The sequence below is a fragment of the Polaromonas sp. P1_F9 genome (assembly GCF_056405615.1).
Genome location: NZ_JBFUBT010000008.1, coordinates 112820 through 157923 on the forward strand (window position 1 = coordinate 112820; position 45104 = coordinate 157923).

At 62.0% G+C, this 45104-nt stretch carries 45 protein-coding genes, 23 tRNA genes and 1 pseudogene (1 of these 69 cut by a window edge); 46 read left to right on the forward strand and 23 right to left on the reverse strand.

The features are described from left to right. From AC1DYR_RS20425 to AC1DYR_RS20435, 3 genes are all read left to right on the forward strand, one after another. A protein-coding gene (locus AC1DYR_RS20425; protein WP_477706714.1) for a fused MFS/spermidine synthase crosses the window boundary here: on the forward strand, positions 1 to 244 show its end. Its footprint begins 575 nt before the window's first position; the window shows 244 of its 819 coding nt (coding positions 576-819); its start codon lies off the left edge, out of view; its stop codon occupies positions 242 to 244. Between the two features lie 172 nt (positions 245 to 416). Continuing rightward, positions 417 to 854, forward strand: coding sequence for an OsmC family protein (locus AC1DYR_RS20430; protein WP_477670701.1), 438 nt, complete (start codon positions 417 to 419; stop codon positions 852 to 854). A 29-nt stretch (positions 855 to 883) separates the two neighbouring features. Continuing rightward, on the forward strand, positions 884 to 1162 hold the full coding sequence (locus AC1DYR_RS20435; RefSeq protein ID WP_477706715.1) for a hypothetical protein: 279 nt from the start codon (positions 884 to 886) through the stop codon (positions 1160 to 1162). A 21-nt stretch (positions 1163 to 1183) separates the two neighbouring features. Here AC1DYR_RS20435 and AC1DYR_RS20440 read toward each other — a convergent pair whose 3' ends face one another. Then, positions 1184 to 1519 carry a hypothetical protein gene (locus AC1DYR_RS20440; protein ID WP_477706716.1) on the reverse strand — a complete coding sequence of 112 codons (336 nt, stop codon included), beginning with the start codon at positions 1517 to 1519 and terminating at the stop codon, positions 1184 to 1186. Between the two features lie 133 nt (positions 1520 to 1652). Next, positions 1653 to 3056 (reverse strand): zinc-binding metallopeptidase family protein, encoded by a 1404-nt coding sequence (locus AC1DYR_RS20445; protein ID WP_477706717.1) that lies wholly within the window; start codon positions 3054 to 3056, stop codon positions 1653 to 1655. A 249-nt stretch (positions 3057 to 3305) separates the two neighbouring features. On the opposite strand from AC1DYR_RS20445, the gene AC1DYR_RS20450 reads away from it, so the two are divergent. Genes AC1DYR_RS20450 through AC1DYR_RS20460 form a run of 3 tightly spaced genes read left to right on the forward strand, consistent with a single transcriptional unit; the run spans position 3306 to position 5825 of the window. Further along, positions 3306 to 3524, forward strand: coding sequence for a 4-oxalocrotonate tautomerase (locus AC1DYR_RS20450; RefSeq protein WP_477706758.1), 219 nt, complete (start codon positions 3306 to 3308; stop codon positions 3522 to 3524). Positions 3525 to 3541: 17 nt separating this feature from the next. Further along, positions 3542 to 5029 (forward strand): MFS transporter, encoded by a 1488-nt coding sequence (locus AC1DYR_RS20455; RefSeq protein ID WP_477706718.1) that lies wholly within the window; start codon positions 3542 to 3544, stop codon positions 5027 to 5029. A 1-nt stretch (position 5030) separates the two neighbouring features. Further along, positions 5031 to 5825, forward strand: coding sequence for a class II glutamine amidotransferase (locus AC1DYR_RS20460; RefSeq protein WP_477706719.1), 795 nt, complete (start codon positions 5031 to 5033; stop codon positions 5823 to 5825). A gap of 30 nt (positions 5826 to 5855) precedes the next feature. Here the strand turns inward: AC1DYR_RS20460 and gshB are convergent, their stop codons facing one another. The 9 genes and pseudogenes from gshB to AC1DYR_RS20505 all read right to left on the reverse strand — a co-directional run bounded on the left by gshB (position 5856) and on the right by AC1DYR_RS20505 (position 12067). After that, positions 5856 to 6821 (reverse strand): glutathione synthase, encoded by a 966-nt coding sequence (gene gshB, locus AC1DYR_RS20465; RefSeq protein ID WP_477706720.1) that lies wholly within the window; start codon positions 6819 to 6821, stop codon positions 5856 to 5858. Continuing rightward, a pseudogene (locus AC1DYR_RS20470) lies at positions 6818 to 7266 on the reverse strand (benzoate/H(+) symporter BenE family transporter); the annotation flags it as partial. The gene gshB and the pseudogene AC1DYR_RS20470, both read right to left, overlap by 4 nt. Before the next feature lie 191 nt (positions 7267 to 7457). Then, positions 7458 to 8075, reverse strand: coding sequence for a DUF2238 domain-containing protein (locus AC1DYR_RS20475; RefSeq protein WP_477706721.1), 618 nt, complete (start codon positions 8073 to 8075; stop codon positions 7458 to 7460). Next, positions 8072 to 8545 (reverse strand): OsmC family protein, encoded by a 474-nt coding sequence (locus AC1DYR_RS20480; RefSeq protein WP_477706722.1) that lies wholly within the window; start codon positions 8543 to 8545, stop codon positions 8072 to 8074. The genes AC1DYR_RS20475 and AC1DYR_RS20480 overlap by 4 nt, the downstream gene beginning before the upstream one ends. Before the next feature lie 15 nt (positions 8546 to 8560). Then, positions 8561 to 9493 carry an alpha/beta fold hydrolase gene (locus tag AC1DYR_RS20485; RefSeq protein WP_477706723.1) on the reverse strand — a complete coding sequence of 311 codons (933 nt, stop codon included), beginning with the start codon at positions 9491 to 9493 and terminating at the stop codon, positions 8561 to 8563. A 34-nt stretch (positions 9494 to 9527) separates the two neighbouring features. Beyond that, positions 9528 to 10016, reverse strand: coding sequence for a nuclear transport factor 2 family protein (locus AC1DYR_RS20490; protein WP_477706724.1), 489 nt, complete (start codon positions 10014 to 10016; stop codon positions 9528 to 9530). 82 nt (positions 10017 to 10098) lie between these two features. Beyond that, positions 10099 to 10614 carry a CinA family protein gene (locus AC1DYR_RS20495; protein ID WP_477706725.1) on the reverse strand — a complete coding sequence of 172 codons (516 nt, stop codon included), beginning with the start codon at positions 10612 to 10614 and terminating at the stop codon, positions 10099 to 10101. Next, on the reverse strand, positions 10611 to 11156 hold the full coding sequence (locus AC1DYR_RS20500; RefSeq protein ID WP_477706726.1) for a phosphatidylglycerophosphatase A family protein: 546 nt from the start codon (positions 11154 to 11156) through the stop codon (positions 10611 to 10613). The genes AC1DYR_RS20495 and AC1DYR_RS20500 overlap by 4 nt, the downstream gene beginning before the upstream one ends. After that, complete coding sequence (locus AC1DYR_RS20505; RefSeq protein ID WP_477706727.1) at positions 11153 to 12067, reverse strand: LysR family transcriptional regulator; 915 nt, start codon at positions 12065 to 12067, stop codon at positions 11153 to 11155. Before AC1DYR_RS20505 ends, AC1DYR_RS20500 begins: the two co-directional genes overlap by 4 nt. Positions 12068 to 12209: 142 nt before the next feature. Here AC1DYR_RS20505 and AC1DYR_RS20510 point away from each other — a divergent pair, with 142 nt between their 5' ends. Next, the gene (locus AC1DYR_RS20510) at positions 12210 to 12401 is read left to right on the forward strand and encodes a hypothetical protein (RefSeq protein WP_477706728.1); all 192 of its coding nucleotides are present in this window, start codon (positions 12210 to 12212) and stop codon (positions 12399 to 12401) included. A gap of 42 nt (positions 12402 to 12443) precedes the next feature. On the opposite strand, the gene thiL is transcribed toward AC1DYR_RS20510, so the two are convergent. From thiL to apaG, 5 genes are all read right to left on the reverse strand, one after another. Next, the gene (gene thiL / locus AC1DYR_RS20515) at positions 12444 to 13436 is read right to left on the reverse strand and encodes a thiamine-phosphate kinase (RefSeq protein WP_477706729.1); all 993 of its coding nucleotides are present in this window, start codon (positions 13434 to 13436) and stop codon (positions 12444 to 12446) included. A 61-nt stretch (positions 13437 to 13497) separates the two neighbouring features. After that, positions 13498 to 14637 (reverse strand): YbdK family carboxylate-amine ligase, encoded by a 1140-nt coding sequence (locus tag AC1DYR_RS20520; RefSeq protein WP_477706730.1) that lies wholly within the window; start codon positions 14635 to 14637, stop codon positions 13498 to 13500. After that, positions 14627 to 15886 carry a cation:proton antiporter gene (locus tag AC1DYR_RS20525; protein ID WP_477706731.1) on the reverse strand — a complete coding sequence of 420 codons (1260 nt, stop codon included), beginning with the start codon at positions 15884 to 15886 and terminating at the stop codon, positions 14627 to 14629. The genes AC1DYR_RS20520 and AC1DYR_RS20525 overlap by 11 nt, the downstream gene beginning before the upstream one ends. A gap of 419 nt (positions 15887 to 16305) precedes the next feature. Then, positions 16306 to 18267 carry a site-specific recombinase gene (locus AC1DYR_RS20530; protein WP_477706732.1) on the reverse strand — a complete coding sequence of 654 codons (1962 nt, stop codon included), beginning with the start codon at positions 18265 to 18267 and terminating at the stop codon, positions 16306 to 16308. 21 nt (positions 18268 to 18288) lie between these two features. Beyond that, complete coding sequence (apaG, locus tag AC1DYR_RS20535; RefSeq protein WP_477706759.1) at positions 18289 to 18684, reverse strand: Co2+/Mg2+ efflux protein ApaG; 396 nt, start codon at positions 18682 to 18684, stop codon at positions 18289 to 18291. 97 nt (positions 18685 to 18781) lie between these two features. Here apaG and rpe point away from each other — a divergent pair, with 97 nt between their 5' ends. The 4 genes from rpe (at position 18782) to AC1DYR_RS20555 (ending at position 24589) form a co-directional block, all read left to right on the forward strand. Beyond that, positions 18782 to 19477 carry a ribulose-phosphate 3-epimerase gene (gene rpe, locus AC1DYR_RS20540; protein ID WP_477706733.1) on the forward strand — a complete coding sequence of 232 codons (696 nt, stop codon included), beginning with the start codon at positions 18782 to 18784 and terminating at the stop codon, positions 19475 to 19477. An 88-nt stretch (positions 19478 to 19565) separates the two neighbouring features. Next, complete coding sequence (locus tag AC1DYR_RS20545; RefSeq protein ID WP_477706734.1) at positions 19566 to 21146, forward strand: adenylate/guanylate cyclase domain-containing protein; 1581 nt, start codon at positions 19566 to 19568, stop codon at positions 21144 to 21146. A 119-nt stretch (positions 21147 to 21265) separates the two neighbouring features. Beyond that, the gene (locus tag AC1DYR_RS20550) at positions 21266 to 22018 is read left to right on the forward strand and encodes a response regulator transcription factor (protein WP_477706735.1); all 753 of its coding nucleotides are present in this window, start codon (positions 21266 to 21268) and stop codon (positions 22016 to 22018) included. A 42-nt stretch (positions 22019 to 22060) separates the two neighbouring features. Continuing rightward, complete coding sequence (locus AC1DYR_RS20555) at positions 22061 to 24589, forward strand: PAS domain S-box protein (RefSeq protein ID WP_477706736.1); 2529 nt, start codon at positions 22061 to 22063, stop codon at positions 24587 to 24589. Between the two features lie 157 nt (positions 24590 to 24746). Here AC1DYR_RS20555 and AC1DYR_RS20560 read toward each other — a convergent pair whose 3' ends face one another. Beyond that, positions 24747 to 25193: a hypothetical protein gene (locus AC1DYR_RS20560; protein ID WP_477706737.1), complete on the reverse strand. Its 447-nt coding sequence runs from the start codon at positions 25191 to 25193 to the stop codon at positions 24747 to 24749. Between the two features lie 460 nt (positions 25194 to 25653). Here AC1DYR_RS20560 and AC1DYR_RS20565 point away from each other — a divergent pair. From AC1DYR_RS20565 to gph, 23 genes are all read left to right on the forward strand, one after another. Next, positions 25654 to 25729, forward strand: a tRNA-Gly gene (locus AC1DYR_RS20565). A 174-nt stretch (positions 25730 to 25903) separates the two neighbouring features. Continuing rightward, positions 25904 to 25988: transfer RNA gene (locus AC1DYR_RS20570), tRNA-Thr, on the forward strand. 8 nt (positions 25989 to 25996) lie between these two features. Further along, positions 25997 to 26074: transfer RNA gene (locus AC1DYR_RS20575), tRNA-Glu, on the forward strand. 130 nt (positions 26075 to 26204) lie between these two features. After that, positions 26205 to 26295 (forward strand) — tRNA-Gly (locus AC1DYR_RS20580). A gap of 22 nt (positions 26296 to 26317) precedes the next feature. Further along, positions 26318 to 26396: transfer RNA gene (locus AC1DYR_RS20585), tRNA-Gln, on the forward strand. Positions 26397 to 26406: 10 nt separating this feature from the next. Further along, positions 26407 to 26481, forward strand: a tRNA-Met gene (locus AC1DYR_RS20590). 20 nt (positions 26482 to 26501) lie between these two features. Continuing rightward, positions 26502 to 26580, forward strand: a tRNA-Arg gene (locus tag AC1DYR_RS20595). A gap of 23 nt (positions 26581 to 26603) precedes the next feature. Further along, positions 26604 to 26683 (forward strand) — tRNA-Arg (locus AC1DYR_RS20600). A 27-nt stretch (positions 26684 to 26710) separates the two neighbouring features. Continuing rightward, positions 26711 to 26786 (forward strand) — tRNA-Pro (locus AC1DYR_RS20605). A gap of 31 nt (positions 26787 to 26817) precedes the next feature. After that, positions 26818 to 26893: transfer RNA gene (locus tag AC1DYR_RS20610), tRNA-Asp, on the forward strand. Between the two features lie 52 nt (positions 26894 to 26945). Beyond that, positions 26946 to 27023: transfer RNA gene (locus AC1DYR_RS20615), tRNA-Leu, on the forward strand. Between the two features lie 12 nt (positions 27024 to 27035). Then, positions 27036 to 27120: transfer RNA gene (locus AC1DYR_RS20620), tRNA-Leu, on the forward strand. Between the two features lie 18 nt (positions 27121 to 27138). Beyond that, positions 27139 to 27215, forward strand: a tRNA-Trp gene (locus AC1DYR_RS20625). Between the two features lie 8 nt (positions 27216 to 27223). Continuing rightward, positions 27224 to 27309 (forward strand) — tRNA-Cys (locus tag AC1DYR_RS20630). A 14-nt stretch (positions 27310 to 27323) separates the two neighbouring features. Further along, a tRNA-Arg gene (locus tag AC1DYR_RS20635) sits at positions 27324 to 27402 on the forward strand. A gap of 35 nt (positions 27403 to 27437) precedes the next feature. Continuing rightward, positions 27438 to 27635 carry a hypothetical protein gene (locus tag AC1DYR_RS20640; protein ID WP_477706738.1) on the forward strand — a complete coding sequence of 66 codons (198 nt, stop codon included), beginning with the start codon at positions 27438 to 27440 and terminating at the stop codon, positions 27633 to 27635. Between the two features lie 28 nt (positions 27636 to 27663). Next, positions 27664 to 27739, forward strand: a tRNA-Asn gene (locus tag AC1DYR_RS20645). A 13-nt stretch (positions 27740 to 27752) separates the two neighbouring features. Next, positions 27753 to 27827 (forward strand) — tRNA-Ile (locus AC1DYR_RS20650). Between the two features lie 15 nt (positions 27828 to 27842). Then, positions 27843 to 27918 (forward strand) — tRNA-His (locus tag AC1DYR_RS20655). A 7-nt stretch (positions 27919 to 27925) separates the two neighbouring features. Further along, a tRNA-Lys gene (locus AC1DYR_RS20660) sits at positions 27926 to 28000 on the forward strand. Positions 28001 to 28025: 25 nt separating this feature from the next. Further along, positions 28026 to 28101, forward strand: a tRNA-Val gene (locus AC1DYR_RS20665). A 32-nt stretch (positions 28102 to 28133) separates the two neighbouring features. Then, a complete protein-coding gene (locus AC1DYR_RS20670) occupies positions 28134 to 28694 on the forward strand; it encodes an HNH endonuclease (protein ID WP_477706739.1) in 561 nt (186 codons plus the stop codon). Positions 28695 to 28997: 303 nt separating this feature from the next. Continuing rightward, a complete protein-coding gene (gene gph / locus AC1DYR_RS20675) occupies positions 28998 to 29708 on the forward strand; it encodes a phosphoglycolate phosphatase (protein WP_477706740.1) in 711 nt (236 codons plus the stop codon). A 44-nt stretch (positions 29709 to 29752) separates the two neighbouring features. Here the strand turns inward: gph and AC1DYR_RS20680 are convergent, their stop codons facing one another. After that, positions 29753 to 30340 carry a chalcone isomerase family protein gene (locus AC1DYR_RS20680; protein ID WP_477706741.1) on the reverse strand — a complete coding sequence of 196 codons (588 nt, stop codon included), beginning with the start codon at positions 30338 to 30340 and terminating at the stop codon, positions 29753 to 29755. Positions 30341 to 30784: 444 nt separating this feature from the next. Here AC1DYR_RS20680 and trpE point away from each other — a divergent pair, with 444 nt between their 5' ends. The 6 genes from trpE to trpD are packed head-to-tail and all read left to right on the forward strand — an operon-like array spanning position 30785 to position 36041. Beyond that, positions 30785 to 32284 (forward strand): anthranilate synthase component I, encoded by a 1500-nt coding sequence (gene trpE, locus AC1DYR_RS20685; protein ID WP_477706742.1) that lies wholly within the window; start codon positions 30785 to 30787, stop codon positions 32282 to 32284. Continuing rightward, a complete protein-coding gene (locus AC1DYR_RS20690) occupies positions 32281 to 32601 on the forward strand; it encodes a chorismate mutase (RefSeq protein ID WP_477647117.1) in 321 nt (106 codons plus the stop codon). Before trpE ends, AC1DYR_RS20690 begins: the two co-directional genes overlap by 4 nt. A 2-nt stretch (positions 32602 to 32603) precedes the next feature. Further along, a complete protein-coding gene (locus AC1DYR_RS20695) occupies positions 32604 to 33185 on the forward strand; it encodes an aminodeoxychorismate/anthranilate synthase component II (RefSeq protein WP_477706743.1) in 582 nt (193 codons plus the stop codon). A 60-nt stretch (positions 33186 to 33245) separates the two neighbouring features. Next, positions 33246 to 34295: a low-specificity L-threonine aldolase gene (gene ltaE, locus AC1DYR_RS20700; RefSeq protein WP_477706744.1), complete on the forward strand. Its 1050-nt coding sequence runs from the start codon at positions 33246 to 33248 to the stop codon at positions 34293 to 34295. Positions 34296 to 34307: 12 nt separating this feature from the next. After that, positions 34308 to 34958, forward strand: coding sequence for a LysE family translocator (locus AC1DYR_RS20705; protein WP_477706745.1), 651 nt, complete (start codon positions 34308 to 34310; stop codon positions 34956 to 34958). Between the two features lie 42 nt (positions 34959 to 35000). Then, the gene (trpD, locus tag AC1DYR_RS20710; RefSeq protein ID WP_477706746.1) at positions 35001 to 36041 is read left to right on the forward strand and encodes an anthranilate phosphoribosyltransferase; all 1041 of its coding nucleotides are present in this window, start codon (positions 35001 to 35003) and stop codon (positions 36039 to 36041) included. Between the two features lie 34 nt (positions 36042 to 36075). On the opposite strand, the gene AC1DYR_RS20715 is transcribed toward trpD, so the two are convergent. The 4 genes from AC1DYR_RS20715 to AC1DYR_RS20730 all read right to left on the reverse strand — a co-directional run bounded on the left by AC1DYR_RS20715 (position 36076) and on the right by AC1DYR_RS20730 (position 41054). After that, positions 36076 to 37137, reverse strand: coding sequence for an ABC transporter ATP-binding protein (locus tag AC1DYR_RS20715; RefSeq protein WP_477706747.1), 1062 nt, complete (start codon positions 37135 to 37137; stop codon positions 36076 to 36078). A 58-nt stretch (positions 37138 to 37195) separates the two neighbouring features. Beyond that, positions 37196 to 39115, reverse strand: a complete 1920-nt coding sequence (locus tag AC1DYR_RS20720) for an ABC transporter permease (RefSeq protein ID WP_477706748.1) — start codon at positions 39113 to 39115, stop codon at positions 37196 to 37198. Between the two features lie 52 nt (positions 39116 to 39167). Beyond that, a complete protein-coding gene (locus AC1DYR_RS20725) occupies positions 39168 to 40208 on the reverse strand; it encodes an ABC transporter substrate-binding protein (RefSeq protein ID WP_477670732.1) in 1041 nt (346 codons plus the stop codon). 66 nt (positions 40209 to 40274) lie between these two features. Next, positions 40275 to 41054, reverse strand: coding sequence for an inositol monophosphatase family protein (locus tag AC1DYR_RS20730; RefSeq protein ID WP_477670733.1), 780 nt, complete (start codon positions 41052 to 41054; stop codon positions 40275 to 40277). A 182-nt stretch (positions 41055 to 41236) separates the two neighbouring features. On the opposite strand from AC1DYR_RS20730, the gene trpC reads away from it, so the two are divergent. Beyond that, on the forward strand, positions 41237 to 42043 hold the full coding sequence (trpC, locus tag AC1DYR_RS20735) for an indole-3-glycerol phosphate synthase TrpC (protein WP_477670734.1): 807 nt from the start codon (positions 41237 to 41239) through the stop codon (positions 42041 to 42043). Between the two features lie 11 nt (positions 42044 to 42054). After that, positions 42055 to 42786 (forward strand): uracil-DNA glycosylase, encoded by a 732-nt coding sequence (locus tag AC1DYR_RS20740; protein WP_477706749.1) that lies wholly within the window; start codon positions 42055 to 42057, stop codon positions 42784 to 42786. A 78-nt stretch (positions 42787 to 42864) separates the two neighbouring features. Here the strand turns inward: AC1DYR_RS20740 and AC1DYR_RS20745 are convergent, their stop codons facing one another. Beyond that, positions 42865 to 43980, reverse strand: coding sequence for a patatin-like phospholipase family protein (locus tag AC1DYR_RS20745; protein WP_477706750.1), 1116 nt, complete (start codon positions 43978 to 43980; stop codon positions 42865 to 42867). Between the two features lie 341 nt (positions 43981 to 44321). On the opposite strand from AC1DYR_RS20745, the gene AC1DYR_RS20750 reads away from it, so the two are divergent. From AC1DYR_RS20750 to AC1DYR_RS20765, 4 genes are all read left to right on the forward strand, one after another. Further along, a tRNA-Tyr gene (locus AC1DYR_RS20750) sits at positions 44322 to 44407 on the forward strand. Between the two features lie 101 nt (positions 44408 to 44508). Further along, positions 44509 to 44582: transfer RNA gene (locus AC1DYR_RS20755), tRNA-Gly, on the forward strand. Between the two features lie 64 nt (positions 44583 to 44646). After that, positions 44647 to 44721: transfer RNA gene (locus AC1DYR_RS20760), tRNA-Thr, on the forward strand. Between the two features lie 91 nt (positions 44722 to 44812). Further along, positions 44813 to 45104: GTP-binding protein (locus AC1DYR_RS20765; protein WP_477706751.1), on the forward strand; the 292-nt coding region annotated here is incomplete at its 3' end.

A 45104-nucleotide genomic window follows, 5' to 3' on the forward strand; every position in this document is an offset into this window, starting at 1 on the left:
GGACTATCCGCTGCTGGCGGGTCGCATTGCGCGCAGCTTCGATGGCAATTCCGTGGAAATTCTTGCCCAGGAAAAAACCAACAGCATCATTTTTGCCTCTCGCGGGGAGCCCTTTTCCGCACGCGGGCTCTCGGTGGCGCAAGCTCTTGCCGCACTGGCGGACGACGAGGGTCGGGCCCAGCTCAGGGCTGAGCTTGGGCGGATCACCTGGCACATGAAAGACCCGGGCGCAGACGACGCCTGACCGGTGCATCCCGGCTCACACCAGCTCCGGCCACGGCGGGAAGGCCTTACCCCGACGTGCGGCGCTATCCGACGGCCGGCCACAAAAAAGGCGGGCACGCTGGAGCGTTCAACATTTCATTTCACTGCGCTGCACGGATATGCCCTGCACGCGCACAAACCTGGAGAACCCCATGACTGAAAAAACCGCATCTGTTCACTGGGAAGGCCGAGGCAAAAAAGGCCAGGGCCAGATCAGCACCGACACCGCCGCGCTCAAGGCGTATCCCTACGGCTTTGGCAGCCGCTTTGAGGACGACCGCAGCGGCACCAATCCTGAAGAGTTGCTGGGCGCCGCGCATGCAGCCTGTTTCACCATGGCGTTTTCCTTTGCCTGCGACAAGGCCGGGTTCGGTACCAGCTCGGTGGACACCCGCGCCAAGGTCCGCCTGGTGCCGCAGGGCGATGGCTTCCTCATCGACCGCATTGCGCTGACCCTGGAGGCCGTGATTCCGGATATCGACGAAGCGAAGTTCCAGGAACTCGCCGAAGGCGCCAAAAAGGCCTGCCCGCTCTCCAGGGCCCTGGCCAGCGTTCCCGAGATCACCCTCGCGGCCACCCTGCGCCGATAGCTTTTCCGGCACCCAGAAAGACACCCGACATGAATCCCAGGACGAATTTTTCTTTTGAAGTTCAGTATGCCGCGCAGTCAGGCGCGGCGCAGGATGAACGCGACGGCCTGATGGGCTCGCTGGGCCCTTCGCTGCAGAAGCTGTTTGCCGCAGACGACCCTTCGGCCACCGTGACGGTGAGCGACAGCCACAAGGGCGAGGGCAACAAGATCATTGAGTTGACGACCACCCTGCAGGATCCCCAGGTCGCCGCAACACTCCAGGCGTTTTCGAAGCAGCACGGCGTGGCCGTGAGTGCACTTGAATAGCCGGCCCTGGTGCGGCCCCGCTCAGGCTTGCCACACACCGTAACCCGCTTCGCGCAGGGCAATACCCAGCTCGACTTCCATGTCGCGCGCAGCGTCGTAAGGCATGGGGTTGTACATCTCGTACAGTCGGGGCAAAAGCCGCAGGCCGAAATCACGGGCGAAACGGTTGGACTGAATGCCGGCCTTGTGTTTGTCGAAACGCACATCCGGGTCCAGCCCGGTCATGCCCACATACACAAAAGGCTTGCCCAGCTGGTAATCCGGATTGGCGCGGCGAAAGCGTGCCACGTTCCACACTTCGGGCCCAAGCTCGATCACATAGACGCTGTAGTGGTGACCTCTGGGTCGGGTGGGCATGAATGGGCGGCGTGAAGGGGTGGGCGTTGTGCCGACTTTAACGCATCGCAATTCATTCAAGTGCTATCAAAAAAATAGCTGCTTGCGCTTTCCCTTATTGGGCTACAGCTTGTTTTTGCTTGAAATTCGCGCGCTAGCCTTGCTGTTGCTGTTGCGATTCCTTTATTTCTCCGTTTTCTTCCTTATTTTCCTCTTCCCCTGATGGACTCTGGGTCTGCGTCTGTGCCTGTGTCTCATCCGGGGCCTGCTCCTGCAGCCAGCTGCCCGACGACACCACCAGGTGAATGAAATGCAGCTTCGCGACCGCCTCCGTCGGCAGGATGAAGGGATAGAAATCTGGTTGGCCCATGCTGCGCGACATCTCGTTGAGCATGGTGGTCAGCCGCGTCCAGTGGTTCAGGAAGGTGAGGAACTGTTCGGCATCCGGGTGCGCCGGCTGGTAGAGCGCATCGATCGTGAACGGCGTGAACTCCAGGTCGAAGTGATCGACGCTCAGGCCGAAACTTAAAGCGGTGTCGATCGCGTCACGCATGTGCAGGTAATGCGCCCAGCACTCGGCCCAGTCCTCCCAGGGGTGAGTACTGGCGTAGGCGCTCACAAAATGCAGTGGCCAGTCCGCGGGCGGGCCTTCGTCGTAGTTGCGCTGCAGGCTGGCCTTGTAGTCCAGGGTTTCGTCGCCGAAGAGTGCGTGAAAGCCGTCCATCCAGGCAGTGCCGGCGAGCAGGCGGTCCCAGTAGTAGTGGCCTACCTCATGGCGGAAATGCCCAAGCAGCGTGCGATAGGGCTCGCGCATGGCCTTGCGCACCGCTTCGCGCTTGGCGTCGTCGGCCTCGTCCACGTTGAGCGTGATGAGGCCGGTGTTGTGGCCCGTCATGATGTGCGGGCCGTTCACCGGCGAACGGAGGAAGTCGAACATCAGGCCGCGCTCGGTGTCTTCGCTCATGCGGGACGCCACCGGCAGCCCGAGCAGGATCAGTGCGGACACCAGGCGGCGCTTGGCCAGCTCGACCAGCCCCCACAGGTAACCGTTGTCGGGCAGGGCTGGGTCCGTCAGGTCCGGAATGGTGCGGTTGAGGCGGCAGGCGCGGCACATGTCTGCGGGGTCCTCCACCGGAACGAGCCAGTTGCAGGAGGCTGGGGTTGAGAGGTTGAGGCATCGCCTGTAAAGCGGCTCGCCGCTTTCGGCAGGCTGAGCGGGCAGTGCCTGAGTCATCCCGGCTTCCTCAACGGGTGCGGCAGGCGCAGCGCCGGGCGCAGATTCCTGGCCAGGAATATCTTCGAGCGAAGGCGGCTGCACATCGTCGGGCGGCGCGCCGGCCGGTGCGCCGGCCTGCCATTCCTGCCAGGTGCCCTCTTGCGGCCCGGGCATCAACGGCAGCAGCAGGCCGCGCTCGCAGTCATAACCCAGTGGCGTGCCGCAGGCCAGGCATTTGCTATTGCGAAAAAAAACAGGTTGCCCGCAGTGGCAACGGTAGTTGCGGCCGGCCAGCAAAGGCAGGGGTTGGTCGGTGGATCTGGATGGCGTGGTGAAAAACAAGTGGCTTGCCCGAATGAATGGTGGGCCCGCAAGGCCGAAAGCGCAAAGCACCTGGCAGGAGGACACCCGGCAGGAGAACCCAAGGGTACAGGATAGCCCGGCGAAGCCTCCGGCGCCCGGCGCCAACACCTGTCACGCTGTCAGTGGAGGCCGACAAAACAAGGCCGGCCTCTTGCTTTTATCATCGGGTATCAGACATGTTTGCGGGCCAGTTGACCGGACACCCGTAAAACCCTGTGTTCAACCCGCATCAACCACCACACCTCAGAGGACACCATGCCCACTTACCACGTCGAAATGATGGAAGGCCGGACCATCGAGCAGAAGAAAAAGCTCGTCGAGGCCATTACCCGTGTCAGCGTCGAAATTCTCGGCGGCCAGCCTGACTCTGTGGACATCCTGATCACCGACATCAAGCGCGAAAACTGGGCGACCGGCGGCAAACTCTGGTCCGAGCCGAGAGACTGACGACGGACACCCGGGCCATGCCCGCATCCCTTGCCGGCCTGCAGGCGCGCCACGGTCCGCGTTACCGGTGGTTGCTCCTGCTGTCCGTCATGATCGGCACGATGGCTTCCATCATGTCGTCGACCATCGTGAACGTGGCGATTCCCGACATGAGCCACTACTTCACGCTGGGGCAGGAGCGCGCGCAGTGGGTGAGCTCGGGCTTTATGGTGGCCATGACGGTCTCCATGCTGACCACGCCCTGGCTGCTTTCGCGCTACGGTTATCGCCGCACCTATGTGGGCACCATGGTGCTGCTGATGGCCGGCGGCGTTGTGGGCGGTCTGGCCAACAGCTTTGGGCTGGTGCTGGGTTCGCGCGTGGCCGAGGGCCTGGCGGCCGGTGTGGTGCAGCCGATTCCCGCGATCATCATCATGCGGGCCTTCGGGCCACACGAGCAGGGGCGCGCCAGCGGCCTCTTCGGCATGGGCGTGGTGCTGGCGCCGGCGCTGGGCCCCAGCGTGGGCGGTGTGCTGGTCGACCTGTTTGGCTGGCGCTCGATTTTTTTCATGGTGGTGCCGTTGTGCCTGGTGTCGCTGTGGATGGCTTACCGCTACGTGCCCGACACCGCCCCGGGTGGCGTGGAGCCCAACCGCAACGGCGCGATGATCGATTGGCGCGGCCTGCTGCTGGGCGCGGTGGGCACGCTGTGCCTGCTCAACGGCATGGTCGAGCTGCACGGCGCCGGGCGCGCGCATGCCTTCGTATTGCTGGGCGCCGCGCTGGCGGCGCTGGCCGCATTCATCTGGTGGCAACGCCGCCTGGCGGCTTCGGGCGGTGCACCGCTGATGAACCTGGCGCTCTTTGGCTACCGGCCTTTTGCCATGGGCAGCATCGTCGCTTTCATATACGGCACCGCGCTGTTTGGCTCCACCTACCTGCTGCCGGTGTACCTGCAACTGGGCTTGAATCTCTCGGCCTCGCACGTCGGCACCATCCTGTTGCCCGCGGGCCTGGTGTTGGCCGCCACGATTGCGGGCGTGGGCCGGCTGGCGGACAAACACCCGACCTGGCTGCTCGTCAGCATCGGCCTGGCCTTGCTGGCAGCCTCGTTCGCGTTGATGCTCACGGTGAGCCTGGCCTCGGGCCTGTGGATGCTGGTGATGTGGGCGATGCTGGGCCGCATCGGGCTGGGCTTCATCCTGCCTTCGCTCAACCTGGGTTCCCTGCGACCCCTGCATGAGCATCTGCTGTCGCAAGGCTCGAGCGCCATCAACTTTTTGCGCATGCTGGGCGGCGCGATCGGCGTGAGCCTGTGCGGCATCGTGCTGGAGTGGCGGCTTGCGGTTCATGGCGACTCGCTGGCCAACGCCACCAGCAGCCCGGCGCGGCTGGCTGCTTTCAATGAAGCCTTCCTGATGCTGGCCGCCTTGTGCGTGCTGGCCGTGGTGGCCGCATGGCAGCTTCGCGTGCCGGCTCCCGCCCAGCCTGACAACTTACCGGATAACAAGCAGGAAGGGGACTGACATGTGCCAACTTCTCGGCATGAACTGCAATGCCCCAACGGATGTGACCTTCAGTTTCAGGGGCTTCGCGCAGCGGGGCGGCCACACCGACCACCATGCCGACGGCTGGGGCATCGCTTTTTTTGAAGGTGACGACAGCGTGGCCGGCGGCAGCGATCGCGGCCTGCGCCATTTTGTCGACCACCAGCCGGCCTGCAGTTCACCGGTGGCCGAGCTGATCAGCCGCTACCCGATCAAAAGCCGCAACGTCATCTCACATATCCGCAAGGCCACGCAGGGCCGTGTCGCGCTGGAGAACTGCCACCCCTTTGTGCGCGAGCTGTGGGGCCGCTACTGGGTGTTTGCGCACAACGGCGACCTGAAAGATTTTTCGCCCCGCCTGCACGGCAGCTTCCGGCCCGTCGGCACCACCGACAGTGAGCGCGCTTTTTGCTGGATCATGCAGGAGATGGCCAAGTCGCACGCGGGCGTTCCCAGCGTGCAGGAACTGAGCATCACGCTGCGTGAGCTGGCGGCGCACATCGCCACCCACGGCACTTTCAACTTTTTGCTCAGCAACGGTCAGGCCTTGTGGGCGCACGCTTCGACCAACCTCTATTACGTGGAACGCAAGCACCCCTTTGCGCATGCCACGCTGAGCGACGAGGACGTGAGCGTGAACTTTGCCGAGCACACCAGGCCGACCGACCGCGTCGCCGTGGTGGTCACGGCGCCACTCACTACCAATGAAACCTGGACCTCATTTACGCCCGGGGAGCTCAAGGTGTTTGAAGGCGGCGCACTCATCGCTGCCTGACAGGCGTAGCCCGCCCGTGTGATCGGGCTGTCAGGCGCCGGTTGTCGTGACAGCCTGTTCCAGTGCATCAATGAACATGGCCGCCACGTCAAAGCCGGCCTGATCGTGAATTTCCTGGAAACAGGTCGGGCTGGTGACATTGATCTCGGTCACATAGTCGCCGATCACGTCGACACCGGCCAGCAGCAGGCCGCGTGCGGCCAGCACCGGGCCCAGCGCTTCGGCAATTTCAAAATCCCGCCTTGAGAGCGGCTGCGCCACGCCCACGCCGCCGGCCGCCAGATTGCCGCGCACTTCGCTGCCTTGGGGAATGCGCGCCAGGCTGAAAGGAACCGGTTTTCCCCCGATGACCAGCACGCGCTTGTCGCCCTTGACGATCTCGGGCAGAAATTTCTGCACCATCACGCTTTCGGCGCCATTCTTGTTCAGTGTTTCGGTGATGCTGCCCAGATTCAGGCCGTCTTCCTTCACGCGGAAGATGCCCATGCCGCCCATGCCATCCAGCGGTTTGAGGATGATGTCCTTGTGCTCGGCGTGAAAGCGCTTGATGTCGGCCGCGCTGCGCGTGACCAGCGTCGGGCCGCTGAATTGCGCGAATTCGAGAATGGCGAGTTTTTCAGGATGGTCGCGCAAGGCGGCAGGCTTGTTGAAGACCCTGGCGCCTTCGCGCTCGGCCTGCTCCAGCAGGTGCGTGCTGTAAAAGTATTCACTGTCAAAAGGCGGGTCCTTGCGCATGACCGCCGCATCAAAACCCGCAATGGCTTCGCGGCCGTCGGGACGGGCGGCATCGGCCGTGAACCATACATCTGCGTCGCCTGTCAGCGTGATGTGGCGCACCTGGGCCGTGACTTTCGCGCCGGTCTCCCAGCTCATGTCGGCCGGCTCGCAAGCGCTGATGCGGTGCCCGCGCCGCTGCCCCTCCCGCATCATGGCGAAGGTGGTGTCCTTGTAAATCTTGAATGATTCGAGCGGATCGGCAACAAAAAGAAGGTTCATGGTGTGGAGCGTGTCCCTGGGTTTGGCGCCGCCCCGGAGCGGGCTTCGCGGCGCTGTTGGCCGTATTGTTGTACAAAGAGCGCAATCGCGCCCGCGACGACACCCCAAAAGGCCGAGCCTACGCCGGCTATTGCGACGCCCGACAAGGTGACGGGAAAAGTGATAAGCGCCGCTTCCCGGTACGATTCATCCTTCACCGCCGCGGCCAGGCCGTTGCCGATAGCTCCCAGCAGCGCCAGTCCGGCAATGGCCACGACCAGCTCTTTCGGAAAAGCTGTCAGCAGGCCGGTGATCGCCGCGCCGAATATGCCGATCGCAATGTAAATAGCGCAACAAACGGCCGCGGTGTAGCGCCTGGCCGGGTCTTCATGCGCTTCCTCACCCGTGCAGGTGGCTGCCGTGATGGCGCTCAGTTGAGGGCAAACGCGCCAAAAGGCGCCATCACCTGCGACGAAGCCCGCGGTGAAGGCGGCGAGTTTGAGGTCTTTGTAAAATTGCATTGGGGGATTCTGGCCGGGTTGGCACCCAGGGCATGAGGTCGCAAGAGGAAGAACCGCCTTCCAGATGGATCCCATCCGTGCGCTATGAATTCAATAGCGGCTTGCGCCCGACCCAATTGCCCTGCGGCCAAAATTCCTACAAACCCGACAGCTTGCGCATTTGCCGGTCATGCCACCGGCCCAGCAGCGTGATCGCCACCGCAGCTCCGATCAAGGCCATGAACATGTCCGACTGCGTGTCCCAGGGGTCCCCCTGGGTTCCCAGAAATTCATCCGCGCCCTGACCCAGCGCCAAGGCCGCCCACCACTCCACCAGTTCATACACCGCGCTGATGGCCATGGCCACGCACACCGACAAAAACCCCGCCATGCGGCGGCTGCCCAGGTAGCCGCGCTGCAGCAATACCTCGCGCGCCACCATCGCAGGCACCAGCCCCTGCATGAAGTGGCCGACCTTGTCGTAAGGGTTGCGGCCCAGGTGAAACATGTCCTGCAGCCAGAAACCCGGCGGCACCCTGGCATAGGTGTAGGCGCCACCCACGATCAGCACCAGCATGTGCAGCGCAATCAGCACATACAGCAAGGTCGTCAGCGGGTAGCGCCGGCCCGTGGCCAGCAGTACCGGTGCGGCGATGACGGCGGGCGCCACCTCGAGCATCCAGGTGCCCCGGTCATACGGTGCCATACCCGACCACACCAGCGCGGCCAGTACCAGCAGGCCGAGAGCGACCAGCAGCGGCCTGCGGTCAGTCATGCGTCGCCATGCACAGGCTCGCAGCGCACATCGGTTTTCACCGAGTTCGCGATGAAGCAGGCGTCGTGCGCCTGATGGTGCAGCTTGTCGATCTCGGCGCGTGTTGGCATGCGTTCACCGGCAAACGCCACCTCGGGCCGCAAGGTGACGGTGGTCATGGCGATTTTTCCTTCCGCATTCTTTTCCATCACGCCGCTGGCTGCATCAAAGTAGCGTGTCACGGAAAACTTGCGTTTGGCTGCGATCGACAAAAACCACAGCATGTGGCAGCTCGACAGCGAGGCGACGAATGCCTCTTCCGGGTCCATGGCCGATGCGTCCGACATCGGCAGGGGCACCACATGCGGTGAGGAAGAGCCCGGCACTTCGAGGCCGCCGTCGAAGCGGATCAGGTGCCTGCGGCTGTAGCGGTTTCCCGGGAAATCGCCCCCATTGATTTCCCACAAAACCTCTGCCGTGTAAGTCGACATGGCCGCCCCTTGAAGTCAGCGAAAGAAGTTGTGCAGCGCGGTGGCCGTCGCCACGGGCTGTTCCTCGGGGATGAAATGGCCCGCCGGCATGGCATGGCCCGAGACCTCGCCGCTGCATTGCGCCTCCCAGAGCGCCAGCGGGTCGAACATCCGGTGCACCACACCGCGTTCGCCCCACAGGAGCAGCAAATCGCAGGCCACCTTCAGGTGCTGCGCGCGGCTTTCGCGGTCATGGTCCAGGTCAATCCCGGCGCTGGCCCGGTAGTCTTCGCAGGCCGAATGCAGCGCTTCGGCGTTGCAAAAGCAGCGCTCGTATTCGGCCAGGGCCTGAGGCTCGATGTAATTGAGGCCCGCGCTGCCCCAGCCGCCGAGCTTGGCATGCAGGTAGGCCTTGGCGGTTTCGGGGTGGTTGGCGCCCATCATGATTTCGGGCAGCGGCGCCGGCTGCAACATATGGAACCAGTGGTAATAGGCGCGCGCAAACGCCATGTAGGGCTGCGTCATGCTGCGGCCTTCATACATGTCCAGTGTGGGGGCGATGTCGATGATGCAGAGCTTTTGCACGCGTGCCGCGTAGTCCAGCGCCAGCCGATGCGCCACACGCCCGCCGCGGTCGTGGCCGCAGAGGTAAAAGCGGTCCACACCCAGGGCATCCATCACCCCGACCATGTCGTGCGCCATGTTGCGTTTGCTGTAGTTGCTGTGGTCGGGAAGGCCTGCGGTTTTGGAAGAGTCTCCATAACCCCGCAGATCGGGCATGACCAGGAAGTAGTGTTTTGCCAGGCGCTGCGCTACGCGGTGCCACATCACATGCGACTGCGGAAAACCATGCAGCAGCAACAGGGCCGGGCGCAGCGGATCACCCGGCACGACCCGGGAAAACCGCGCGTTGATGGACGCGCCGTTGACCTCAAAGCTGCATGATTCAAAACCGTCAAACCAGGACATGGGAACTCCCGTTCAGATCAACTCTTGCGCGGGCCTAGTGTCGCGTCACCAGGTATTTTTGCAGATTTGCTGCTGCCTGCGCGCGCACCTTGTTGCGCAGGAAAGGCGTCCAGCCCAGCAGCAGGCCGGGCGCGCCCAGCGCCTGGCGCGACCAGGCCCAGAAATCAAAGCGGTCACGGTGCCGTGTGATCAGGCCCTGTTCATTGAATTCAAACGCACCGTCAACGCTGTTGTGCACCATGCGCCCGGTGGCGCTGAAGCGGTAGTAGGCATCCCAGTGCGACTTTCCCGTGCTCGCACCGGCTTCAAGCCCGCTGTAGGTGAGCTTCCATACATCCATGCCCTTGGCTTTTGTGGCGTCGCACAGCATGTGCCACATGCCGGTGACCTCGCGGTGCCCCCGCAGCGAAAACGCCGCGTCGTCAAAGGCGGCGTCTGGTGCGTAACAGGTCGCCATGGTGTCGGAATCCAGCCGTGCGAAGGCGGTGTAAAACTTCTCGAGTGTGGCCTGGTTGGGGTGCATGGTGTCTCCTGGGTTGTTTTCGGGTGGCCTGGTGGCTTCGCGACTCTATAGCGCTTCGGTTTGTGCCGGCGTCGCTCACGCGTCAGCCGGCTTCGCGCAGCAATTGCAGCAGCCGCTGCAGCGCATGCTGCACCGTGGCGCTGCGCACCGCGGCCCGGTCGCCGTCAAAGCGCCGGACTTCGGACACCAGCCGGCCCGGCAGCGCAAAACCAAACCATACCGTGCCGACAGGCTTGGCGGCACTGCCGCCCGTCGGGCCAGCCACCCCTGTGACCGCCACGGACACCTGTGCGAGAGAGCGGCTCAAGGCTCCGGATGCCATCGCACGGGCCACTTCTTCGCTGACGGCGCCGTGCTGGGTGATCAGCGCAGCATCCACGCCCAGCAGTTCGATTTTTGCTTCGTTGGAATAGGTGACAAAACCGCGCTCGAACCAGGCGCTGGAGCCCGCCAGGTCGGTGCACGCCGCCGAGATCATGCCGCCCGTGCAGCTCTCGGCCGTGGCGAGCATCCAGCCTTTTTTGAGCAATAAATCGGCCACCAAGCCAATGGGATCCTGCGCAAGCAGCTCCTCTTTTGATAGCAATTCACTGCTCACCAGAATCTCCAGAAGGCGATCACCAGCAGGGCGCAGAACGCCGCCACAAAATCGTCAAACAAAATGCCGAAGCCGCCGCGCCAGCCAAAGCCTTTGAAAACCTGGTCCGCCCACGCCACCGGGCCGGGCTTCACGGCGTCAAAAAAGCGGAACAGCAAAAACGCGGCGAGTTGCGCTTCGAAGCCCGCCGGCATGACCAGCCACAACACCAGCCAGAAGGCCACCACCTCATCCCAGACGATGTTGCCGGGGTCGAGCACGTTCATGGCCTTCGCGGTGACGGTGCAGGCCCACCAGCCAATCAGGGTAGAGGCGGCAATCAGCCAGCCCATGTCGGCCGGCGACAGCCACTGCTGCAGCACCAGAAAGGCCAGCCATGCCCACAGTGTGCCGGCCGTGCCGGGTGCCACCGGGCTCAGGCCCGAGCCGAAACCAAGGGCGATGAAATGCGCAGGATGCGACAGCAGGAACCGGACATTGGGCCGGAACCGCGGTGGGCTGAGGGTTTCTGATGGGGGAGTGAGTTCGGACATGGGGGTCATGAGGCCGGGGCGGCGTTGGTTTTTTCCAGCCATTCGGCCCAATGGTCGATACAGGCCTTGATTTTGGGCAGGCGGTGGCGGTTGGTGAGCGTCACGGCGTAAATCGGGCTGGGTTGTTCATCGACAAAGTCTGCAAGCACCGGAACGAGCAAACCCTTGCGCACCAGCGGTTCGGCGACCAGCGTGGCGCAACGTGAAATGCCCAGGCCCTGCAGCGTCAGCGTGGCGGTCATGCCGGTATTGTCGGATCGCCAGGATGCCTTGGGCACGATCACGCTGGGTTTTCCGTCAATCACGAAGGGCCAGTGGTTGAGCATGGGCACGCCGCTGTTGGTGATCAGCCGGTGGCTGTGCAACTCATCGGGGTGCCGGGGTGTTCCGTAGGCCTGAAGATAGCCCGGCGCGGCATACAGCCTCCGGCCCAGCGCACCGATTTGCCGTGCAACGACCGTGTCGGTCACCGGTGTACCTGTGCGAATCGCGATGTCGATGCCGTCGCGCGCCATGTCCACCAGGCGGTCTTCCACCTGGAGGTCCACGCACAGCTGCGGATGGCGCTGGTGCAGGCTGTCAAAACTGGGCGCCAGCAGGTACTGGGCGACCACCGTGCTGGCCGCCACACGCACCCACCCGGTGGCTTGCCGCGACTGGCTGGCAAATTCGCCTTCCAGCTCGTCGAGCGTTCCCACGATGCGGCGGCAGTACTGCAGAAAGGTTTCGCCCTCGGCGGTGGGCGCCAAACCGTGCGTGGAGCGATGGATCAGGCGTGTGCCGCAGGCTTTTTCGATGCGGCTCAGGCTGCGCGAAACCTGACTGACCGGCACGTCGCGTTCGCGGGCAACAGCCGAGAGGGTGCCCAGCTCGGCCACGCGGGCAAAGAGGAGCATGTCGTCGAAGCCAAGGTTGCGCATGGGCCAATGGTAACCAGTACAAGGCCTGCGGGCGGCTTTGCAGCCAGCGCAAGACCCATTTGCGGACCATGCCGTTTCCGGCAGGCCGTGCTTTTCCTACAGTGCTTTCACCCCGTAACAAACCCGGGGGAAGGAAACCATCATGAACAACCCCAACCAGCTTGACGAGTACAACCGGCTGATCGATCTGGCCGGGCAGCGTGCCAGGCAACTGCGCCGCGAGGCCATGGAGAATTTCGGCCATGGGGCCGCCCCGGCCGCCCTGCGGGCCGCAACCCGGTTTGTACAGAGTCTGGCGCGCCATGCCCGGCTGCGCAAACAGACCGGGACCTGAACCACGCCGGTGCCGGCGCGCAGACGCTTTGTCTTCCCTTGTTTATTTCCCGGCAAAGTGATCAAACGAGGAGAAGCGTTGCGAAACAGCTTTTCCTTGTGCATCAATCAGTCGGAGGCCCGGCTGGGAGTCGATTTTCCCGACGCGGGTGACGGGCGTCGCGGCAAGCCGTGAAGCTGCCCGTACGGCCTCACGCGCGGAGGGCGGCGCGGTGAAGGCGAGCTCATAGTCATCCCCGCCGGCCAGTGCGCATTCCAGCTGCTTTTCATGGGGAAATGTGCCTTCTGCCCAATCAGGCAAAGCGCGGTCAGCTATCAAATTGATAGTAAGCGAGGTATCGATGGTAGCGCCGGCGCCGGACGCCTTGAGGATGTGCTGCAAGTCACCCAGCAGGCCGTCGCTCACGTCGATGGCGGCAGAAGCAATACCCCGCAGGGCCAGGCCGAGGGCGATACGGGGCGTGGGCTGTTCAAGCCTCTGCCGGGCTTGCGAAAGGATTCCCGCAGGCAGGGCCAGGGTGCCGCGCAGCGCTTCCAGTGCGAGCCGGGCGTCACCCAGCGTGCCGCTGGCATAGATGTCGTCACCGGGCTTTGCACCGGAGCGCAACAGTGCCTGGCTTTTGCCGCCGACCACAGGCACCTCGCCGAACACCGTGATGCAGATGTTGAGCGGCCCCTGGGTGGTGTCGCCGCCCACCAGTTCGCAGCCGTGCGCATCGGCCAGCGCCAGTAGTCCTTGCGAAAACGCGGCCAGCCAGGCTTCGTCGACGCGGGGCAAGGCCAGGGCCAGCGTGAATGCCAGGGGCCGGGCGCCGCAGGCGGCCAGGTCGCTGAGGTTGACGGCCAGCGCCTTGTGGCCTAGCGTAAAAGGATTTACATCTGCGAAGAAATGCCGGCCCTCGACCAGCATGTCGCTGGAGATGGCCAGCTGTGTGCCGGGCGTGGGCTGCAGCAATGCGCAGTCGTCACCGACACCCAGGACGGCCCGGCCGGCGGGGCGCGTGAAATAGCGTGCGATCAGGTCGAATTCACCCATACGCCGAGCATACAGGCCCGTGAACAGGTTCCAGGAGCCGCGGGTATCCGGCAAAGCCGGATCAGGGGTGCTGCTGGTGCGTGACGCCACCGCGGAAACGGTCGGCCGCCTGGCGTATGACTTCGGCCAGCAGGTGTTCCTCGCCCTGCTTTTCGCGCAGCCAGCGGGCGTCATTGTCGGCACGCTCCACACTGTTGCGCAGCAGGTGCAGCGACGCGCCGGCGCCCATGCCGGTGGCATGGCGTTCAATCTGCGCCATGGTCAGCAGGATGTGCTCGCGCAGCGGCATGTGCCCGCCGGTGGCCGGGTCGACATAGACCGCGTCCAGCCCGAAGCGGCAGGCCTGGAAGCGGTTGTAGGTGTAGACCAGGTAATCGTCTTCGACCGGCATGAAGGGCTGTTCGTGCATGAACCAGGAGGCCAGTGACTGCACAAAGCCGGCCAGGGCCGTGGCGCGCTCCACCGTGAGCGGCGTGTCGAACACGCGGATCTCGATGGTGCCGAACTCCGGCTTGGGCCGGATGTCCCAGTAAAAGTCCTTCATGCTCTTGACCACGCCGGTGCGCGTCATCTTGTCGAAGTACACGGTGAAGTCGTCCCACGTCAGGGCAAACGGTGCACGGCCCGACAGCGGAAAGGCAAACACGGAGTTGAGCCGCGCCGAATCAAAAGCTGTGTCTTGCCCCTGCACATAAGGCGAAGACGCCGACAGGGCAATGAAGTGCGGGATATAGCGCGACATGCGGTGCAGCGTCAGCAAGGCACTGTCGGCGTTGGGGCAGCCCACGTGCACATGCTGGCCGAAAATCGTGAACTGCTTGGAAAGGTAGCCGTACAGCTCCGACAGTTCGCGAAAGCGCGGTTTGTCGTAAATGCGGCGCTCGTGCCATTGCTGGAACGGATGCGTGCCGCCGCCGACCACCGCAATGTTGAGCTTGTCGGCACTCTTGACGAGCGCGTCGCGAATCTGCGAAAGCTGGCCCAGCACCTCCGAGGCGTTGTGGCACACGCCGGTCGAGATCTCGATCATGCTGGACGTCATCTCCGGCACCACGGCGCCGGGCAGTGGAATTTTGGCCATCAGGCGCAGCATGTCTTCGGCATATGGCGCGAGGTCGTAGTCGTGGGTATTGACGAGCTGCAGTTCAAGCTCGACACCCAGCGAGAGGGCCGCGGATTTCTGGAAAGGCTCAAGACTCATGAACAGGTCCTGTGGAAGGGCTGCGCGTGAGCGGCGCCCAGGGTTTGGAGCTTTCGCCCGAGCGGTAGATGGCCACGGTGGCGAGCACGGCGCCCAGCACTTCCATCAGCAAGATCGCAGGCAAGGCCACGCTGGCAATCTGGCGCCCCGTGGCGCCCGAGGCCGACGCAAACTGTGAGACCAGCAGCAGCGCCACCGATGACATCGGCGACATCGCGCAGCCGACCCAGAGGGCCTGCTTCCAGCTGGCGCCGCTGCCCACGTTGCCGATGGCGACACCGGCAATCTTGGCAACCATGCGGGCCACCACCATGCCGATGACCAGCCCGGCGACGGGCCCGCTCCAGTCTGCCTGCGCAGCCACCACGGAGACCAGCACAAACATCAACATGGTCAGCATCGACGACGCCGTGCCCATCTGCCGCGGCCATGACCAGGGGCGCGGGTTCAGTTGCTTGAGCAGCATGCCGCCCAGCAGGGCCGCCAGCGGCGCCGAGCCGCCGAAGTGGGCTGCAAGCGCCGCGCCAGTGGCGATCAGTGCCAGAAGCAGGATGGCGGTGTTTTCGCTGGTGGGGCTCATCACCCGCAAGGCGATGCGCAACGTGAGCGCGAGCACAGCGCCAACCACGACAGACAGGCCCAACACCACCAGCACTGCGTAGAGCGGGCTTGACAGCGCGGCTTCGCCCCGCGGCATCAGGCCGGCGCGGGCGCTGCACAGCGTGAGGGCATACAGGGTGCCCAGCGTTGACAGCACCAGGGCGCGTTCCGTCACTGGTCCGGCGGCACCTGTGTCGATCGCCACGCGCGAGAGAACGGCCGGTGATGCGGCCATGGCCAGCAGCGCGAGCGACTCCGCAACGATCTCGCGTACGCCCAGCTTGCTCAGGGCCCAGTGGACAAAAACATAGGTGAGGGCAGATTCAGCCAGGCTTTGCACCAGCACCATGGGGTTGTGGCGAAACCAGCGCAGCGGAATGCGCCCGCCCGCTTCAAACAGCACCACGGCAACGCCCAGCTCCAGCAGGAAAAGCCCGGTGCCCTGCAATGGCCACACGGCGCCGGTAAAACCCGCCAGTCCGGCCAGCCCGCCCACGAGTGAATAACCAATGACCTTGGGCAGGCCGGTGTAGCGGTTTGCGAGGTGGCCGGCGGCGGCGGCCACCGCCAGCAGGATGGACCATTGCACGGTCGGCAAACCTGCCGACGGCTTGATCCACTCAGCCCATATGGCCAGGATTTCGTTCATACGGGGTTGTCTCCACTGTCGTCAGGACTTCTTCTACAAGCATGCCCTGTGTCTGCGGCATGTTGCGCGTTGAGTGGCCAGCCTTGGCGGCATCAAGCCCGGTGGTGTTCCTGAAAAGAAACGTTGCATTAATTTACAGGCGCCTCGCGGCGGGACCTGTAGGACAAGACCTGAACATGAAGCTCACCCCTATCGGGCTCACTGCGTGTAGCCCTTTTCCCCTTGCAGGGGACGGCGCCTGCGGCCCGGCAAAGCCGGTTCCGCGGCCCCTGCTTGCTTGAAGATTCTGTGAGTGCGATCAGTGATGGAGGCATTTCACCAGTGGGGGCCGAGGGTCCGGCTTCGCCGGCCCCAGGCGCCGTCCCCTTGAGGGGAGAACAGGCTACACGCAGTGAGCCTGGACAGGGGGGAGCCAGTTTCTAGGGCATAAAGAAGCTGCGCGGATGGCTGCGCAGGCGTGCCCAGATGGCGATGCGTATGCGGGCGCGGTCGAGGTTGCTCACGTTGTGGGCTTGCAGTGCCAGGCGAAACGCCAGGTAAAAACTCACGCCGAGGTTGAGCGCGCCTATCAGGGGAATGGCAAGAATGCAGGACCAGATTTGCCAGTGTCGGAATGCTTCGAGCCCGAGAGAGGCGCCGGCCGCTGCCAGTTGTCCGGTTGACAGGGTGACGTGGCGGGCCTGGAGTTCAACCCCGAAGAAACCGGTGAAGGCCGGTATGAGGCCGAGCATGAAACCCAGTGCGATGTTGGACGCGAAACCCGAAATGTTGTCGCGCATGAAGCCGGACCAGCGCGCAGCGCGCTCGCCGCCCAGCACGGAAGTGATGCGCGGGTTGTGGCGCATCGCCGAATCAAGATGATGCAGTACAAACCAGTTCTCGGTCCAGCCCCCGATCATGCTGGCTGCGAACAGGATGCCGCCGGTGAACCCGGCCCACAGCAGGGCGGGGCCCATCACGGTGAGGGTTTCCAGCACATGATGCGCGTCGGCCACGCTGATCATGGGCCGGCCCAGAACGACCTGGATCAGCGTGTTGACGAGCAGCACGGCCGGCACGACCATGAATACATTGCCGCACACCGCCGCAACTTGCGAACGCACCAGGTGCGTCACCTCGTCGACAAACGCTTCAATGGGGCTGGTCGTATCGACCGAACCGATGTCCTTGAGCTTGGCCGCCATCGCCGGTGCGGTCATGGCAGGCTGCTTGGTGGCCAATGTGAAATGCAGAAGCTGGATGACAACAAAGCTGCCGGCATAGACGACGCTGGACCAGAAGCCCCCCCAGAAGGCAGAAAGACCAACGGCGACGACCATGAATTTCAGGAGCGTGGTGAAAGCGGTGATCGCTCCGCCGCCCATGGCCTTGCCCAGCATTTCACGGTACTCCTCGCGGGTACGGGTGATGTAGGTTTCCCCGGTCTCCGCGCTGCGCTCAGCCATCTTGGCCGACAGCAGCGTGGAGTTGGCGCTGATCAGCGCGCCTATGCTTTTACTCTCCTGCGCCGTGATGACGCGGCGCGTCAGCAGTTTCAGCGCAGCCATGCCGGGTTTGGCCGAAAGCAGGGCGTCCAGCAGTTCGCGCACGCGCAGGATGCGTTCGCGCAACTGGCGCAGGCGAAACACCATGCCGACGGAGATACCGTGGTCTTCGAGGTGCACATAAATGCTGTTGACGGCCTGGCGGCAGGCGTCCAGTCGCTCACGGTACTGTGCGATGGCGGATTGCAGCTGGGCTTCGTTCCGGTCAGGCTTGAAGAACGCGTTGCGCAGCTCGTCAATATCAGCGGGCAAGGCATGGAAGGCCCGGGCGTGTGGCGTGGCGCGGTTCATGCGCAGGCGCAGCTCCGGCGCAAAACCGGTGGCGCGAATCTGCGCAGTGCAATACGTCAAGGCGTCCATCAGGCTGTATTGCCAGTGCAGTGCATCGAGCTTTGGGCTGGCCGATAACAGCTGCGTGAGGCGGCTGATCTGGGCGTCTTCCAGTGCGCCCATCCACTGGGCATCAAAACGTGTGGGGGCGACCAGTGGGAAAAGCTCCGAAGCATCGGTGGTTTCGGGCGTTCCGGGCAGCAGCTTGCGACGCAGGCGTTCGGCCAGCTCGCTGACAAACGCCGTGCGCGGAGCAAAGCCGAAGTCGGCCAGCAAGGTGGTGATGTCAACGGTCTGCATCAGCGTTTGCCACCAGGCTTGCAGCCGTGTGCGCACTTCGGGCTGCATCTCCACCGCATCCATCAACGCCTGTACCCGTGACACGGCCGCAGGCACGGAAGTCTGGTCGCCGCGAATCCACTCGAAAAGCTTGATCAGCCAGACATGGCGCTGGGCCAGGTCGGCGTCGGGGTCGAGCGCCTTCAGGAGGGAAGCAAGATCCTTCATCAGCCGGTCAAACCCATCCGTTCAGTGCAGCACCCGGCCGTGCGGGGCGCTGCCGTCGTGTGCTTCCAGAACGAACATGGCAATGGGTACATCAAAACGTTCGCCATCTTCAGCCACACAAAAATAGCTGCCGTGCATGGTGCCGGTGGGAGTGCGCAGGCGCGATCCGCTGGTGTACTGGAAGGACTCGCCCGGCTTGAGCAGCGGCTGGTGACCCACAACACCAAGCCCCTTGACTTCCTCGTTGTGGCCGTTGGCGTCGCTGATGATCCAGTGGCGGGAAATCAGCTGGGCGGTCACATCGCCGGTGTTGGTTACCGTCACGGTATAGGAAAAACCGTAGATGTGGTCTTCCGGGGCCGACTGGTCAGGCTGGTATTGCGGAACGACTTCGCAGGAGAACTGGTATTTGGGCATGGCAGGTAAACGGTTGGCATCCATGTTAACCGCCTGCCCGGGAGGCTGTCATGCGTGCGGGCATGACGCGGAGGGGGCTTGCTGCGACAATCCGGCCATGCCTAAAAACACGCCACCCACTTACCGGATCGCCCCCTCTATTTTGTCCGCCGACTTTGCCCGGCTGGGTGACGAGGTCAAAGCCGTGATTGCTGCAGGAGCCGACTGGATCCACTTCGACGTCATGGACAACCACTATGTGCCCAACCTGACCTTTGGGCCGATGATTTGCCAGGCGCTCAAGCCCCATGCAAAAAAAGCTGACGGCACTGCCGTGCCGGTGGATGTCCACCTGATGGTGCAGCCCGTCGATGCACTGGCTGCGGCCTTTGCCGATGCGGGTGCCGACTTCATCAGTTTTCACCCCGACGCGTCGGGCCATGTGCACCGCAGCGTGCAGGCCATCAAGGCAAAAGGCTGCAAAGCAGGGCTGGTGTTCAACCCGGCTTCTCCGCTGGATGTGCTGGACTGGGTGATTGAGGATATTGATCTCATCCTGATCATGAGCGTCAATCCGGGCTTTGGCGGACAAAGCTTTATTGACTCCGCGTTGCGCAAAATAGAAGATGCGAGAAAACGCATTGACACGTCGGGAAAAGACATTCGCCTGGAAGTCGATGGGGGCATCAAGACCGACAATATCGCGCGCGTGGCATCGGCCGGTGCCGATACCTTTGTCGCCGGCAGTGCGATTTTCGGGAAACCCGACTACAGGGCGGTGATTGACGCCATGCGGGTAGAGCTGGTGAAATAAGGCAAACTGCAGCGATGCAGACCCCTATCTCCCTGCCCGAAAACCGGTAGGGCCGCGACTGGCCCGGCATTCATGGAAGAGCCGCATCATGACTGAACCTGTGAAGCCGCCGGTTAGCGACACGCCCTCCGTGCGGAGGGCGCGCATCCTGGTGGTGGACGATACCGAGGACATACGCTATTTCCTCGCGACGCTGCTGCAGGACAAGTACGAAGTGATTGCCGCAGCGTCAGGTGAGGCCGGGCTGCAGGCGGCAACTTCAGGTGTGCGCCCCGAGATCATCCTGCTGGATGTGATGATGCCCGGCATGGACGGCTACGAGGTGATGCGGCAACTGGCAGGCGATCCGCGCACGGCTGATATCCCGGTGATCTTCCTGACGGCGCTTGCCAGCGTGGAGGAGGAGCAATATGGGCTGGATCTGGGGGCCACCGACTACATCACCAAACCCGTCAGCCCGCCCATCCTGTTGGCGCGCGTCAGGATGCATCTTGAACGCAGCGCCAATGCCAAGCGCCTGAAGACCCTGTCAGAACAACTGTCGCGTTACCTGGCACCGCAGGTCTACCAGTCCCTGTTTGACGGGTCACGCCAGGCCGAAATCGAGACGCAGCGCAAATGGCTCACGGTGTTTTTTTCGGACATCAAGAACTTCACCGAATCGACCGGTAAGTGGCAGCCCGAAGAAGTCACGTTCCTGCTGAACAGCTATTTCGAAGAGATGTCGCAAATCGCGGCCGACTATGGAGCCACGCTGGACAAATTCATCGGCGATGCCATCGTGATTTTTTTCGGGGACCCGCACACCCTCGGCCGGCAGCAGGATGCCGTGCAGTGCGTCCGGATGGCTGTGGCCATGCTGGTGCGGCTTGACGAGCTCCAGGTACGGTGGAAGGCGATGGGCATCGACAAGGCGTTTGAAATACGCATCGGCATCCATTCCGGGTTTTGCGATGTCGGAAATTTCGGCAGCAAGCTGCGCATGGACTACACCATCATTGGCCGGGAGGTGAACCTTGCCGCGCGGCTTGAGCAGGCCGCAGAGCCCGGCCAGATGCTGATCTCCCGCGAAACCCATGCACTGGTCCAGGCGGAAATCCAGGCCGAAGCGCGGCCTGCCGTTACGGCCAAGGGATTTGCGGAGCCCATTCCGGTTTATGCGGTGCTGAAACCGGCGCGCCTGCCGCAGGCTGTTGCGACAGCGGCTCCGCCAACGTTGCAGCCGCCGCCGCGGGATACCGTCAAAACGCCGGGCACGGGAATTCCCATGGCGGGTGCCGCAGACGCCACCTTGCCTGAGAGCATTGCCGGACTGGATCTCAGCATCGGCCTGACCCGTGCAATGGGCATGAAGGGGTTTTACCTGTCGATGCTGCGCCGCTATCTCGACGGCCGCCGGGATACTCCCCGGCATATCCGCGAAGCGCTGGATGCGGGCGACCTGAAGAACGCCGAACTGCTGAGCCATTCCCTGCGCGGCGTTTCGGCCCAGATCGGCGCCATTCGCGTGCCGGCGGATGCGGCCGCGCTTGAGCAGGCCATCAATGAGGGCCTGCCGCGCCAAAGTCTGGACGATTTACTGGGGAAACTGGAGTCATCCCTGGGCGAGCTGATTGCTGCGCTGCAGTCAGGGTTACCACCTGCAGACCCGGCCACCGCAAGCCCCTAGCGAAGCGGCCCATGAGGGGCCGGGCCTGCAGGTGTATCGTTTCCTTACATCGCAAGCCACTAGAATCAGAATGCATTCAGGCGCATGCCACGACTGTTACCCGCGAAAGGACATCCACAGTGCATCCAAACAACGTTTATGCGGTTACACCCAAAGGTCAACAGGAACTGCGCAGTGCCGCCACTTCGATTTCGCAGCCTGAGATTGAATTACTGGTGCGCCTTGATGGCATCCTGACGGTCGCGCAGATCCGGCAGAGCATGGGTGAAGCAGGCAGTGCCACAGTAGACGGCACGCTCGATCTGCTCTATGCCAAGGGGCTCGTGGAAATGGTTCAGCCCGATCCGTTTGCGGCCTCGCTGCAACTCCACCTCAGCCCGTTGGCCCTGACTGCGGCGGACGCGGAAGCCGACGCCTGTGCGGCCACGCTCAAGAAGTCCAATTATTATGTGCGTATTGCGCGCAAACGCGGAGCACCCCGCGCCCATGCACCTGGCGAACGCCTGTCAGTCGTTATCGTGGATGACGAGGAGCACCTCGCCAAATTCCTGCAAAGTTATCTGACGTTCGAGGGGTTCGACGTTCGCACGGCCGGTTCCCGTGCCGAGATCGTGGCGGAATTTCGCAAGCAGCCGATTCCCGATCTGGTGCTTCTGGACGTGATGCTTCCGGATGCGGACGGCTTTGACATCCTGCTGCGGATTCGCTCCCACCCCGTGCTCAAGGACGTTCCGGTCATCATGCTGACCGCCAAGGCAACGCGCGAGTCCGTGCTCAAGGGCCTGGCGGGCGGCGCCGACGGGTATGTCACCAAGCCTGTAGAGACGGAATCACTGATTCAGGCCGTCCGCACCGTGCTGGGCACCCAATAGCACGCCTTTGCGGCGAACAGGCCTGAAGAAGCTCCACGCGCCATGAAAATGCCCTTTCGCTCAAGCATCAACGTGGCCTTGTGTGCCGGAATGGTGCTGATCGCCTTGAGTATCGCGGCATCCTATGTCACCATCAATTCTCTGATCAGCGATGCGCAGAGTGAAAGTGAAGCGCGGGAAAAGGCGCTCGTTCTCCAGCGCGTGGTGTCTGGATTCAAGGCGACGGAATCCTTGCAGCGGCGTTATTTGCTGACCAATGCCTCCAGCGATCTGGCTGACTACCGGCAGTCCCTCGCGCAGATCCAGCAGGCGCTCGAAAGCATGCGGACCAGCCAAGATGTTGTCACCTCCGCTGCAGATTGGCTTGCACTGAAAAATGCGATTACGCGAACGGTCGGCGTGATGGAACAGACCGTCACGGCGCGCCAGCAATCCGGTCTGGAAGCCGCTATAGCTATCGTGGGTGGCCCTCTGAACCGCCAGCTCCATGATGAAATCGAGATCTTGGTTGGCCGTATCAAAGGGGGCGAAGAATCAGCCCTTGAACGCACCAAGGCCGAAACTCGCCAGACAGCTCAAACCGTCAAGCAACTGATCCTTATGGGCGGACTGCTGTCGCTCAGCATATTTGGCTGGGCGATCCAGAGGATTCTCCGGACGCAGGAAAAGCGCCGCCGTGCTGAAGCGCAGCTTTTGGACAGTGAGGCCATGAGCCGGGCCGTGACCGAGAGTATGGCCGAAGGGCTGGTCACGGCAACGGGGGAAGGCCTGATCGTCCACGCGAACAGCGCAGCACGTCATCTTTTTGGTTACCGGCTCGAGGACCTGGTTGGCCAGGAGGTCACCATGCTGTTGCCAACCCGGTACCGTATGGGGTTCAGTGCCTTTTTCTCCGGGCTGGGCGGCCGCCAGCGCGGCTTCCGGGAGTGGGACGTCAAGATCCTGGGCCAGCGCCACGACGGGACTGAATTCCCCGTCAACGTGTCCTTTGGCGATGTCAATGTGAGCGGAAAGCGGCTTTTCACGGCCATCATTCACGACATCTCCGAGAGCGTGCGCATCACCGAGGCCCTTCGCAACAGCGAAGAGCAATTACGCCAGCTGACCGATACTGTCCCGGCCCTGATTGCCTATATCGACGGGGAGCAACGCTTTCAGTTCCACAACCGCGCCTACGAAGAAGCGTTTGGCTTGAAGGCCGAACAAATCGAGAACCGGCCGATGCAGGAAGTGCTTGGCGCCGAGCTGTATGACCAGGTCAGGGTACATGTACGCGAAGCACTTTCCGGCTACTCGGTGCGTCATGAGTTCGAATATGTGACAGCCGGCGGCGACCGCCGCGAGTACGTCATGAACTACTTTCCCAGATATGGTGAAGGCGACGAGCAGGACATGGTCATCGGGTTTTCATCGCTGGGGACGGACGTCACCGAGCTCAAGCGTATCGACCGCATGAAAACCGAATTTGTGTCAACTGTCAGCCATGAGCTGCGCACGCCGCTGACGTCAATACGCGGGTCATTGGGACTGGTATGGGGTGGCGTGGCCGGCGAAATTCCGGAAAAAGCAAAAAACCTCGTAGGCATTGCCCAAAGCAATTGCGAGCGACTGATCCGGCTGATCAACGACATTCTCGACAGCGAGAAAATCGAATCGGGGAAGATGCGTTTCGAGCTGCAGGCGCAGGAGCTTGAGCCATTGCTGGAGCGGGCCCTGGCCGACAACGAGGGCTTTGCCGCCCAGCATGGCGTCAAGCTGGTCCTGCATAAAGCCGAAAATTCCCTGCAGGTCTGTGTTGACAGCGACCGGTTGATCCAGGTGGTGACCAACCTGTTGTCCAATGCCATCAAGTTTTCTCCTCCGGAGGGGACGGTCGACGTGACTGTGCGCAAGCGTGGCCGTCGGGCCCGGGTTGAAATTTCCGACAAGGGCCCCGGGATTCCGGACGAATTCCGGCCGCGCATCTTCCAGAAGTTCTCGCAGGCCGACTCGTCCGACACCCGCCAGAAAGGCGGGACGGGGCTTGGCCTGAGCATTTCCAAAGTCATTCTTGAGCGCATGGAGGGCAACATCGGCTTCACGACCGAGAGCAATGCGGGAACGACGTTTTACTTTGATTTGCCCGAATGGCGCGAAGCCCCTCCTGTCACCGCGCCGGTGGGGCTGTATGCGCGTCCCCGCGTGCTGGTATGCGAAGACGACCCGGATGTCGCCAAGCTTATCGGCATGATCATGGACAAAGGCGGGTACGACGCGGACATGGCGCATACCGCAGACCAGGCACGTGACTATCTCAAGATGGAGACGTATGCTGCCATGACGGTGGACATCAAGCTGCCTTACGAAAACGGCCTCACCGTTGTTCGTGAGCTGCGCGCCAACAAGCGCACCGCCACGCTGCCGGTGCTGGTCTTGTCGGTCATCGCCGCAGAGGCCCGGCAGCATGCAGAAAACCAGTCGCTCGGCGTCTCGGAGTGGCTTGAAAAGCCGCTGGATGAGCAGCGCTTGCTGAAATGCATCAAGCGCGCCATCAAGAGCCGTTCCAACGGGAAACGCGGGGGCGTTCTTTGATGGCACCGGCGCTGTTCCCTCTCGACCGTGACATGGAGTGAAGAAATAAGTATCTGCGAATCGTGGCTTTGAGCGGTTAATGCGGATTTTGCGGAGATGAGGTTCCGCCGGCGTTGTTGCAGTCCTTACCTTCAGTATCGGGTCCAGCAGAAATTCGTCATTTGTCCCCGGGCTTGGCCATGTGGGATAGATCATCTCCAGTCTGTCCCCCAAAGCCCTGCTTCGCAAGCTGCATCAGCAGGCGCCGGCCCTTGGCATCCGTCGTCCGCCAGGCAATGCGGGCGAGTTCGATAAAAGCGTTTTCTGCAGGATTGATTACGTCTCCGCCGTGATCCGTATCCATCCAGCCTTTTGGCTTTCCGGACTTGCTCTCGATCTGCGCGGCGGCTGCATCGCCGATGTTCCGTGCGGTGCCCTTTGCGTCTCCCTTGAACTGGCTCAGTCCGCCAGCGCTGAGGCCGAGCTGCGCGGCGATGCGGCCCAGCATGCCGACAGGGGATTCGCCGGCGGCCAACTCCTTCTCGCTGAACTCCCGAATGATGATCAGCAGATTGTTGCGCCGGTTTCTATTGACGTTCGCTGAGTCCATGTGACGTAATTGCAACAATCCCGATTATTTTGCATCGACCCGTTGACGATGATGTAAAAAGATTTTACATTACCTTTCATCGCTACTTTGACATCAACTCTTTCCACGCACTCATCATGAAACCGATAGCCGCCACTGCAAGAAACAACACCCCCGTTTGGGGCGGTGTTGCCGTGCGTTGCCTTGACGTTCATCTGGGCCAATGCCGTGGGCTGGGTTCATTTGCGCCGTCCATTTTGCGGACCGCCATGCCCAAGCAGAACCACGAGGATTCCACACAACCGGGAGAAGGAGACGCCTGAGCGTACCTTCTAAATCTCTGACACCCAGAGGCCCGGTATCCGCAAGGAACCGGGCCTTTTTGTTTTTCCCTGACGGTGATCGTGCCGTCGATGCGCTTCAAGCGTGGAAGTCTTTAAAAATTTGCAGCGGAACGGCAGCCAAACACTGGATGGCAGCCAGTCCCGCAAAAATTGCGGACATAGCTCAGTAGGTAGAGCGTGAGCCTTCCAAGCTCAATGTCGTCGGTTCGAAGCCGTCTGTCCGCTCCATTTCGGGTGTGCCTGTTTCACGTCACCTGCGCGAGACCGAGGAGACGGTCTGGTGGCGTGTGTGCTGGCAGCCGGGGTTCATGGCCCCGGAAATGCAGTGCAGTGGGAGACCCCGGTTCGGCTTCACGCCGTCCGCTCACATGCAGGTACAGCCGAAATGGACTCAGTTTTTTTGCCCGCGTAGCTCAGCCGACGGAGCGGTAAGGCAGCCGCCTTGTAAGTGGCAGGTCGGCCGTTCAAATCGCGACCGTGGGCGCCAGGGTATTTGTCACGTTCGTCTAGCTGGCTCAGGACACAAGGTTTTCATTCTTGTAGACAGGGGTTCGAATCCCCTACGTGACGCCAATTTCAGCGCTGGCAGCCAGGTAGTTGGTTGCCAGCTGTTCAGTAAAGAAGCGCAGTGCTCCCAAGAGCGTAGTGCGGAAACCGGCCTCAAAGATTGGGGGGCACCGGAACTCGTAACCGGAAATTTCTTGAAAGATTGGCCGAGAGGTTCAAGGCACTCGCTTGCCAAGCGAGTGCCCATGAAAGTGGGCTCATGGCATCGAACCTCCTATCTTCCGCCATCTCTTCCGCCATCTGTTTGATGGGCCGTTCGCCAAGCTGGTCCAAGGCATCGGGTTTTGATCCCGACATTTCGGTGGTTCGAATCCATCACGGCCTGCCATTTTTTTTCGGGTTACATAGCTCAGTGGTAGAGCAGCGGGCTCATAACCCGCCGGTCGTTGGCTCGGTCCCAACTGCAACCACCACCCGCATCACCAGGTCATTTGCGCGCATAGCTCTGCTGGATTCAGAGCGCGATCCTCCGAAGGTCGAGGCCGGCAGTTCGAGTTTGCCTGCGTGCACCAGCCATAACCCAAATAGATTTTTTCTCGCGTTAGCTCAGTCCGGAATCAGAGCATCTGCCTACGAAGCAGAGGGTCGGAAGTTCAAATCTTTCACGCGAGGCCATTCAGTTTTCGTTCAGTTCGATTCAATCCGTGTGTGGCGCAGTTGGTAGCGCGCGTGCTTTGGGAGCATGAGGTCGCAGGTTCGAGACCTGCTACACGGACCATCTTCATTTCGTTTTTCTTCTTCTTTTTTTTGGTCTGTTAGCTCAGCTGGTAGAGCACTTCCCTGTCGAGGATGTGGTCACGGGTTCGATTCCCGTACAGGCCGCCATTATTTAAAACCCATGCGCCGGTTAGAACCCGGATAGGGACACCAGATCAATGCTCACGTGGCGGAATTGGAAGACGCGCCTGCTTCAAAACCAGGACTTTTGGGAGTTCGAATCTCCCCTTGAGCACCAGAACAGTTTTCAGCCCCGGTGGTGGAATGGGAAGACACACTGGCCTCAGAAGCCAGCGCTTTCGGGCATGCCGGTTCGACGCCGGCCTGGGGCACCATTTTTTTCGGATTTTCACGGGTGTGTAGCTCAACCAGGCAGAGCAGCGGCCTCCAAAGCCGAAGGTTAGAAGTTCGATTCTTCTCGCGCCCGCCAACGATTTCGGCGGTGTACACCAGTGGTCGAAGGGAACGGATTGCAAATCCGCCTGCGTCAGCACGCGTCAGTTCGAATCTGACCACCGCCTCCATCTCATTGCTTTCAGCGCCTGTAGCTCAGCCAGGACAGAACGCCGGGCTTCTACCCCAGTTTGTCGGCCGTTCGAATCGGCCCAGGCGCGCCACATTCCCCATTCAACCAACCTCAAGGAGATTTGCCATGACAGCCAGAAACACAGCGGCCTCCAGGAGGATGGCCAAACGGACGACCACACCACGCAACCGCATTGTTCGTGCCCTGCTGCGCAGCATCGCCGCCGCCGGCAGTGCGCGGCATCGTTACGCCTTGCCGAAGCGAGGCCAGGCACAGGATGACCGCGACCTCGATCAGCGCGTCCGCGAATGCGGCGAGTGGTGAGCACGCCGGGTTTCCCTCTCCCCGTTAGTCCACGATAGCTCAGCTGGTAGAGCGCGCGACTGTTAATCGCGTCGTCCCTGGTTCGACCCCAGGTCGTGGAGCCAAATTTTTCTTCATAGCCGCATAGCTCAGTGGTAGAGCAGTGCCTTGATAAGGCACAGGTCGCTGGTTCGATGCCGGCTGCGGCTACCAGTTTCTTTGTTTTCGGTGCAAGTGGCGCAGTTGGCAGCGCAGCGGGATGTGACCCCGCGGGTCACCGGTTCGAGTCCGGTCTTGCACCCCACTCCAATGCGGACATAGCTCAGAGGCAGAGCAACCGGCTTTTAACCGGTAGGTCGAGATTTCGAAATTCTCTGTCCGCACCATTCGTCATTCAGCGCTTCGTTTTTCAGCTCTTTAGCTCAGCAGGTAGAGCAGCGCCCTTACAAGGCGATGGTCGGGAGTTCGATCCTCTCAAGAGCTACCAAATTCATTCATTTCACCTTACAGGAGGCCACGATGCATCACGTTCTGCAGCTCGACATCCAGGGGACGCCCCAGGCCTGGATCACGGCTGAGGATGCGGCGTTGCACTATGCCACCGGCACTGTGGCGTGGGAGGAGGGTGACAGCCCCCTCGCCACGCTTCGCGGTGGGTGGAATGTAGCGCGTGGCCGGCAATCGCAGATGGTCATTCAGCCCATCATTGCCCTGCGCGGTTCGCCGCGGCGCAACCTGTTTGAGGTCACGCCGGCCATATCGAAACCCAAGCTGTTGCGCCGGGACCGCTGCACCTGCGCCTACTGCGCTCAGATCTTCCTCGAGAAAGATCTCGAGGCGGAGCACATCATCCCCGACAGCAAGGGTGGAGCCTACAGCTGGACCAACCTGGTCAGCGCATGCCGTTCGTGCAATGCGCGCAAAGGCGCCCGGACCCCCGAGCAGGCTGGAATGCCGCTGGTCTACCTGCCTTACGTTCCGTCGCTGTGGGAAGACTTTTTGCTGCGCGGCCGCAATGTACGGGCCGACGTCCATGAGTGGCTGGCCGCCCGGCTGCCCAAGGGATCCAGGCTGAACTGAGTTCAGCAGCCGAAGCGGCGCACTGCGAAAGTGGTGTGCCGCTTTTTTATTCCCGATAGTTCTCTGGTTCATCGGCATGCCGTTCAGCATGCTTGTGCGGGGCCCACTATTGCCGCCATATGGCAGGATCGGCCAGGAGTCACGGCTGCAGAAGGCAACAGGCTATCTGCCTTTAAGATCAACCCGATGAGGTACTGGCGGTGACTGGTCTTGGGGGGAATTCCTGTGCCAGGAATGATCCACCCGTATCATCAGTTCGGGCCGCTATCTGTTTTGAGCGCTACTGCCTTGTATTGAACTCTAATGATTTTTGACAACGACCGTTTTGACGCTGCCATCATCGACCTGGACGGCACCATGGTCGATACCCTTGGCGACTTTGTGGCTGCCCTCAACCTGATGCTGGCCGAAATGCTGCCGGGCCACCTGCCGGCGTTCAGGCTTGATGCTGCAGCAGTGGAGCGTATGGTTGGAAAAGGCTCGGAGCATCTCGTCAAGACCACGCTGAAATATGTCCAGGCCAAGATGAACATTGCGCGGCCAGCTATCGATTTAATAGCGAATTACGATACGGCCTATGCCGCTTACCAGCGACATTACACCAGCATCAATGGCAGGCACTCTGCGGTTTATCCGGGTGTCCTGGAAGGCTTGCATGTGTTGCAGCAGGCGGGATTGCCGCTTGCCTGCCTGACCAACAAGCCCCTGGCGTTTGCCCGTGAGTTGCTCAAGCTCAAAGGCCTCACCGGTTTTTTTGCGCAGATGTTTGGCGGGGATTCATTCGAGCGGAAAAAGCCCGACCCGTTGCCCTTGCTGAAAACTTGCGAGAGCCTTGGCACTGCGCCCGTCCGCACGCTGATGATTGGCGACTCCAGCAACGATGCCCGGGCCGCCCGGGCCGCAGGCTGCCCGGTGTTGCTGGTGACGTATGGATATAACCATGGCGAGCCGGTTCGCGCTGTGGACGCCGATGGCTTCATTGACTCGCTGGCGGAGCTGCGGTTTAAGAAATGACAACGGGGCTTGCGCCCCGTTGAGAGAGTGTGGCCTGCGCCGCTTCAGGCGGGTTTGCCGAGCATCGCGTCTTTCAGTTTCCAGTCGGCCGGTTGCGGGCCCAGCCAGATGCGCAGAAGTGCGGTGAAGAACTCTGCTTCCTTGAATGGATCGCCTTGCGGTTTGCCTTTGACCGTGATGATGGTGCCGGTGCCGGGAATCCAGTCAATGGTGAAGTTGTCTCCGGCCACCAGTTTTTTCTGGCTGGCGAATATCTGGCCCATCTTGATCAGCCCGGGAATCAGCTTGGACATCTCGTTTTTTGGCGTGTTTTCTTCAAAGGCCTTGGTGAAGCTCTTGCCGAGCTCGTTCGAATCAATTTCGCGCAGCAGCGTGATGCTGATCCGTTTGGGACCCGGGGCCGCGTAGACCTCTTCAGGCGTCACTGCTTTTTTCCCGAGATAGAGCGCGCCGACATAGACCTTGAAAACCGCTTTATAGCGAACGCCTGCGCCGTTCAGGTGGAGCTTGGCGCCGCTCACCTCGACCGGGTCATCGAGCTTGATGCCTGAAACTTCCATCGGGTCGGCCAGGGCGCTGAACGACAGTACCAAACCGGCCAAGCCAGCCATGCATCGCGTTGTCAAAGTCATGAATTTATCTCCAGATAATAAGGAAAATAGAACGAGCGTTCTTTTTTATGGGTTCATTTTGGGTGCGGCTACCCTCCCTTACAAGAGGGTTTGCGAGATAAGCATTACTACCAGTTGTTGTAACTTTGCCAACTGCGCTGGCCTTGAGGCTCCGATGGGCCGCCGTTTGCTACACTTTGTCCTTCATGTTCATTCATCGCGTCATTCAGACAGGTTGTGCAGGCCGGGGAGCCTGGCCCTGGCGTACCTGTCATTTCTCGCACGCCTGAGGCGCACGCGGGCTGGCACACTGCCACTTGCCCGTGTATCTGCCGCGGTTTTTGCGACACCCCCCCTTGATGCGCTCCGGCCCTGCCGGAGCATCCCGGCCCCATGCTTCGGGGTATTTTGAATGACAGGTGGCTACGCCTTTGAGCGCGTTGCCTCCTTGCGAAGGACTCATCCGTGATCACAGAACTCGAATTTAAAAGCCTGGCCGGCCAGGGCTACAACCGCATTCCCTTGATGGTCGAGGCGTTTGCCGACCTCGAAACACCTCTTTCCCTTTATCTCAAGCTTGCGCATTCCAGAGACGGCGGCAAGTTCAGCTTCCTGCTGGAGTCGGTGGTGGGGGGCGAGCGGTTCGGCCGCTACAGTTTTATCGGCCTTCCCGCGCGCACGCTGGTGCGGGCATCCGGTTTTGGGCCAGATACCCTGACCGAAGTGGTGACGGACGGCAAGGTTGTGGAAACCTCCAAAGCCAATCCGCTGGACTTCATCAGCGACTACCAAAAGCGTTTCAAGGTCGCCCTGCGGCCCGGCCTGCCGCGCTTTTGCGGCGGCCTGGCGGGGTACTTCGGCTACGACACCGTGCGTTACGTCGAAAAGAAACTTGAAGCCTCCTGTCCGCCGGACACGCTGGGCTGCCCCGACATCCTGTTGCTGCAGTGTGAAGAACTCGCCGTGATCGACAACCTGTCGGGCAAGCTTTACCTGATTGTTTATGCCGACCCGGCGCGGCCGGAGGCGTATGCCAATGCCAAAAAGCGCCTGCGCGAGCTCAAGGACCAGCTGAAGTATTCCGTCAGCGCACCGGTGGTGAAACCGTCGCAGAGTTATCCGGCCGAGCGCGATTTTGCCAAGGCAGACTACATCGACGCCGTGGAACGCGCCAAGCGGTTGATCGAGGCGGGCGACTTCATGCAGGTGCAGGTCGGCCAGCGCATCAAGAAGCGCTACACCGAGTCGCCGCTGAGCCTGTACCGCGCACTGCGTTCACTGAACCCCTCGCCTTACATGTACTACTACCACTTCGGAGACTTCCATGTTGTGGGGGCGTCTCCCGAAATTCTGGTGCGCCAGGAAAAAATCGACGACGGGCAGAAAATTACCATCCGGCCGTTGGCGGGCACGCGGCCCCGCGCCTCTTCGCCGGAGGCCGACAAGGCCGTGGAGCACGAACTGGTGAACGACCCTAAAGAGCGTGCCGAGCACGTGATGCTGATTGACCTGGCGCGCAACGATATTGGCCGCATCGCCAAAACCGGTACGGTGAAGGTTACCGAAGCCTTCGCGGTCGAGCGCTACAGCCACGTGATGCACATCGTCAGCAATGTGGAAGGCACGCTGCTTGACGGCATGTCGAGCATGGACGTGCTCAAGGCCACCTTCCCGGCAGGCACGCTCACCGGCGCGCCCAAGGTCCATGCCATGGAGCTGATCGACCAGCTCGAGCCGACCAAGCGGGGCCTCTACGGCGGCGCCTGCGGCTACCTTAGCTATGCCGGCGACATGGACGTGGCCATTGCCATCCGCACGGGCATCATCAAGGACCAGACGCTGTATGTGCAGGCGGCCGCTGGTGTGGTGGCCGATTCCGTGGCCGAACTCGAATGGATGGAAACCGAAGCCAAGGCGCGCGCGCTGCTGCGGGCGTCCGAGCTGGTGGAGGAGGGCCTGGAATGAGCACGCTGTCCCATCCCGCCATTGAGCACTGCGACACCATGGCCGATGTGCGCCGCCACATCGATGCGCTGGACGACCGCATCGCGCCGCTGATCGCCGAGCGCAGCGCCTATGTGGCGCAGGCGGCGCGCATCAAGCAAAGCGCCAGCCAGATTGTCGACAACGCACGCATCGAGTTCATCGTTGATCGTGTGCGTGCACAGGCCCGTGCGGCCGGTGCCCCCGAGGCCGTCATGGAAGCGACCTACCGCGCCATGATTGCCGCATCCATTGATTTTGAGCGCGGCGAGTTCACACGCCTGCGCCAGGGAGACTGACCATGAAGCGCACCAAACTCCTGATGATCGACAACTACGACAGCTTCACCTACAACATCGTCCAGTATTTTGGCGAGCTGGGTGCCGAGGTCGAAGTGTTTCGTAATGACGAGATCACGGTGACCGAAATCGCTGCGCGCGCTCCTGACGTGCTGGTGGTGTCTCCCGGCCCTTGCTCGCCGGCCGAAGCCGGTATTTCAGTGGCGGCGATCCAGTATTTCGCCGGCAAGCTCCCGATTCTGGGCGTCTGCCTGGGCCACCAGGCCATAGGCGCCGCTTTTGGCGGCAAGATCGTGCGCGCCCAGCAGCTCATGCACGGCAAGACCAGCGTCATCACTACGACGCAGCAGGGTGTGTTCGCCGGGCTCCCCGAGCAGTTTGTGGTGAACCGCTACCACTCTCTGGCCATCGAAAAGTCTTCATGCCCCGACGTGCTGGCCGTCACGGCGCGAACCGACGACGGCGAGATCATGGGTGTGCGCCACACAGAGTTGCCGATCCAGGGTGTGCAGTTCCATCCGGAATCCATCCTCACCGAGCACGGCCACGCCATGCTGAAGAACTTCCTGGAGCAAACAGCATGACCTGCATTGCTATTGTTTTAATAGCTGCTTGCGCCCGCTCTTATCGCCCTGGAGGCCGAAATGACTGATAAAAGAGCCGTGGACCTGCGCAGCGATACCGTCACCCGGCCTACCGCCGCCATGCGTGAGGCCATGCTGGCAGCGCCGCTGGGCGACGATGTGTTCGGCGATGACCCGGCCGTCAATGCGCTGCAGGAAAAGATTGCGGGGTTGCTGGGCTTTGAGGCCGCGCTCTTCGTGCCCACCGGCACGCAGAGCAACCTCTGCGGAATCTTGAGCCACTGCCAGCGCGGTGACGAATACATCGTCGGCCAGATGGCGCATTGCTACCGCTGGGAAGGTGGTGGCGCGGCGGTGTTTGGCAGCGTGCAGCCACAGCCGTTGAACCATCACACGGATGGCACGCTGGCGCTTGCCGAGATCGAGGCAGCGATCAAGCCCGACGACGCGCACTTCGCGCGCACCCGGATGCTGGCGCTCGAGAACACACTGGGCGGCAAGCTGCTGCCGTTTGAGTATGTGCAGCAGGCGACCGCGCTGGCGAAGAAGCACGGCCTGGCCCGCCACCTGGATGGTGCGCGGCTCTTTAACGCCGCTGTGGCGCAGGCTGCGCAAACGTGCGGCAACCCGCTGGCGGAGGCGCGCCGCATTGCGGACTGTTTTGACAGCGTGTCGGTTTGCTTCAGCAAGGGCCTGGGCGCGCCGGTGGGTTCGGCCCTTTGCGGCTCGCGCGAATTCATCGCGCGGGCGCATCGCATCCGCAAGATGGCCGGCGGCGGCATGCGCCAGGCCGGCATGTTGGCTGCAGCAGCGTCGCATGCACTGGACCACCATGTCGGACGTCTCGCGCAAGACCACGCCCTGGCCAGACACCTGGCCGACGGCCTGGCGGGCATTGAAGGCCTGCAGGTGGAGGCGCCACAGACCAACATCGTGTTTGTCGACCTGACCGGCGCGGCGCGGGACCGGTCCGCTGCCTTGCTCAAGCACCTCGCGAGCCAGGGGATTGAAGCCACGGGGCTGTACCGCTTGCGTTTTGTCACTCATCTGGACGTGGACACCGCCGGCGTGGACCGTGCCATCGCTGCCATCCGGCAGTTTTTTAAATGAAAGGACTTCGCCATGCCTGACTTTCAACACCTGCTGCTTTTCATCGCGGCTGGCTGGCTGCTGAACCTGACGCCGGGCCCGGACGTGCTTTATATCGTGACCAATTCACTGCGCTCGGGCGCCCGCGCCGGCGTTGTTGCGGGCCTGGGCATCACGGCTGGCTGCTTCGTCCACATCTTCGCGGCGGCCGTGGGTGTCGGTGCCTTGCTTGCGACTTCGGCTATGGCATTTACGGTGCTCAAGTGGGCGGGTGCGGCTTACCTGCTGTGGACGGGTGCAAAGATCCTTTTCTCCAAAGCGCCGCAAGCCACCACCGATCTGGCGGCGGTTGCTGCCGCAGAGCCACCCAAGCGCCTGAAAGCCATCTTCATGGGAGGCTTCTGGACCAATGTGCTGAACCCAAAGGTGGCGATCTTTTTCCTGGCCTTCGTGCCGCAGTTCATCGCGCCCGGCACCGACAACAAGGCCCTGGCCTTTGTGTTGCTGGGCGTGCTGTTCAATTTGAACGCCATTCCGGTCAATTCAGGCTGGGCTCTGGCGGCTGCCTGGATGGCCCGGCGCGATGCCGTGCAGCGCGGCATGCACTGGCTGGACCGCGCAGCCGGCGCCATGTTCATCGCATTCGGCCTCAAGCTGGCCTTTACCGATCATCCGGCAAACTGAGCCGGTTCCCTATAGCTCCAGAACGAAGAAGCGAGACACATCATGCCCCATACCCACAAAATCACCCCGCAGGAAGCCCTGCAGCGCACCATCGAGCACCGCGAAATCTTCCACGACGAGATGCTGCACATCATGCGGCTGATCATGAGCGGCGAGATGTCGCCGGTGATGATGGCCGCGCTCATCACCGGCCTGCGCGTGAAGAAAGAAACCATCGGTGAGATCACGGCCGCCGCGCAGGTGATGCGCGAGTTTTCGACCAAGGTCAATGTGGCCGACAAAACCCATCTGGTCGACATCGTCGGCACCGGTGGTGACGGCTCGCACACCTTCAACATCTCGACCTGTTCCATGTTTGTGGCGGCGGCAGCCGGCGCCAAGGTCAGCAAGCACGGCGGGCGCAGTGTCAGCAGCAAGTCGGGCAGTGCCGATGTCATCGAGTCGCTGGGCATCCATATCGGCCTGTCGCCAGAGGCCATTGCGAAGTGCATCGACGAGGTTGGCGTGGGCTTCATGTTTGCGCCGAACCACCATCCGGCCATGAAGAATGTTGCGCCCATCCGCAAGGAACTCGGCGTGCGCACCATCTTCAACATCCTGGGCCCCCTGACCAACCCGGCCAGTGCGCCCAACATCCTCATGGGCGTGTTCCATTCGGACCTGGTCGGTATCCAGGTCCGTGCTTTGCAGCGCCTGGGCGCCGAGCATGCACTGGTGGTCTATGGCAAGGACGGCATGGACGAGGTCAGCCTGGGCGCGGCCACCGTGGTCGGCGAGCTCAAGAACGGTGAAATCACCGAATATGAAATCCACCCCGAAGACTTCGACATGCCCATGGCCAGCAACCGTGCGCTGCGCGTGGAAACGCCCGAGCAGTCCAAGGCCATGCTGCTGGGCGTGCTGGACAACCAGCCGGGCGCGGCGCGCGATATCGTGGTCCTGAACGCCGGGGCGGCCTTATACGCGGCCAATGTGGCTGACTCGATGAAGGCCGGCATCGTGCTGGCGCGTGCGGCGCTGGAGTCGGGCGCGGCCAGAGCCAAGCTCGATCAGCTGGTCAGCCACAGCCAGAAGCTCGCCTGACGGCTTGCCGGCAGCGCATGGCTGCCGCAGCTATCTATTCCCGTGCGGTCACGCGCGCGTCGGTTGCGGCGAAATGCAGGCCGACCGTGCTGCCTGGTTCGGCCACGCTAAGCAGGGCGTCACTGAACACCAGCAGTTCACCCAGCGGTGTGAGCACCACGCTTTCGATCCGGCTACCCAGGTAAGCCTGCCGCAGGATTTTTCCTGTCAGCGTGCTTGCTTCCAGTTCGCCGATACGGATGCGGTGTGGGCGTATGGCCAGCGCCACGGCGCCGTCCGGCATGCCTGGCGGCGGGACAACCCGCACATCAACCTGGTCGGCGCGGAAGAAATGCTGGCCTTGCACTGTGACCAGCTCGCCGTTGATCAGGTTGGCGTCGCCGATGAAGTCCGCCACAAAACTTGAGACGGGCGCCTCGTACAAATCGCGCGGCGCGCCCATCGTCGCAATGCGTCCCTTTTGCATGACCACAATGCGGTCCGACACCGCCAGCGCTTCTTCCTGGTCGTGCGTGACGTAAACCACCGTGAGTTGCAGGTTTTGCTGAAGGTCGCGGATGTCCTGGCGCACCTTGCGGCGCAGCTTGGCGTCCAGGTTGGACAAAGGCTCGTCAAACATCAGCACGGCCGGCTCCAGCACCAGTGACCGTGCCACTGCCACACGTTGCTGCTGACCGCCGGACAGCTCCGACGAGAGCCTGTCGGCGTAGTCGGCAATGCCGAGCAATTCCATTTTGGTTCTGGCCAAGGCAATGGCCTGCGGTTTCTTCATGCCAGATGCGAGCAGGCCGTAGCACACGTTCTCCAGCGCGCTCATGTGCGGGAACAACGCATAGGACTGGAAAACCAGGCTCACATCGCGCTGGTTGGCCGACCTGCCGGTCACGTCCCGGCCGTCGATGCGGATCACGCCCTCGGAGGGAAGCTCCAGGCCTGCAATCAGCCGCAGCAGTGTTGTCTTGCCGCAGCCGGAAGGCCCCAGCAGGGTCACCAGCTCTGCCTTGTCGATGGTGAGGTCAAGCGGATGCAGCGCAACCACCTTGCCAAAACGCTTGACGACGCCTTGGAACTCCACTGCGGCGGGGGACGGGTTCATGGCAGGGCCTGCTTAAAAAATAAGTGAGACGAAAAAGATGTGACGATGACGCAGAGGCTCAGGCGGTGGACACCGCGCGCCGCCCCAGCTCCGCATTGCCGATGAAACGCTGGATGAGCAGGACGCAGGCCAGCATGATCACGATAAGCACCGACGAATAGGCGATGGCGAGCGCGTACTCGCCGACTTCGACGCGCCCCGCGATATAGACCGTCGAAAGGTTGTGCTGGGCGGTCGCCAGGAAGATCACTGCGCTGACGGCCGTGATGGCGTGCGTAAAACTGAACACCAGGCTGGCAATGATGGCGGGACGCAGCAGCGGAAGGATGACCCGTGCGAACGTGCGCGAGGTGCTGGCGCGCAGCGTGGCGGAGGCTTCGTCGAGCGAACGGTCGAGTTGCGACAGGGCCGAGACCGTGGCCCGCACACCCACCGGCATGTTGCGAAACACCAGGCACAGCACGATGATGGCGAAGGTGCCGGTGAATTCAAGCGGCGGCACGTTGAAGGCGACGATGTAGGCAACACCGATCACGGTACCGGGCACTGCGAAGTTCACCATGGTCAGGAATTCGAAGGCGCGCCGCCCCTTGAACGCATGGCGGCTCACGACATAGCCTCCCAGCAAGCCCAGCGCGGTGGTAAGAGGTGCGGCAACAGCCGCGACGCCGAGCGTGGTGAAGAGGCTGTTCCACGCCGAGCCCGAAAACACCAGGCCACCTGCGCCCCAACTCAGGCCAAAGCCAGTCTCGAAGTGCTGCAGCGAAGGTGTCAGGTCGAACCTTCCGATGTCCTTGACTACGCCGCCGATCAGGATGATGCCGTACGACAGCACCGTCAGCACGCCCCAGGGAAGGACCAGCGCCAGTGCGCCCCACTTGACGCCTGTGGGCAGCGCGGCGGGCAGGCCACTGTCGCCTTTTCCGCTCACGGATGTGTAGGAGGCCTTGCCGATCCAGCGCTGTTGCAGTGCAAAGATGCCGACCGTCAGCAGCAGCAGCGTGACGGCGAGGATAGCCGCGCGTGATGCATCGTGCTGCGCGCCGGCAATGGCGAAGAAAATTTTCGTCGACAGTACCTCGAAATTTCCCGAGAGCACCAGCGGATTGGCGAAGTCCGCCAGGCTTTCCACAAAACCCAGCAGGAAGGCATTGGCAATGGCAGGGCGCACCAGAGGCCAGGTCACGGTGCGGAACACATGCCATGGCGAACCCCTCAGCACCTGGCCCGCTTCTTCAAGCGTCGGGCTGACGAGGCGCAGCGCACCGCTGATCAACAGGAAAGCCAGGGGCGTAAAGCACACCACTTGCGCCAGCAGTACGCCGGGCAGGCCATAGATCCAGCGCGACCGGGCAATGCCGAACCAGTCGCTCATCAGCTGAGTCACGATGCCGGTTCGGCCGAACAGGATGATGATGGCCAGGCCGATGACAAAAGGCGGCGTGACGACCGGCAGGATGGAGAGCACGCGAAGGCTGCCGCGAAAACGCCTGCCGCCCCGCTCGGCCAGCAGGGCCAGCGCGAAACCGAAAAGCGTGCTTCCGATGCCGGCGAGGGTGGCCAGAACGATGGAGTTGATGGCCACGCCGCATCTGACGTTGCCGGCGATGCAGCCCGTGCCCCAGATGTCTTCGCTGAAAAACCGGGCGGCGGCGGTCTGGATCAGCCAGTTGCCCCGTTCGTCCACGAAAGCCGCCAGCAGCATGCGCCCGATCGGGTAGATGACAAAAATGGCCAGCAGCAGCGACAGGATGCAGACGATGCCGGAAATGGCGGCATCGCTCTTGAATGCGCCGGCACGTGTTGCCAGCACGCTTGCGACGGCGGCCAGCACGCACCCGCCGGCAACGTAAGCTGAGCTCTGGGTCCACGGCATCAGAAGCACGCCCGCTGCAATGCCCAGTGCTGCCAGCAGCCAGCTCAGCGGATCAGCCCGCACGCGTGGGGCGGCTGCCATCACTGCAATGGGTGTAGTCAAGGTGTGACGTGATTCATCAGTGAGCAATGGAATTGCGGGATGTGTTCAGCGCTCACTTGGGCAGTGCCCCGATGTCCTTGTCCCATTTGCCCAGCAGGCGCGAGCGTTCGGCCGAAGCGCCGTACTTGGCGAAGTTGTAGTCGATCAGTTTGACGTCGGCCAGCTTGGGCGCCTGTGGCGGCAAGGATGCTTTTTTATTGGAGGGGTTCTGGTACGAATGCGCGACCGTGGCAATGTCCTGCGCTTCAGGTGTCAGGGCCCAGTCGTACCATTTTTTGGCGTTGGCCAGATTTTTGGCACCCTTGATGATGCTCATGCTGCCGATCTCGTAGCCCGTACCCTCGCACGGTGCGACCACCTTCAGTGGAGCGCCTGCCACGGCGTGCGTGACGGCGTCGTGCAGAAAGGTGATGCCGATCATGCTTTCGCCGGTGGCTGCCGCACGGGCTGGCGCAGCGCCCGACTTGGTGTATTGGTTGATGTTGCGATGAAGGGCCTTCAGGTAGTCGAAGGCCTTGTCTTCGCCCATGATTTGCACGAGGGTGGCGAGCAGCGTGTAGGAGGTGCCGGACGAGTTGGGGTTGGCGACCTGGACTTCGCCCTTGAACTCCGGCTTGATCAGGTCGGCCCAGCATTTGGGTTCGGGCAATTTGCGTTTGGCCAGCTCGACGGTATTGAAGCTGAACCCCAGGGCGCCTGCATAAACGCCGACCGTGCGGTACTTGGAGGCCTCGGCTTGCTTCACGGCCCAAGGGTGCAGATCAGCCAGCTTCGGCGACTTGTAGGGCTCGGTCAAACCTTCCTCGGCGGCCTGAAGATGAGGGTCGCCCGTGCCACCCCACCACACGTCACCGCGCGGGTTGGCTGCTTCAGCCTTGATCTGGGCGTAAGTTTCGCCCGAGCTCTTGCGTGTCATCGACACCTTGATGCCGGTGGCCTTTTCGAAGGCCGTCACCATGGGCCGGCACCATTCTTCCTGGACGTTGCAGTAAACCACCAGTTCTTCGGCTGCGCGGGCGGGGGACGACATGGCGCAGGCCGCGGCCGCCAGAACCAATCCTGGAAAAAGTGATTTGAATGTGAACTGTTTCATCTGTGTCTCCTTCTTTATGTCGTCAATGGCGCCTGCGGTACGGCGTTGAAGCCACCTTAGCAGCCGTCAGCGCAGCGGTATACCCGTTAAAACGCTTAGTTCCGAAGCCAGTCTGGCGTTGGTCGCCAGCACCGGGTTTCCCTGGGCCAGGCCGTTGTCGGCCCAGAAGTCGTTGACGCGGCCGCCGGCTTCCCGGACCAGCAGCAGGCCGGCTGCGACGTCCCATGAATTGATATGCGCCTCGGCATATGCTTCGCATCGCCCGGCGGCCACATAGGCCAGCCCCAGCGCGCCGGAACCCGCGCGGCGCACCGAACAGCCCGCATGCATGCACCGGCTGACCAGCGCGAGGTATGAATCCGGTGATCGGCGCGGAGACCAGCCAATTTCGACGGAAGAGGCGGACAGCTCGACCTGTTCGCTCACCTGAAGCCGCACGCCGTTGCACCACGCGCCGTGGCCGCGTTGCGCAATGAAGAGCTCATCGTGCATGGGCTCATAGATGGCGCCGGCCTCGAGCTCGCCGTTGACCATGAGGCACAGGGAAATGCAGAAGTGCGGGATGGCCCGGGCGAAATTCGCCGTTCCATCCACCGGGTCGACAATCCAGAGGCGAGCTGCGCCGCCGGTTTCTCCTCCTGCTTCTTCCCCCAGCACGGCATCTCCCGGAAAGCGCCGTTCGATCTCCGCGCGCACATACTGTTCTACCGCGCCGTCGGTGACGGTCAGGTAGTCCTGCCGGCCTTTGAGCGAATAGGCAGGCTTGTCCGGCGCGTTGAAGGCGTTGCGCATCATGGCGCCGGCCGAACGGACAATTTCTTCAATGGCATCAGTAAGTGCGGTCATGAGAGGGTGTATGGCTATCCGATGGAGGTACACCTTGTGCGCGAGCCCGGTCAGGCAAGGGCGGTCAAAGCGGGCGAAGGGAAATACTAGTGCCGGGACGCGTCCGGTTGTAGCGGGTTTGCGCTAACACCGCCAAGGCGGACTCCTGCGGGAGGTCTGGCCGCATCTGCCAAAATCGGGGCATGTCCGATATCCTGAACCAAATCATCGCCATCAAACGCCAAGAAATTGCCGATGCCATCCGCCGCAAACCGCTGGACGTGATGCGCGAAGATGCCGAATCGCGTGTCCTGACGCGTGACTTTGTGGGTGCGCTGCGCGCCAAGATCGCAGCGGGTCAGCCCGCGGTGATTGCCGAAATCAAGAAGGCCAGCCCGTCCAAAGGCGTGCTGCGCGCCGACTTCATTCCAGCCGATATCGCGCAAAGCTATGCCGAAGGTGATGGCGAGATCAGCGCCGCCTGCCTTTCGGTGCTGACCGACAAGCAGTTCTTCCAGGGCAGCATTGATTACCTGAAGCAGGCGCGGGCCTCCTGCAGTCTGCCGGTGCTGCGCAAAGACTTCATGGTGGATCCTTACCAGGTGTATGAAGCGCGCGTCATGGGTGCCGATTGCATTCTGTTGATTGCGGCCTGCCTGGACGACGCGCAGATGCAATCGCTTGAAGCGCTGGCGATGTCGCTGGACATGGCGGTGCTGGTCGAGGTACACGACGAAGCCGAACTGGAGCGTGCGCTCAAGCTCAAGACGCCGCTGATCGGCATCAACAACCGCAACCTCAAAACTTTCGAGGTCTCGCTGGACACCACGCTGGGCATGCTGGCCAGGGTGCCGGCGGACCGCCTGCTGATTACCGAGTCGGGCATTGCCACGCCAGCGGACGTGCAGCGCATGCGCCAGGCAGGTGTGAATGCATTCCTGGTCGGCGAGGCATTCATGCGCGCGGAAGAACCCGGCCTTGCGCTGGCTCAATTGTTCGGTAAAAGATAGGCTGTAAAGCCATGAACCAGCTGCTTGACGCCATGAAGGCGCCCTTGCCCAATCGGCTCACCACTGCTGACCCCGCCGCATGGCCGGTGGCGCCCGGCTGGCGGCCGACTACCGATGCATTTTTTGGCAGTCCGACCGGCCAGAGGTTGCTGGGCTTTTTGCGAGGCCGCCTGGCGGAAGGTGCGACGATTTTTCCGCCCCAGCCGTTGCGCGCGCTGGAGCTTACGCCGCCCGAAGAAGTGCGTGTCGTCATCCTCGGCCAGGATCCGTACCACGGGTTGGGGCAGGCCGAGGGGCTGGCGTTTTCCGTCGCCCCCGGCGTCGCCCTGCCGCCCTCACTGCGCAATATCTTCAAGGAGCTGCAACGCGACCTGGGTACGCCCCCGCCCCAGTTTCCGGTGCCCGGCGGCAGCCTGGTGAAGTGGGCGACCCATGGGGTGCTGTTGCTCAACACCTGCCTCACAGTTGAGGAAGGGCTGCCGGCCAGCCACGCCGGCAAGGGCTGGGAAGTATTGACCGACACACTGATCCGCCAGGTCGCGGAAGGCGACCACCCGGTGGTCTTCATGCTGTGGGGGGCACATGCCCAGAGCAAGCGGGCATTGATTGATGCGAAGCGCCACAAGGTGCTGGTGGCCAACCACCCGTCGCCGCTGTCGGCGATGCGGCCACCCTTGCCTTTTATCGGTTGCGGCCATTTCTCACAGGCGCGCGAATGGCGTGACGCACATCCGAAGGTCTAGGCTGCTATTGTTTTGATAGCTGCTTGCGCTCGTCCCGCCTGGTCGGAAGGCCGAAAAGTCTTAAATTCTGAAGATGGGCTAAAACTCCGCCGGAAGGCTGCCCACGTAGTCGCGCCGGATATTGACTGTGCTTTGCAGGCCCAGCGCCTCAAAATGACGGCGCAGCCAACGCTTGGCTGCGCCCTGGCCCATCTCAAACAGTTTTTCGATCATGGCCGTGTCGGCCGACATCTTGCTGGACGAGGGCAGGCTTTCCAGCGCCTCGCCGCCGTCGATGCGGTGCAGCAGCAGGCTCTTGTATTTCTCGCCCTCCTGCAAGCGGCCATCGGCCAGCAGGCGGTTGATGAAGTCGATGGTGCGCATCTGGGACAGCAGGCTGGCGTTGAAGGTCAGCTCGTTCACCCGGTCCGCGATGTCGTGAGGCGTGTGGGGAATCTCGGGGCGCCGCAAGGGGTTGATCTGCACAACAATGATGTCGCGGCTGCTGCAATCACTGATGAGCGGCAGCAGCGAGGGATTGCTCGAGAACCCGCCATCCCAATAGTGCTGGTCATCGATTTCAACCGCCTGAAACAGCGTGGGCAGGCAGGTGGAAGCCATCACCGCCTGCAAAGTCAGGCGCTTGCCGGCAAAGATCTCTGCCCGACCGGTGGTGACATGGGTCGCCGATACGAAGGCCTTGGTTGTGTGCATGGCCGCAATGGCGTGAAAGTCGATTTCTGCCTCCAGCAGTTTGCGCAAAGGGTTGATGTCCAGCGGATTAGCCTGGTATGGCGACATCCACTGTGTCATTGCGCTATTCATTAAGTTTGCACTCACTTTATTGGCGGCCCAGCCCCCAATGAGCATCTTGCTGATGCTGTCAGCCATGGAGCCGAGGCTGCCCATGGCGGCAACGCCCTGCCAGACCCGGCTGAGGGACGCACGTGCCGCCTCCCGCGGGTTGGTTTTTTCGGGGGAGTTGTCTTTTTGGGCGGTAGCGAATCCGTGTGCCAGCGCCACGGCGTTGACCGCCCCGGCGCTGGCGCCGCTGATGCCGTCAAACTCGATGCGCTCGTCCGCCAGCAGGGCATCCAGCACCCCCCAGGTGAATGCGCCGTGTGATCCGCCACCTTGCAAAGCAAGATTGACCCGGCGCAGGGAAGACGGCTCAGCGGGGGAGGAGGGAAGTGCGGGTACGGTGACAGTGCTCATGAGTAGACGGTCTCACGTTATCCAGGTTGGCCGGTGGCGCGGGAGGGTGCCCGGGACGGCAATATCCATGCGATTCACTCTGGCATTGATGAAAGGCTGACACATCATGCCCGAAGCCTGGCCGCAGCCGCCATGGGAGGGCGGCAGGGTCTGGGGATTAGGGCCGGACCGGGTTATGCCGCGTTTTCGGGGGCTTTCCGCGGTACCCAGGGGCATCCCGGGGTGAAGGTGTGGTCGGGAGATGCGCTGGCGAGGCATGCGGCAGCTTTTTTAATGCTTTTTGCCATGCCTTGGCATTTCGTCCGACATAAAACCGTGGCATAATCCGAGGTTCGCTTGAAGGATGGGTGCCCGAGTGGCTAAAGGGGGCAGACTGTAAATCTGTTGGCTAACGCCTACGCTGGTTCGAATCCAGCCTCATCCACCAGATTTTGTTTTGATTTTGGCAAGCGGGCGGCGCAAGAAAGTCGCGTAAAGCGTGTTTTGGGTCGTGAGTGATTTTGGTGTGAGTTGAATTGGCAGAGCTGCGCGGGAGTAGTTCAATGGTAGAACCCTAGCCTTCCAAGCTAATGACGCGGGTTCGATTCCCGTCTCCCGCTCCATAAAGCTGCTTTATGGTTCTGCTTTTGAATCTTGCGCCAGATTGCAATTTTGGTTTTGAGTTCAGCCCTTTTGGCTCAGTGGTAGAGCACTCCCTTGGTAAGGGAGAGGTCGCGGGTCCGATTCCCGCAAAGGGCACCAAATTTTGAGTCGGTGCGGCGTACGAGGCGCTGTTGCAGGCTGTAGTGGTAACTGGTTTTGTAACTCTTTATAAATTTCTGGAGTTGAAAAAATGGCAAAAGGCAAATTTGAGCGGACCAAGCCGCACGTCAACGTAGGCACGATTGGCCACGTGGACCATGGCAAGACGACGCTGACGGCGGCGATCACGACCGTTCTGGCATCCAAGTTCGGCGGCGAAGCCAAGGGCTACGACCAAATTGACGCGGCGCCCGAAGAAAAAGCACGCGGCATCACCATCAATACCGCCCACGTCGAGTACGAAACGGCCAACCGCCACTACGCCCACGTCGACTGCCCAGGCCACGCCGACTATGTGAAGAACATGATCACCGGCGCTGCCC

Coding starts and splice junctions, on each gene's coding strand:
- AC1DYR_RS20505 (WP_477706727.1), bottom strand. CDS start 12,067: ATGCGCAACCTTGGCTTCGACGACATGCTCCTCTTTGCCCGCGTGGCC.
- AC1DYR_RS20440 (WP_477706716.1), bottom strand. CDS start 1,519: ATGCCCACCCGACCCAGAGGTCACCACTACAGCGTCTATGTGATCGAG.
- AC1DYR_RS20705 (WP_477706745.1), top strand. CDS start 34,308: ATGCCTGACTTTCAACACCTGCTGCTTTTCATCGCGGCTGGCTGGCTG.
- AC1DYR_RS20485 (WP_477706723.1), bottom strand. CDS start 9,493: ATGTCCTGGTTTGACGGTTTTGAATCATGCAGCTTTGAGGTCAACGGC.
- AC1DYR_RS20510 (WP_477706728.1), top strand. CDS start 12,210: ATGAACAACCCCAACCAGCTTGACGAGTACAACCGGCTGATCGATCTG.
- AC1DYR_RS20555 (WP_477706736.1), top strand. CDS start 22,061: ATGAAAATGCCCTTTCGCTCAAGCATCAACGTGGCCTTGTGTGCCGGA.
- AC1DYR_RS20745 (WP_477706750.1), bottom strand. CDS start 43,980: ATGAGCACTGTCACCGTACCCGCACTTCCCTCCTCCCCCGCTGAGCCG.
- gshB (WP_477706720.1), bottom strand. CDS start 6,821: ATGAACCTTCTTTTTGTTGCCGATCCGCTCGAATCATTCAAGATTTAC.
- gph (WP_477706740.1), top strand. CDS start 28,998: ATGATTTTTGACAACGACCGTTTTGACGCTGCCATCATCGACCTGGAC.
- thiL (WP_477706729.1), bottom strand. CDS start 13,436: ATGGGTGAATTCGACCTGATCGCACGCTATTTCACGCGCCCCGCCGGC.
- AC1DYR_RS20695 (WP_477706743.1), top strand. CDS start 32,604: ATGAAGCGCACCAAACTCCTGATGATCGACAACTACGACAGCTTCACC.
- rpe (WP_477706733.1), top strand. CDS start 18,782: ATGCCTAAAAACACGCCACCCACTTACCGGATCGCCCCCTCTATTTTG.
- AC1DYR_RS20725 (WP_477670732.1), bottom strand. CDS start 40,208: ATGAAACAGTTCACATTCAAATCACTTTTTCCAGGATTGGTTCTGGCG.
- AC1DYR_RS20490 (WP_477706724.1), bottom strand. CDS start 10,016: ATGCACCCCAACCAGGCCACACTCGAGAAGTTTTACACCGCCTTCGCA.
- ltaE (WP_477706744.1), top strand. CDS start 33,246: ATGACTGATAAAAGAGCCGTGGACCTGCGCAGCGATACCGTCACCCGG.
- trpC (WP_477670734.1), top strand. CDS start 41,237: ATGTCCGATATCCTGAACCAAATCATCGCCATCAAACGCCAAGAAATT.
- AC1DYR_RS20715 (WP_477706747.1), bottom strand. CDS start 37,137: ATGAACCCGTCCCCCGCCGCAGTGGAGTTCCAAGGCGTCGTCAAGCGT.
- AC1DYR_RS20475 (WP_477706721.1), bottom strand. CDS start 8,075: ATGACTGACCGCAGGCCGCTGCTGGTCGCTCTCGGCCTGCTGGTACTG.
- AC1DYR_RS20460 (WP_477706719.1), top strand. CDS start 5,031: ATGTGCCAACTTCTCGGCATGAACTGCAATGCCCCAACGGATGTGACC.
- apaG (WP_477706759.1), bottom strand. CDS start 18,684: ATGCCCAAATACCAGTTCTCCTGCGAAGTCGTTCCGCAATACCAGCCT.
- AC1DYR_RS20525 (WP_477706731.1), bottom strand. CDS start 15,886: ATGAACGAAATCCTGGCCATATGGGCTGAGTGGATCAAGCCGTCGGCA.
- AC1DYR_RS20430 (WP_477670701.1), top strand. CDS start 417: ATGACTGAAAAAACCGCATCTGTTCACTGGGAAGGCCGAGGCAAAAAA.
- AC1DYR_RS20740 (WP_477706749.1), top strand. CDS start 42,055: ATGAACCAGCTGCTTGACGCCATGAAGGCGCCCTTGCCCAATCGGCTC.
- AC1DYR_RS20670 (WP_477706739.1), top strand. CDS start 28,134: ATGCATCACGTTCTGCAGCTCGACATCCAGGGGACGCCCCAGGCCTGG.
- AC1DYR_RS20455 (WP_477706718.1), top strand. CDS start 3,542: ATGCCCGCATCCCTTGCCGGCCTGCAGGCGCGCCACGGTCCGCGTTAC.
- AC1DYR_RS20730 (WP_477670733.1), bottom strand. CDS start 41,054: ATGACCGCACTTACTGATGCCATTGAAGAAATTGTCCGTTCGGCCGGC.
- AC1DYR_RS20680 (WP_477706741.1), bottom strand. CDS start 30,340: ATGACTTTGACAACGCGATGCATGGCTGGCTTGGCCGGTTTGGTACTG.
- AC1DYR_RS20690 (WP_477647117.1), top strand. CDS start 32,281: ATGAGCACGCTGTCCCATCCCGCCATTGAGCACTGCGACACCATGGCC.
- AC1DYR_RS20480 (WP_477706722.1), bottom strand. CDS start 8,545: ATGTCGACTTACACGGCAGAGGTTTTGTGGGAAATCAATGGGGGCGAT.
- AC1DYR_RS20530 (WP_477706732.1), bottom strand. CDS start 18,267: ATGAAGGATCTTGCTTCCCTCCTGAAGGCGCTCGACCCCGACGCCGAC.
- AC1DYR_RS20640 (WP_477706738.1), top strand. CDS start 27,438: ATGACAGCCAGAAACACAGCGGCCTCCAGGAGGATGGCCAAACGGACG.
- AC1DYR_RS20435 (WP_477706715.1), top strand. CDS start 884: ATGAATCCCAGGACGAATTTTTCTTTTGAAGTTCAGTATGCCGCGCAG.
- AC1DYR_RS20520 (WP_477706730.1), bottom strand. CDS start 14,637: ATGAGTCTTGAGCCTTTCCAGAAATCCGCGGCCCTCTCGCTGGGTGTC.
- AC1DYR_RS20545 (WP_477706734.1), top strand. CDS start 19,566: ATGACTGAACCTGTGAAGCCGCCGGTTAGCGACACGCCCTCCGTGCGG.
- AC1DYR_RS20500 (WP_477706726.1), bottom strand. CDS start 11,156: ATGACCCCCATGTCCGAACTCACTCCCCCATCAGAAACCCTCAGCCCA.
- trpD (WP_477706746.1), top strand. CDS start 35,001: ATGCCCCATACCCACAAAATCACCCCGCAGGAAGCCCTGCAGCGCACC.